Origin of the sequence: Sphingobium olei, from assembly GCF_042678845.1 — a bacterium.
Classification (GTDB): domain Bacteria; phylum Pseudomonadota; class Alphaproteobacteria; order Sphingomonadales; family Sphingomonadaceae; genus Sphingobium; species Sphingobium olei.
In genome coordinates, this window is the sequence record NZ_JBHTLS010000134.1 from 1 (window position 1) to 57,214 (window position 57,214).

51 protein-coding genes and 1 pseudogene (1 of these 52 cut by a window edge) are annotated in these 57,214 nt (G+C 63.6%); 18 read left to right on the plus strand and 34 right to left on the minus strand.

Features of this window, described 5'->3' with window-relative positions; all coding sequences use genetic code 11:
• Positions 1-181 precede the first annotated feature (181 nt).
• Genes ACFQ24_RS17905 through ACFQ24_RS17920 form a run of 4 tightly spaced genes read right to left on the minus strand, consistent with a single transcriptional unit; the run spans position 182 to position 6,123 of the window.
• A complete protein-coding gene (locus ACFQ24_RS17905) occupies positions 182-2,620 on the minus strand; it encodes a hypothetical protein (protein WP_380913716.1) in 2,439 nt (812 codons plus the stop codon).
• 57 nt (positions 2,621-2,677) lie between these two features.
• Positions 2,678-3,658 (minus strand): phytanoyl-CoA dioxygenase family protein, encoded by a 981-nt coding sequence (locus ACFQ24_RS17910; RefSeq protein WP_380913718.1) that lies wholly within the window; start codon positions 3,656-3,658, stop codon positions 2,678-2,680.
• Between the two features lie 39 nt (positions 3,659-3,697).
• Positions 3,698-4,465: a DUF5672 family protein gene (locus ACFQ24_RS17915; protein ID WP_380913720.1), complete on the minus strand. Its 768-nt coding sequence runs from the start codon at positions 4,463-4,465 to the stop codon at positions 3,698-3,700.
• Positions 4,465-6,123 carry a glycosyltransferase gene (locus ACFQ24_RS17920; RefSeq protein WP_380913722.1) on the minus strand — a complete coding sequence of 553 codons (1,659 nt, stop codon included), beginning with the start codon at positions 6,121-6,123 and terminating at the stop codon, positions 4,465-4,467. The genes ACFQ24_RS17915 and ACFQ24_RS17920 overlap by 1 nt, the downstream gene beginning before the upstream one ends.
• Before the next feature lie 45 nt (positions 6,124-6,168).
• Here ACFQ24_RS17920 and ACFQ24_RS17925 point away from each other — a divergent pair.
• Both ACFQ24_RS17925 and ACFQ24_RS17930 read left to right on the plus strand, forming a co-directional pair.
• Positions 6,169-6,489: pseudogene (locus ACFQ24_RS17925) on the plus strand (ATP-binding protein); the annotation flags it as partial.
• A 1,522-nt stretch (positions 6,490-8,011) separates the two neighbouring features.
• Positions 8,012-9,049, plus strand: a complete 1,038-nt coding sequence (locus tag ACFQ24_RS17930) for a tyrosine-type recombinase/integrase (protein ID WP_380913724.1) — start codon at positions 8,012-8,014, stop codon at positions 9,047-9,049.
• Between the two features lie 987 nt (positions 9,050-10,036).
• Here ACFQ24_RS17930 and ACFQ24_RS17935 read toward each other — a convergent pair.
• Together ACFQ24_RS17935 and ACFQ24_RS17940 are read right to left on the minus strand one after the other, a co-directional pair.
• Positions 10,037-17,383, minus strand: coding sequence for an autotransporter outer membrane beta-barrel domain-containing protein (locus ACFQ24_RS17935; protein ID WP_380913726.1), 7,347 nt, complete (start codon positions 17,381-17,383; stop codon positions 10,037-10,039).
• Positions 17,384-18,231: 848 nt separating this feature from the next.
• The gene (locus tag ACFQ24_RS17940; protein ID WP_380913728.1) at positions 18,232-19,152 is read right to left on the minus strand and encodes a class I SAM-dependent methyltransferase; all 921 of its coding nucleotides are present in this window, start codon (positions 19,150-19,152) and stop codon (positions 18,232-18,234) included.
• 62 nt (positions 19,153-19,214) lie between these two features.
• On the opposite strand from ACFQ24_RS17940, the gene ACFQ24_RS17945 reads away from it, so the two are divergent.
• From ACFQ24_RS17945 to ACFQ24_RS17990, 10 genes are all read left to right on the plus strand, one after another.
• Entirely contained in the window at positions 19,215-20,063 is an 849-nt protein-coding gene (locus ACFQ24_RS17945; RefSeq protein WP_380913730.1) for a transketolase, read from the plus strand.
• A complete protein-coding gene (locus tag ACFQ24_RS17950; protein ID WP_380913732.1) occupies positions 20,056-20,919 on the plus strand; it encodes a transketolase family protein in 864 nt (287 codons plus the stop codon). The genes ACFQ24_RS17945 and ACFQ24_RS17950 overlap by 8 nt, the downstream gene beginning before the upstream one ends.
• A gap of 37 nt (positions 20,920-20,956) precedes the next feature.
• Positions 20,957-21,733 (plus strand): glucose-1-phosphate cytidylyltransferase, encoded by a 777-nt coding sequence (gene rfbF / locus ACFQ24_RS17955; RefSeq protein WP_380913734.1) that lies wholly within the window; start codon positions 20,957-20,959, stop codon positions 21,731-21,733.
• On the plus strand, positions 21,715-22,809 hold the full coding sequence (rfbG, locus tag ACFQ24_RS17960) for a CDP-glucose 4,6-dehydratase (protein ID WP_380913736.1): 1,095 nt from the start codon (positions 21,715-21,717) through the stop codon (positions 22,807-22,809). The genes rfbF and rfbG overlap by 19 nt, the downstream gene beginning before the upstream one ends.
• Positions 22,806-23,720, plus strand: coding sequence for an NAD-dependent epimerase/dehydratase family protein (locus tag ACFQ24_RS17965; RefSeq protein ID WP_380913738.1), 915 nt, complete (start codon positions 22,806-22,808; stop codon positions 23,718-23,720). The genes rfbG and ACFQ24_RS17965 overlap by 4 nt, the downstream gene beginning before the upstream one ends.
• A complete protein-coding gene (locus tag ACFQ24_RS17970; protein WP_380913739.1) occupies positions 23,717-24,103 on the plus strand; it encodes a GtrA family protein in 387 nt (128 codons plus the stop codon). Before ACFQ24_RS17965 ends, ACFQ24_RS17970 begins: the two co-directional genes overlap by 4 nt.
• A complete protein-coding gene (locus tag ACFQ24_RS17975) occupies positions 24,100-25,104 on the plus strand; it encodes a glycosyltransferase family 2 protein (RefSeq protein ID WP_380913741.1) in 1,005 nt (334 codons plus the stop codon). The genes ACFQ24_RS17970 and ACFQ24_RS17975 overlap by 4 nt, the downstream gene beginning before the upstream one ends.
• A 118-nt stretch (positions 25,105-25,222) precedes the next feature.
• Positions 25,223-26,686 (plus strand): hypothetical protein, encoded by a 1,464-nt coding sequence (locus tag ACFQ24_RS17980; RefSeq protein ID WP_380913743.1) that lies wholly within the window; start codon positions 25,223-25,225, stop codon positions 26,684-26,686.
• The gene (locus ACFQ24_RS17985) at positions 26,683-28,668 is read left to right on the plus strand and encodes a hypothetical protein (protein WP_380913745.1); all 1,986 of its coding nucleotides are present in this window, start codon (positions 26,683-26,685) and stop codon (positions 28,666-28,668) included. Before ACFQ24_RS17980 ends, ACFQ24_RS17985 begins: the two co-directional genes overlap by 4 nt.
• 161 nt (positions 28,669-28,829) lie before the next feature.
• Positions 28,830-29,459 (plus strand): 5'-methylthioadenosine/S-adenosylhomocysteine nucleosidase, encoded by a 630-nt coding sequence (locus ACFQ24_RS17990; RefSeq protein ID WP_380913747.1) that lies wholly within the window; start codon positions 28,830-28,832, stop codon positions 29,457-29,459.
• A gap of 67 nt (positions 29,460-29,526) precedes the next feature.
• On the opposite strand, the gene ACFQ24_RS17995 is transcribed toward ACFQ24_RS17990, so the two are convergent.
• The 4 genes from ACFQ24_RS17995 to petA form a co-directional block, all read right to left on the minus strand.
• Entirely contained in the window at positions 29,527-30,060 is a 534-nt protein-coding gene (locus ACFQ24_RS17995) for an adenine phosphoribosyltransferase (protein ID WP_380913749.1), read from the minus strand.
• 70 nt (positions 30,061-30,130) lie between these two features.
• Positions 30,131-30,979 (minus strand): cytochrome c1, encoded by an 849-nt coding sequence (locus tag ACFQ24_RS18000; protein ID WP_380913751.1) that lies wholly within the window; start codon positions 30,977-30,979, stop codon positions 30,131-30,133.
• Between the two features lie 14 nt (positions 30,980-30,993).
• Positions 30,994-32,313: a cytochrome b gene (locus ACFQ24_RS18005; protein WP_380913753.1), complete on the minus strand. Its 1,320-nt coding sequence runs from the start codon at positions 32,311-32,313 to the stop codon at positions 30,994-30,996.
• A gap of 11 nt (positions 32,314-32,324) precedes the next feature.
• The gene (gene petA, locus ACFQ24_RS18010; protein WP_380913755.1) at positions 32,325-32,891 is read right to left on the minus strand and encodes a ubiquinol-cytochrome c reductase iron-sulfur subunit; all 567 of its coding nucleotides are present in this window, start codon (positions 32,889-32,891) and stop codon (positions 32,325-32,327) included.
• A gap of 204 nt (positions 32,892-33,095) precedes the next feature.
• Between petA and ACFQ24_RS18015 the strand changes: the two genes are divergently transcribed.
• The 3 genes from ACFQ24_RS18015 to ACFQ24_RS18025 are packed head-to-tail and all read left to right on the plus strand — an operon-like array spanning position 33,096 to position 35,027.
• Positions 33,096-33,554, plus strand: a complete 459-nt coding sequence (locus tag ACFQ24_RS18015; RefSeq protein ID WP_380913757.1) for a tRNA (cytidine(34)-2'-O)-methyltransferase — start codon at positions 33,096-33,098, stop codon at positions 33,552-33,554.
• Positions 33,551-34,435 carry an oxygen-dependent coproporphyrinogen oxidase gene (hemF, locus tag ACFQ24_RS18020; RefSeq protein ID WP_380913760.1) on the plus strand — a complete coding sequence of 295 codons (885 nt, stop codon included), beginning with the start codon at positions 33,551-33,553 and terminating at the stop codon, positions 34,433-34,435. Before ACFQ24_RS18015 ends, hemF begins: the two co-directional genes overlap by 4 nt.
• A gap of 4 nt (positions 34,436-34,439) precedes the next feature.
• Positions 34,440-35,027, plus strand: coding sequence for a GNAT family N-acetyltransferase (locus ACFQ24_RS18025; protein ID WP_380913762.1), 588 nt, complete (start codon positions 34,440-34,442; stop codon positions 35,025-35,027).
• Positions 35,028-35,032: 5 nt separating this feature from the next.
• Here ACFQ24_RS18025 and ACFQ24_RS18030 read toward each other — a convergent pair whose 3' ends face one another.
• Complete coding sequence (locus ACFQ24_RS18030) at positions 35,033-35,848, minus strand: glycerophosphoryl diester phosphodiesterase membrane domain-containing protein (RefSeq protein ID WP_380913764.1); 816 nt, start codon at positions 35,846-35,848, stop codon at positions 35,033-35,035.
• 95 nt (positions 35,849-35,943) lie between these two features.
• Here ACFQ24_RS18030 and lipB point away from each other — a divergent pair, with 95 nt between their 5' ends.
• The 3 genes from lipB (at position 35,944) to ACFQ24_RS18045 (ending at position 37,781) form a co-directional block, all read left to right on the plus strand.
• Positions 35,944-36,651, plus strand: a complete 708-nt coding sequence (gene lipB, locus ACFQ24_RS18035) for a lipoyl(octanoyl) transferase LipB (protein WP_380913766.1) — start codon at positions 35,944-35,946, stop codon at positions 36,649-36,651.
• Between the two features lie 58 nt (positions 36,652-36,709).
• Positions 36,710-36,997 (plus strand): hypothetical protein, encoded by a 288-nt coding sequence (locus tag ACFQ24_RS18040; RefSeq protein WP_380913768.1) that lies wholly within the window; start codon positions 36,710-36,712, stop codon positions 36,995-36,997.
• A gap of 88 nt (positions 36,998-37,085) precedes the next feature.
• On the plus strand, positions 37,086-37,781 hold the full coding sequence (locus ACFQ24_RS18045) for a hypothetical protein (RefSeq protein WP_380913769.1): 696 nt from the start codon (positions 37,086-37,088) through the stop codon (positions 37,779-37,781).
• Positions 37,782-37,785: 4 nt separating this feature from the next.
• Here the strand turns inward: ACFQ24_RS18045 and queE are convergent, their stop codons facing one another.
• From queE to fliF, 23 genes are all read right to left on the minus strand, one after another.
• The gene (gene queE / locus ACFQ24_RS18050; RefSeq protein ID WP_380913771.1) at positions 37,786-38,433 is read right to left on the minus strand and encodes a 7-carboxy-7-deazaguanine synthase; all 648 of its coding nucleotides are present in this window, start codon (positions 38,431-38,433) and stop codon (positions 37,786-37,788) included.
• A 14-nt stretch (positions 38,434-38,447) separates the two neighbouring features.
• A complete protein-coding gene (gene queC, locus ACFQ24_RS18055) occupies positions 38,448-39,140 on the minus strand; it encodes a 7-cyano-7-deazaguanine synthase QueC (protein WP_380913773.1) in 693 nt (230 codons plus the stop codon).
• Between the two features lie 50 nt (positions 39,141-39,190).
• A complete protein-coding gene (locus tag ACFQ24_RS18060) occupies positions 39,191-39,598 on the minus strand; it encodes a DUF3617 domain-containing protein (protein ID WP_380913775.1) in 408 nt (135 codons plus the stop codon).
• A 135-nt stretch (positions 39,599-39,733) separates the two neighbouring features.
• Positions 39,734-40,642: an Hsp33 family molecular chaperone HslO gene (gene hslO, locus ACFQ24_RS18065; RefSeq protein ID WP_380913777.1), complete on the minus strand. Its 909-nt coding sequence runs from the start codon at positions 40,640-40,642 to the stop codon at positions 39,734-39,736.
• Positions 40,643-40,735: 93 nt separating this feature from the next.
• Positions 40,736-41,665: an ornithine carbamoyltransferase gene (gene argF / locus ACFQ24_RS18070; protein WP_380913779.1), complete on the minus strand. Its 930-nt coding sequence runs from the start codon at positions 41,663-41,665 to the stop codon at positions 40,736-40,738.
• A gap of 112 nt (positions 41,666-41,777) precedes the next feature.
• Complete coding sequence (locus ACFQ24_RS18075) at positions 41,778-42,974, minus strand: aspartate aminotransferase family protein (RefSeq protein WP_380913781.1); 1,197 nt, start codon at positions 42,972-42,974, stop codon at positions 41,778-41,780.
• Between the two features lie 161 nt (positions 42,975-43,135).
• Complete coding sequence (locus ACFQ24_RS18080) at positions 43,136-43,531, minus strand: flagellar export chaperone FliS (RefSeq protein ID WP_380913783.1); 396 nt, start codon at positions 43,529-43,531, stop codon at positions 43,136-43,138.
• Positions 43,532-43,548: 17 nt separating this feature from the next.
• Positions 43,549-44,967: a flagellar filament capping protein FliD gene (gene fliD, locus ACFQ24_RS18085; RefSeq protein ID WP_380913785.1), complete on the minus strand. Its 1,419-nt coding sequence runs from the start codon at positions 44,965-44,967 to the stop codon at positions 43,549-43,551.
• A gap of 77 nt (positions 44,968-45,044) precedes the next feature.
• Positions 45,045-45,494, minus strand: a complete 450-nt coding sequence (locus ACFQ24_RS18090) for a hypothetical protein (RefSeq protein ID WP_380913787.1) — start codon at positions 45,492-45,494, stop codon at positions 45,045-45,047.
• 232 nt (positions 45,495-45,726) lie between these two features.
• A complete protein-coding gene (locus ACFQ24_RS18095) occupies positions 45,727-46,863 on the minus strand; it encodes an EscU/YscU/HrcU family type III secretion system export apparatus switch protein (protein ID WP_380913789.1) in 1,137 nt (378 codons plus the stop codon).
• A gap of 1 nt (position 46,864) precedes the next feature.
• Positions 46,865-47,647, minus strand: coding sequence for a flagellar biosynthetic protein FliR (fliR, locus tag ACFQ24_RS18100; protein WP_380913791.1), 783 nt, complete (start codon positions 47,645-47,647; stop codon positions 46,865-46,867).
• Positions 47,644-47,916 (minus strand): flagellar biosynthesis protein FliQ, encoded by a 273-nt coding sequence (gene fliQ / locus ACFQ24_RS18105; protein WP_066770532.1) that lies wholly within the window; start codon positions 47,914-47,916, stop codon positions 47,644-47,646. The genes fliR and fliQ overlap by 4 nt, the downstream gene beginning before the upstream one ends.
• 17 nt (positions 47,917-47,933) lie before the next feature.
• A complete protein-coding gene (gene fliP, locus ACFQ24_RS18110) occupies positions 47,934-48,698 on the minus strand; it encodes a flagellar type III secretion system pore protein FliP (RefSeq protein WP_380913794.1) in 765 nt (254 codons plus the stop codon).
• A gap of 97 nt (positions 48,699-48,795) precedes the next feature.
• Complete coding sequence (locus ACFQ24_RS18115; RefSeq protein ID WP_380913796.1) at positions 48,796-49,062, minus strand: FliO/MopB family protein; 267 nt, start codon at positions 49,060-49,062, stop codon at positions 48,796-48,798.
• A gap of 86 nt (positions 49,063-49,148) precedes the next feature.
• Positions 49,149-49,484 (minus strand): flagellar motor switch protein FliN, encoded by a 336-nt coding sequence (fliN, locus tag ACFQ24_RS18120; RefSeq protein WP_380913798.1) that lies wholly within the window; start codon positions 49,482-49,484, stop codon positions 49,149-49,151.
• On the minus strand, positions 49,481-50,365 hold the full coding sequence (locus tag ACFQ24_RS18125; RefSeq protein ID WP_380913800.1) for a flagellar motor switch protein FliM: 885 nt from the start codon (positions 50,363-50,365) through the stop codon (positions 49,481-49,483). The genes fliN and ACFQ24_RS18125 overlap by 4 nt, the downstream gene beginning before the upstream one ends.
• A gap of 120 nt (positions 50,366-50,485) precedes the next feature.
• Entirely contained in the window at positions 50,486-51,148 is a 663-nt protein-coding gene (locus tag ACFQ24_RS18130; protein ID WP_380913802.1) for a flagellar basal body-associated FliL family protein, read from the minus strand.
• Between the two features lie 28 nt (positions 51,149-51,176).
• Entirely contained in the window at positions 51,177-53,279 is a 2,103-nt protein-coding gene (locus ACFQ24_RS18135; RefSeq protein ID WP_380913804.1) for a flagellar hook-length control protein FliK, read from the minus strand.
• Positions 53,280-53,288: 9 nt separating this feature from the next.
• Positions 53,289-53,714, minus strand: a complete 426-nt coding sequence (locus ACFQ24_RS18140; RefSeq protein ID WP_380913807.1) for a hypothetical protein — start codon at positions 53,712-53,714, stop codon at positions 53,289-53,291.
• Positions 53,711-55,039 (minus strand): FliI/YscN family ATPase, encoded by a 1,329-nt coding sequence (locus ACFQ24_RS18145; RefSeq protein ID WP_380913809.1) that lies wholly within the window; start codon positions 55,037-55,039, stop codon positions 53,711-53,713. Before ACFQ24_RS18145 ends, ACFQ24_RS18140 begins: the two co-directional genes overlap by 4 nt.
• Positions 55,036-55,677 carry a FliH/SctL family protein gene (locus ACFQ24_RS18150; RefSeq protein ID WP_380913811.1) on the minus strand — a complete coding sequence of 214 codons (642 nt, stop codon included), beginning with the start codon at positions 55,675-55,677 and terminating at the stop codon, positions 55,036-55,038. The genes ACFQ24_RS18145 and ACFQ24_RS18150 overlap by 4 nt, the downstream gene beginning before the upstream one ends.
• Complete coding sequence (gene fliG / locus ACFQ24_RS18155) at positions 55,664-56,680, minus strand: flagellar motor switch protein FliG (protein ID WP_380913813.1); 1,017 nt, start codon at positions 56,678-56,680, stop codon at positions 55,664-55,666. Before fliG ends, ACFQ24_RS18150 begins: the two co-directional genes overlap by 14 nt.
• Positions 56,673-57,214: the end of a flagellar basal-body MS-ring/collar protein FliF gene (gene fliF / locus ACFQ24_RS18160; RefSeq protein ID WP_380913814.1), read on the minus strand. 1,228 nt of this gene lie beyond the right edge of the window; only the last 542 of its 1,770 coding nucleotides appear in the window; its start codon lies off the right edge, out of view; its stop codon occupies positions 56,673-56,675. Before fliF ends, fliG begins: the two co-directional genes overlap by 8 nt.

Here is a 57,214-nt window from a genome sequence, read left to right on the forward strand (position 1 = left end):
CGGATCGACAAAACAGATCATGAGGGGCATGCCCCCCATGATCTGATGACCAAACTGGCGGCATAATCACAACAGGGATGAGCTTAACTTCGCCGCCAAACTGTCCAAAAAGGCGGGACCACCTCAATTGGATCCTCACCGACGCAGTCCATTCAGCAGAAGTGCTGACCTGCGACGTTGATCAACGTGGCAAGGACCGTCCTTCGGCAATACCATGGTCGAGATAATGGCGAAGTGCATCTACGCCCGCAGCGGCAACGTCCGGATTTAGATCGAGATAAGCGCGTTCATCGAACAAACCCAGTTTCTTCAGACGTTCAAGCTGTCTTCGGCGGCGCGAGCGAGTGGGAATAACTGACCACCATCTTGGACTGCCGACTAACACCTCATTCACTTCGTGCAACCATTTTGCGTGATTGTCATGAATGGTAAACCTCCCTTCTTCCGCTAGCAGCTTTTGCGACAAGCTTTGAATATCTTCTTCCTGCTGTTGATGGTCATGTCGCAGCTGTGCGAAATTCGCTTCGGCATCCATACGCTGTTGGTTAACAGTTGCATTTTGCTCACAAAGGTTGGCGATGTCTGCCTCCGCCTTTGCTAGGGCTGCCTTAAGCTCTTGCTTCTCTGTCTCATCGTTCGATAGCTTGCTGCGGGTCGAGCTCAATTGCATTTCCAAACCGGCCATGTGGCCCTGCGCCTGCTGCTTCGCGTGCAGCATCTCATCTTTGTCCGCAACCAGCGCTTCTATGTTCTGACGTGCCTCATTGAGGTCCGCCATCAAATCGATGACCCGAGCCCTTGTCGCAGATAGAGCGAGATCGGAAGACACTCGCGCAACCTGTTCAGCCTTAAGGCGCCGCTCCAAATTTTGGACGGCGCGTTCGGCTCTCTCCGCTGTGACCTGATATTCACGTCGGTCAGCAGCGATCTTGAAAATGTCCGCTCGCGCCTTTTTCAGCTTTGCATGCACCACCTCCAGTTGGGCGACCTCCTTGCGCGCTTCGTCCCGTTCCTGGCATGTCTGCTCAATTTCTTCCTGGTGCTGGCGCAGCCTGTTTTCCAGCGTGGCGATCCGATGCGCCGATTCACCTGCCGCTTCCGCGTACCGCTCGTTACGAAGCTGCATCTCTGCAATGCCGCTTTGCGCCTTCTCGAGCTCTGCCTGTAAAATCGCGAGTTGTGCGTCTCGCGTTGCGATGACAGCAACCATGTCATCGGAGGAGTGCGTTGCCGCAAGAAGTTCAACCTCCAATTCCCCCATTCGAGCCATCACGCTGTCGCGCTCGGCCTGAATTTGCGCGTGCAAGCCCTCCCCCTGCCGCAATTCCTCTATCTCGCCCTGCAGCGCGGCGACTTGGACGTTGCGGTCCGATAGGGCGCTTGCCAGTTCAGCGGACGAGAGCATCGCTGCGTGCAACTCGGCCTCCAGTTCACCCATCCGGGCCATAAGACTATCGCGCTCGGCCTCAGTCTGCGCATACAGACCCTCGCGCTGCCGCAATCCCTCCATCTCACCGTGTAATGCGGCGATATGGGCGTCGCGGTCCGATAGGATGTTCGAAGTGTTTTTGCCCGCTTCTAAAGCATCTCGCAGTTGATCTTGGAGATGCCTTACTGTTTCCTCACGCTCCTCGCTTGCGGTCGCCAAGGCTGCCCGGACATCGCTCAGTTCTTCTCTTAGCGCATGTCCTCCTCCGGCTCCCAGTGAACGGGTCCTCGGCAGGATCAGGTCAGAAAAGATATGGGACGCATCATTGAAGCGCTGAAAGATCTCACTGAGCTTGATGTGATCTGCCGCATCCTCGCCTTGATCGGCCCAACGGCGCAGGATTGTATAGGTCTCCATCGCCCATGGCATAACGGCGGGTAACGCAGTTGGCGGCGGCGTGACCGAAGATGAATTCAGAAATTCGTTTATCTCGCCTCGCGTTTGAGCAGATCGCCTAGGCCAAATGATATCCAAATCCGATCCTAAACGCGTAACTAGCGCCGGCCAGTTTGCCAGAAGCTGGTCGAAGTCACAGATCGTGCGCTTGCGCCCCCGCGTTGCCGCCTCAGCCTCCAACGTGTGGCGCAACCACAATAAATTGGCATAGCCAGGTTCCATGGCGTCGCGCTTGGCGAGAGAAGCCGCAACTTGCGCCGGGTGGCGCAGGCACAGCAAAAACACCGGATCAATATTCTCCAGCGCAAAAGCATTAATCCAGAAGGGAACGAGTCGACAAACTCTCGGATCTTTCATGATGAAGAGAGGCGCATCGACAAAGGACACCCGCAGCGCTGCGCGAGCTTCCTCAAGGGCCCGGGGACAAAGTAAGGAGTCATACCAGTCCGGACTGACGCGGTCCCAATCCTCCCAATGACTTCCAGCACTCTCAAGGATTCTATCATTAACGGCCACTACACCCGCAGGCTCCCAATGACCTTTATCGTTCCCGATGCCTGCCCCCATAAGGTCTGCAGGCAGCGCAGGACCCAGTTTCCCTAATGTGCCAGCAAGCGCACTAGTTCCCGAGCGGTGCATACCTAAAATAATCAGCCCCTGCCGATTGTAAGGCAGTCTTTTAAGCTGAGCTGAGCCGCGCCGCGGCGATTTTTCAGGTACTTTCGGGTTAATCATCTTCGCGTACCATCTACCATTTCCTACCCAATCCGAATTTTATCGGCTACGGTCGATTCATATAGAGCCCGTACGTTGCGCGCGTTGTCGCAGATTTGCCGCCAGCCAACGAAGGGGGCTATAATGACGCCCGGCCTTCTGCGGCGGCGCGGTTTTTGCCACAAGTTTCTCCCCCAGATATAGGTTCGGCCTTTTTTCACCATCGCTGATCGCCACCAGCTCTCGCAAATGCAGCTGCCCCAGCGCCTCATCGGAAAAGGCCGGGGTATAATAGATGCAGTCATCGAAATAATAATGTGTTACCTGCGACCACCGCGTTAGACGGGGGTCGTTTTGACGGCTGCCGCCGTGCAACAGGTTTGCACACCAGATCAGCGCCTGTCCCTTACGCGCCAGAAACGTTTCGGGTTGCGCGCCATATACGTCGCATAACGCCTGCCAGGCCGGACCATAGGGGTCCTGGGCCGACTCCAAGCTAACATCGGTGCCGCGCCGTCCGACCAGCGCATTGGTCATGGCCGGCCATTTATGCGAACCCGGATAGTAGAACAGAGGTCCAGAGTCCGAACTGATATCCTCCATCGCCAGCCACACCCCGCACATGAAACGTTCTGGCAGGGAGGAGAAATGGACAAAGTCGGTATGCGCTTCCTGCTGCGTTCCGACAGGGAAATTGAGGGTTTGAAATGGGAAAGCCTTGCGCCCGTATAGCTTGCTTAAAAGGTCAATGACCAAGTGATTACCAGCGATGGCGCGCACGTCTTCGTCGAATCTCCAGGCATCCTGCACCCGCCTTTCGCCAACGGTCTTGTCGCTATTTGGTGTAGCGAAATCGACTTTGAATAATGGCTCCAGATTCTGGCGGATGCGATGGGTACGGTTGTCCAACTCGTCGTCCGGGAATTGAAAGACCGCATAGCCTTTGTCGTGCAAATCGTTTGCGATCCGTTCTTCCTCCGCGCTCAGCCCCCATCCCTCCTTAAGTGCAGGGAACAACGGAGATTCAACCAGCGGGAGGCCAGGCAGAAGATTGTTCAAACTTTTAGTCCTTTTTTGCGCGCTAACCACCGAGGATAATTAACCCTGTTTGCGACTAATAATTTGGTCCCATATCAGGCGGGAAGTCCTCTTTAATCCGCCCCTACCCCGTCGCATCTGTTCTAAAATCGAAGAGAAGTCATGCCGGATCGTCCCCCGATCGTCCAGATCGCGGTAAACGCGCCAAAACGCCTCCATACCGATCGCCTGCGGCATCAGCCAAACGCCATGATAGCCGAAGCTGGCTCTTACATCCCCTGCCCGTTCGGCCGCAAAGCGATCGGCCAGCGCGCGTGGGGCTAATTGCATCCCCTGCCCTTCAAGCCACTGGCGGTTCGTCCGGCCGATCGCGACATCTTCTGGATGATCTCGTCGGAAAGCCGCGTCGCGGCACAATAGCATCAGCCGGCGGCTCCGGAGGGAAAAGCCTCCATTGCCGACGTCATGACCATCGGAATATTGCGGCCAGCTAGCGCCGATATAATCATGGGCAAGAAAGTCCGGCTCCCAGCGCGTCGCGTCAAGCACATGCCCGTCCCACTGGATCACCAGGCAATGGCTCGTCTCCACATGATCGACCAATTGGGTCAGGACAAATTCTGAATAGGCACGGGCAGAAGTGATCGGCGCGATCGGTATGACGCGGATACCGGGATGATCGGGCTCGAGCCGACTGTCGGTAAGAAGCAGAGCCGCCCCGACATCGATCTGCGCAAGGCTGGCTTCTAGCGCCCGCACGGTTGCTTTCACATTGACCGAGCTGACTGCGCATAGCGTCACCTGCGGCAGGGGAAGGCGCCTCGCCATTACAGCGCCACGGCAAACTGTTCGCTGGAGCGGCTAAGCTGCGGATGATGGAAGGGATCATAAATCTCATCCGTCTTCCAAAGGCGTTTGAGCGCCGCTAGCTCGCCTGCAAACCGCGCTGCCCCTACTGGATCGAGATCCAGTCCGCGCGACACGGATTCATGATGGATAAGGGTCGCGCGTGGTTCGTAAAGCGACTGCCAGCCCCTCTGGTTCAGACGAAGACAGAAATCCACGTCGTTGAAGGCGACGGGAAAATCCCGTTCGTTGAGGCCACCTACCGCCATGAATTTTTCGCGCTCCACAACCAGGCACGCGGCCGTCACGGCCGTAGTGAATTGCGGCAAATTGTGGCGACTGAAATAGCCTTCCTCATCGGCGCGCAAAAAGCGATGGGCATGGCCTGCGGCGTTGCCGACGCCGATCACAACGCCGGCATGCTGAATCCGCCCGTCAGGATAAAGCAGGCGCGCACCGACTGCGCCTACTTCCGGACGCAGCGCCTGTGTCGCCATGGTAGCGAGCCATGTGCGGTCAGTCGTCTCGATATCGTTGTTGAGCAAGCACAATAGCTGTCCCTGCGCCTCTTGAGCCGCGCGGTTGTTGATCGCCGAATAGTTGAACGCGCCACTGTGACGCAATACTCGGTGTCGGGCAGGATCCAACATAGCGAGATAGCCCAGCGTCTCAGGATCGTCGCTATCATTATCGATTATGATGATTTCGACGCTCGGATATTCCGCTGCCGCGACTCCCTCTAGGCAGGTGCGCAACAGGTCGACCCGGTTTCGGGTGGGTATGATGACCGAGACAGGCGGCAAGTCGTGGGCGGCGGCAATTGGGGGAACTGGCCGGCGAAGCGGCGGACGACGGCAACGATGGTGCAGCATCTTACGCAGATGAACGGGTGTAGCCTGCTTTGCCATGTTGGCCACCAGTTGCGAGGCCCAGTTGGCGCTGTTCGCGACAGCCTCCAGATCGGAAGGGGTCGCATGGACGATACATGCACCAGTCAAAAAATCCTGATGCCGAAACAGTTCGCTGTTCCAATCGGGCTTGAAATAGGGAGCTATGCGACGACGACCGATCAGCAGATCGTCGTCCGCATAGATGAGCCGCGTTCTAGTGTCGGCTATGGCTGCGCGATAAGCGGCTATCGCACCGGCGGCGAGCCGGTCGCCGGTCGCCATTGGAAACAGCCAGGGAGAAGCGCTCCAGTCAATCTGAGCGATGGCGGCGGCCACGATCGGCGTTTCCTCTGATCCGACTAGCAAGGGGGTCAAATTTTCGGCCATCAGGCGCTCGCAGGTGGCCGCAAGCGCCACGGGACGCCGATCGGCCCTAATGTCAACAAGCGCAACAATCGGGCGGTCCATATCTGGGAGGCTGTGCGCATGGGCCATCTGCTCGTGCCGCAAAGCCCAAAGCGTGTAAGCTCGCGGCGACCGGCTGAGCAGAGGCGCAAACTGGCCGCGGGCTCGGAGGCGCTTGCGTTTTATCCACCATTTCGTCGCCGTCATATAGGCAGACGGATTAACTCGGAACGCATCGAAATGGACGGATGCCGTCAGCCATGCGTCGGCAATTTGCTTGAACAAGTGAGCTATCGGCTTGGATCGCATGCAAATCAGGCAAATAGCGGCTTTGGCCGAGATCACAAGAAAATAGCCAGACGCTGTCGGGTAACCAATCGCCCAGCCCCATTGGTGACACGCCTCGAAGAGAGGACCCGGATTTGCAAGGGCGGGACCTTGGCGGGACAGCTCTCGCGGCTCGACCTGGTGGTGCTCGATGAGCTCGGATATCTGCCGTTTGCGCGCTCTGGTGGCCATCTCCTGTTCCACCTGATCAGCAAGCTCTACGAACGCACCAGCGTCGTCATCGCGACCAACCTCGCCTTCGGCGAGTGGCCTACCGTGTTCGGGGATCCCAAAATGACGACGGTTCTGCTCGACCGGGTCACTCATCACTGTGATATCGTCGAGACCGGAAACGACAGCTGGCAATTCAAAAACCGCAGTTAACCGCCACTCTCACCATCTTCAAAACCGACTAACGTTGGGTGCGCCTCCCGCCGGGCTACGCCCGACCTTCATCGCACCCAGCGCAGGGCGGTCCCCCACAACCGTTTGCCTAATCTCGAAAAGGGGATCCCCCTTCGAAGCCGATACGGGGTCCCGTTTGCGCACGGCCCTGACAGTGACGGCGACCTTCTGTAACAGAGATTCACTTGTTGACTTCTAGCAAAAAGGAAAATTTTCAATTCACTGCCGCCGGTTGGCACTCAGCGCATGAGGGAACACGCGCCTTCTGTCGCGCCTCGAGATCCTTAGTACCAAGATCACGCTCCTGACGAAGCGATTTTACGATGACCGTTTCGCCCTTTTGCATCGAGCGTCGCGAACAACGCCACACCATCATTCAAGCGATAGGCAAAGTCGGCCGATGCCGTTCTGACGACGCACCGGCACGCACGCCCGTCAGTAATTTTGGAGTTTTTTTGCATCACTTTCAGTCGCGGCCGACATGAGTGCTTCGAACTACGAGGGCACGCCCAAAGCCGGCGATAGGCCGCAGCGCAGATGTTCACGACCCCGCGCAGAAGACTGCAAGTCCGTATGAATGCATCCACCGCGTGCCTGGTATGCCCGGAAAAGCCCTGAAAGACGCTTTGTCATTCAATCGGTTCACATCACGGAATGCCACAAGGCGTAACATCAAGTAGGCTTGCATCTCCGAAGTGAAATATTTCCTGACTCACGCCTACGATGGATGGTTGTGTACATGAGTGGATTTATTCCTCAAAGGCAAAAATTCTATAATATTGATAATTGTAATTTTTTGCACTAACTTTATCACTCACTCAAGCCGTGGCAATATGGATATGAATAATACTTTCACATTATGTCAATTTACATCTGTATTATCTCTCTTACATGATAGAGTTTGGTCAAGCAAAACTCAATCGCTAGTGGCGAAAAAGTGGCATGGGTCGGCGGGTAGCTTCAAACCGTCATCGCTTGAGCAATCTGATCTTTTGAAAAATCAAAGAGATTTGATTGCGGTCAGCGTGAACTTTCATAGCTTATGTGGCTGAAAGCATCGTCATGGACCGTCTGCCCGCTTTTGGTGCGAGCAATCAAGATCGCTGAAGCCCCGGCAATCCGAGGCCGGCTGTCCCGCCTTATATTCTGCGCCTTCATGTATACCGGACATCTCGCAACGACGGGAGACAATTAGCGCGATGCCGAACAGGCCGTCCGAACATCACGCATCACGCACTGAGCGGCAAGACATCGCCGCACTCGTTGGGCCGACTATTTCCGATCACAGCGGAGCACCGCTGCAGTCCTGCATAAGCAGCGCCGGTTCCGGCGACCGCCTCCTCACCCCGCGAGACCTTCTTTCTCGGCTCAGGATGACGAGTGCCGATCCGACGAAATGGATGCGGCGGACGTTCAAGAAGCATGGCGTGCCCTACATCCAAACGTGTGGAAAATTGCGCGCGACAGAGGCTCAGTATCAGTTACTTTTGGAAAGGCTGACATGCTCTCCATCCGAAGCCGTGGGAAGAACGGCAATTACTACATCCGTGGCACGGTCGCTCTCGGCGACCGGCGCATCGACGTCAAAGAATTCAGTTCAGGAACGAGTGACAAAGATGCTGCGTCGCACCTGATGGCGGAATATGAGACTAAGCTACGCGAGCAACTGATGTTCGGCCCAGCGGCAGTACTGGCGCAAGGCAGCATCGCCGATGCCTTCGACATTTACCTTTCGAAGGCGAAGCGGCCCTGTCGTTCCGACATCTTACGCATTGGCAAACTTAACGAACGCATCGGCGGGTTTTCGCTTCAGGAACCCAAGCTGGCGTGGGAGGCGTTCCGGCGAGCCCACCTGTCCGGCCATGCGCCTGCGGGCCAGGATCGCTATCGAGCCGTTTTTCAGGCTGCGATCAACGCCCATCGCGAGCTGCACGACGCGCCACCGCTCAGGATCAAAGCCATCCCGTTCGACAATCAGCGGGTGCGCTTCCTGACCAAGGAAGAACGCGACCGGCTTATCGCCTGCTATGCGCCGCACATCCAGCCGATCATCACGTTTCTGGCCTTTCATGGTCCGCGTGTCCAGACAGCCTTGCAGATGAAATGGGGCACTCAAGGCATCGACATGCAACGCGAAACAATCTGGCTCGCTCATTCGAAAAACGCCGTGGTTCAATCAGTCCCCATCCATCCGCGCGTCAAACAAGCGCTGTTGCCGATCTGGGAAAAACGTGGACGGCCGATCCAAGGTCATGTCTTTCTTAATCGGCGCGGCGTGCCCTACCAGGACACGCGGCTCGCGCGCATTCCTGGCGGCAACCCCCTCAAGCACCAGCACAGGACGGCCTGCAAGCGCGCCGGAATCCAAGATTTTAGCATCCACGACTGGCGCCACCATTGGGCGTCACATTGCGTCATGGCCGGCATCGACCTCATCACCGTCATGCATATGGGGGGCTGGAGATCCTTGCGCATGGTTCAGCGATACGCGAGCGTCGGCTCAGACCATATGCGCGCCGCGATTTATAAACTCGACTGACCAAACTCCAGAGGTCAGCTCACTCCGACAACATGTTGCTGAGAATGGCTTCATGTTATGGCACCTACGTTCAGTTGTTTCCAAGTTCGCTATGGTAAAATTCCGGAAGCTGACACCGCGCGATTGCTCACATAGCTGACGAGCCGCCGCATGGTTTCGCCGGATGCGCGCGTGCCGCTTGTCTATTTTTAATATTCCAACCTCAAAGTGATCCCCCGGCCGGAAAGCATGGAGCGATGCCCTTTCCTGCAAGGAGTCGCGGATCCAATCAATCTCATGGCGACGATTAGCGAGCAGCCATTTGGCTTTAGGAAGGTCATCAAGCTATGCAGCAGCGCCGCTCAAATGATTGACCAGCCTGCGGTCATGAAGAAGCTGCTCGGGCGACCGATGGTATCTGTCACGGCTTCAAGACCTTCGAGAAGCTCAGGAAAGCCTTGTGTTCATGTGCCTTTTGCGCACGCAAGCAGCCTCCCCGCCCCCATTTCCTCGTAGGTTTGGCACCGTGCGATTCGCCTTCTGAAGGAGCGCGCCGCTCATGACCCTCTGGCGCTCGGAAGGCGGAGGCGCAGCCGGAACCTCAATCACCGGGCGGAACATGCCATTGTCGCCCTCCCGCTTCCAGCGACTGTGATGCATCTCGCGTGGGCCGTAGTCCTGCGGTGCAACGGGCTAGCGCAGACCACTACGATTGACCAAGATGATTGTGCTCAACACCGCCAATCATCGGCACGTGACTTACCGTGGCTCCTCGAAATATACGGCTCAGGCCGCTTTGTGCCCTTCCTTCAGCAAATATCGGTCACTCACATCCAGTCTCCTCGCGGAGCCCGTAGCCGATGGAGTGCGATGCACAATCAGGCGGCACGTTCATCTTGATGGTTCCCGACCTCGAGAAAATGGCGGGCTCATCTCCGAGTGTATTAACTAAGGCCCCGCCCTGGCCCACCGCCGCCAGAAGAGGTAGGGCACGGGCCGGTTGCTTCATCAGAATCGGACGCGCAGGCCTGCCGATGCACTTTCGCGATGGTCGTCCTCGCCGCTCTGCGCGTCGACCGCCGTGAAGAATTCCACGCCGCTTGCCAAACGGTAGGACACGCCCGCTGACGCCGTGCCGACCACCGCTGACCGCTGCGCCCCGGTGGCGAGCAGCGTGAGTGGCCCGCCCGCATAACCGCCGATCGCTTCGGGCGTGCGCCCTTCGATCTGCGCCCGCAGGCCGAGGCCAACATAGGGACGGAAGGCAGCGCCCGACGTGTCGGCGTGTGCAAAGCGGAAGCCCGCATCGGCAAAGCCCGCGACATGGCGGTCGCGCGCGACATCAAGCGCAAAGATGCTGCCGGTCTCGCTCACCCGGTCGCGCACGGTGCGGACATAGGTGACGCCGACTTTGGGTGTTACCGCCCAGTCGTCCATCGTCGGGATGGCATAGCCGACCGACAAGTCGCCCACCCAGCTATGCAGGCCATAGCGGCCCGAAGCCGAGCTGCCACCGGGCAGCGCCCGATCGGTCTGCGCGTCACCGCCATCATAGAGGACCGAGGCCGAAAGCCGCAGCCCGCCAGCCGCATAGCGCCCATGGACGCCCGCGACGAAGCCGTCGGTCTTGGTGCTCGCGCCCAGCGCGTCGATGCGCTGGCGGCTGTCGAGATAGCCGATGAAACCCCCAACAGCCCAGTCGCGGTTGCCGACGCCGATGCCGCCCAGCAGGCCATAGCCCCGCGCCCGTGCGCTTGACGTTCCCGCCTCGCGGTCGCCCGCCATTCGGTGCCATTGGCCCAGCACCTGCCCAAAGGTGAAGGCGTGGACATCGGCGCTGTCGGTAAAGGCAAAGCCCGGCCCCCGCGCCGCGTCCGCCAGCGTCAGCGCCTGGTCGACACCCAGTTGCGTCGCGCTGGCATAGGGTTCGGGTGTCAGCCGCGCGAACGCCGCCGGGTTCGATCCGCCATTGGCCAGCAGCAGCGAGGGCAGCGCGGCAAAGAGCGGGCTGTTCGCCGCCTGCGTCGGAATGATGCTGTTAGCATAATCGACGCTGCGCGAAACCTGCGGGTCGAACAAAGGATCATTGAGGAAGCGGCCGAGCAGTTGAATGCGGTCGGCGCGCTGGACGATGAAGCCGAACAGCGTGTCCGCCTTGTCGATCGTCGTGTAGCTGCCCGTGATCCCGCCGCTCGCGATGATAAGGTCGTAGGAAGTGCCGGGCCTGATCTGCCCGTCCGCCACGATCTTGAGCGTCGAACCGTTGGCGATCGTCAGCGTGCCGTTGATGATCAGCTTATCGGCGATCGTTGGCGTAATCTCGAACAGAGAGACGGAGCCGCTTGCCAGTGCCACATTGCCGTTGACCGTCATCGTGCCGGGCGACGCGCCGGGGCTCAATGTGCCCGCGACGGTGATGTTGCCGTTAATGACGCCTGCCGACCCGAAGGTCGCGCCTTGCCGCACCGCGATCTGGCCTGCGCGGATGACCGATCCAGCCAGACCGACGAAGCGCCCGCCCGTCAAATCGATCGACCCGAAGCTACCGGTACCCGACAGGGTAGCGAAGCCCGCGCTCATGCCCAGCGCCTCCACATCGGCAACGTTGGTGAAAGCGACCGGCGCAGCGCTGCTGCCGCCCGAGATCTGGATCGTGTCGGTGCCCGCACCGCCGTCGACCGATCCGGCAAAGCCGCCCGCAATGGTGAAGCGATCGTCGCCCGCGCCGAAGATCACCGGCGCCCTGAGCGACGCGCCCGACGCGACCGTCAAATTCGTGCCTGTGTTCACGGCGTCATAGACATGCGCGCCCATCAGTGTGAGCGTGCCGGTGCCTTCGCTGCTCAATATCTCGAACCCGGTCAGCAACCCCGCGCCCAGCGTGCGGTCGCCCGCCAGCTCCAGGGTCGCGCTGTCGATGCCTGCGCCGCCCGACACCGTTCCCGCCAGCGACGCGCCAGCGGCCAGGCGGAAGCTGTTATTGCCAGCCCCAAGGTCGATCGTCCCGGCCAGCGTCCCGCCCTGCGCGATGGTGAGCGACTGCGCGCCCTCGCCAAAGCCGATGCTGTCGCTCGCCGCGCCCAGCGTGCCCCAGACGTCCAGCGCTCCGCCGGTCAGCGCGACCTGCTCGAAGCCGATGGCGCTGCCCGTCAGCCGGACCGGCGCATCGGCGTTAACGCGTAACAGGTCTCTCCCCGCCCCGCCATTATAGACGCCCCATGCCTGCGTGGTGGCGAGCGCCAGCACATCGTCGCCAGCCCCCATGTCGACCGCCGCGCCCAGCGTTCCGCCCCGCGCGATGCTGAGCGACTGCGCGCCATCGCCGAAGCCGATGGTCTCGCTTGCTGCACCGAGCGTACCGGTAACGGTCAGCGCCCCGCCGGTCAGCGCGATCTGCTCGAAGCCGGTGACTGTGCCCGCCAGCGTGACCGGCGCATTGGCGGTAAAGCGCAGCAGGTCGTTGCCTGCCCCGCCCATGTAGATGCCTGCCGCCTGCATGGTGCCCAGCGCCAGCCTATCGTCGCCCGCGCCCATCATGGCCGCAGCGACATCGCCATCGACACTGAAGCTTTCCGCGCCGCCCGATCCCACAACGCCGCCCACGGCAAAGCCATTGAGGGCCAGCGACAGGCCCGTGCCATTCAGTGCAACCGTCTGGAAATTCTGGTCGAGCGTCAGGTTGAGCGCGCCGTTGCCTTCGACCGACAGCCGTTCAAAGCCCGTGCGCTGGCCGATGCCGCTGCGATCGCCCGCCAGCATCACGGTGTACAGGTCGTTGCCCGCGCCGCCATCGACGCCGCCCGCCACGCTGCTGCCCGGCCCTTCGACGAACTGATCGTCGCCCGCACCCAGCAGTACCGCGCCGCCGATGCGGCCATTATTGACCACACGGTCATTGCCCACGCCAAGGTCGACGGCGCCGGTGATCGTGCCGTCGTTCAGCACGGTTTCCGCGCCGTCGCCGCCCATGATCGTCGTCGGGCCGCTGCTCGACAGCGTCTGACCCGCCGCCACCGTGACCGTGCCGCCAATCAGGCCAATGCTGTCGAAGTTGAAAGTGCCCGAATAGGCGACCGCGCCGTTGCCGATCTGGCTGAAGCGTTCGAAGTTCAGGAACTGGTCGCCATTGACCGCCCCGCCCCGCGTCGCGTCGATGATGAGGCTGTCGTCGCCAAGCTTCGCATCAACGATGCCCGTCAGACCTGCGTCGGCGGCGTGCAGGAAGATGTCGTCTCCCGCGCCCAACCAGACACTGCCGTCGATCCGGCCATGATTGTCGATCCGGTCGTTGCCCGCCCCAAGGTCGATCGACCCAATGATCGACCCTGTATTGACAATGCGGTCGTCGGAAGCGCCGACGACCTGGATCGCTCCGGCAAGCGTTGTCGTGCCGATCGCAGCCGCCAGCAGGTCGTCGGCGGCAAGCAGTGTATCGCCCTGCCCCCGGATCGTGCCGCTGTTGGTCAGGTCGAGCGCGGTGTTGATGACGCCCAACGCGACCGACTTCTGTCCCGTCGCCTCGATCGTCCCGGCGTTGTTTATCGTGCCGCTGACGCCCGCGCCGTAGCCATAGATGAGCAGGCCGACCGCCGGATCGGTATAGCTCACCTCGGTGTAGGTGAAGCCAGGATAGCTGTAATAGCCATAGGTCTTGGTCGACCCGTCTCCGCTCGCGCGGATCACGCCCTGATTTTCGATGGCGTAGCTGGCCGATGTCAGGTTGGCGAGATTGAGCGTCACGCCAGTGCCATCGGTCGCCGACGACTCTATGATGCCGCTGTTGCGGAGCGTTACCGCGACCGGATTGTCGGGGGAGGGATAATAGTCTCTGCTAGTGATGACAAAGCCGCTGCCGATGGCGTTGCGGATCGATCCATTATTGTCGATCGTCATCATTGCGGGCGTGTCGGCGGCAGCGAAGGTGGAAGAAATTCCCATGCCGCCTTCGATCGTCCCGCTGTTGGTCGCCGACAGCCCGGTCAGGTTGGTGCCGACCACAGTGACTGCCCGCAACAACCCCGAAGACGCAATGCTGCCGCTATTGTCGAACGTCAGAGCGTTTTCATAGGCCAGTATCTGCGCGGCGCTAATATCCAGCATCGCGTTGCCGATCGTCCCGCTGTTGGCGAAGGACTGGATATTGCCACTTACGCCGCCAGCTATGGTGCCGCGATTGGTCAACGCCGCTAGCGCGCCATAGGGCGTGAGGTTTACCCCATAGAATGGCAGATAGGTCGAAACCGCGCCATCGATCGTCGCGTCGTTGACGATGGTCCCCTCGCCCTGAACATAGACATCGTTCGCGATGGCGTTCGCAGCGGTCAGCGTCAGGACGGTGTCGGCGCCCAGAGCCTGCGCATATTCCGCCTCGAAATTGATACCCGCGCGACTGCCGAGGTCGCCGGTGCCGCTGCTGCTGCGTGACCGGCCATAAATGTCGAAGCCCGCGCCGCCGTCGATGGTGCCGCTGACGCCGGTCGTCTCGCCCGTCTGGAGGAACAGGTCATTGGCCTGCCCGAAGGTCAGATTGCCCTCCAGCGTGCCGCCGTCGGCGACATAGATGGCGGGCGAAGAGCTATAGGGCGACACTGCGGCGACATCGCCCATGATAGCGCCTCGATTGATGACCATGCCACCGTTCGAAAGGTCTATTGCGGTCGCGCCACGGATCGTGCCGCCCGCTTCGTTGGTGAGGCTGCCGTGATAAGTTAGCCGGACGGCGGCGCTCGCACGGCTTGCAATGGTGCCACTGTTGGTCATCTCCGACTGGCTATAATAGCCCGCGTCCACTGCCAGGCCATCGACCTCGATCGTGCCGCTGTTGGTAAGCGTAGCAAAGCCTATGATGCCGCTCGCCCCGGACCCAGCGACGTCGGTAATCATGCCGCTGTTCACGACATCCTTCGCGTCGGTGATGGCCACGCCGTTGCCATTCAGGCTGATCGTACCCGTATTGGTAACGGTGGAACCGCCGAAGATGCCGCTTGCCGGAAAGTAAATGCCCGACGCATTGGTCACGCTGATCGAACCATTGTTGATGACGTCGGCGGTTCCTGCCACGATGGCGGCGGTGCCATAGCTATAATTCTGCGCCGTCTTGCTGAGGCTCAGCGTGCCGTTGTTGACGATGGTCAGGGCGCGATCCGGCCCCGCGCCTCCGCCCGTCAGCTGATCAGTCGTCGGGGTCGTCGCATCGACGAGCGTGCGGTCGCTCGTCGACAGGCTGCCATTCAGCGTGACCGTTCCATTCCCGGCGAGGCCAAGCGTGGTGGAAAAAGGCGACGCCGTGGTCAGCGTCAGTGCCGCGTTTTTCGACAGTTCATAGGCCAGCGCCTCGAAACCGTTCACAAGCGCCATCGTCGCGTTCGCATTGGCCTTTACCCGATAGCGCAGCGTGTCCCAGCCCGCGCCCGCATTGACGCCGCCGGCCGCGCCCGCCAGCGCCCGACCCGACGGTGCGTCGAGGTCGACGATCAACTGGTCGTCACCGCCACCCAGCAGAATTGCGCCTGTGACGCTGCCGCCATTGTCGACAAAAATGTCGGAGTTGAAATCGTAGAAATAGGGCGAGGTCAGGTTCACCCCGCCGGCGATCAGCCCGGCATTGGCCAGCACCGACCTATTGCCGCCGCCGCTGACGCCGCCCGTGATCGTGCCGGTGGCCGTGTTGATGAGCGTTCCGCCCAACACCACGCCATTGGTGCCGCCGCTGATCGCACCGCTGTTGGTCAGCCGTCCGCTGCTCAGCGAAAGGCCGGTGGTAGCGCCATCGATCGTGCCACTGTTGACCGCTGCATTCGAATATCCAACCGTGACGCCGGTGCCCCCGGTCGACCGGATGGTTCCGCTATTGTCGATGTTGCCATAGCTGACAGCCGCGCCCGTCCCACTGGCGACGATCGTGCCGCTGTTGGTCAGGTTTGAACTGGCCGACACGCCCGATCCGCCATTGGCGGTGATGATACCGCTGTTGATGACCGTGGTAGGGTTCGACACCACATAGCTGCCATTGCCCGACAGCGTTGCGGTAATCGAATTGCGGTTGTAGAAGGTCAGGCCAAAGGACAAGAAGTCCGATGTGATTGCCGGTCCTGCCGTTACCAGCGCGGCCTCGTTCACCAGTGTGCCCGTCCCGCCAAAGCGGACCGACGTGGTGGGCGTGAAATCGGCGGCCAGCGTCGCGGTCGCATTGTTGCTGAGGATGAGGCCGAAGCGTTCGAAATTGGTCGGCAGCACAACCGTGCGGAAGGTCATGTCGCTGTCGACCCCCAGTTCGACCGTATCGGTGCCCGTTCCACCGTCGATGCGCCCGGTGATCGAACTGATCCGCCCGCTTGTGGCATCATAACGCGCCTGCAAGATATCGTCGCCCGAGCCCAGAAGAAGGTCGCCGTTGATCGTGCCCGTGCGCGTGTCGATCGTGCTGCTCTGGCGGCCCGTGGTCGTGACGATGACCGAGCCGTTGATCGTGCCTTGGTTGGTGAGGCTGAGGCTGTCGGCCATACGGATCGCGGTGGCGCTGCCGCCGATCGTCGCGCCTGCGGCATTGGTGACAGAGGCATAGCCGTTGCCGCTGATCGTCGGGGCCGATCCGCTCGAGCGGATCGTGCCGCTATTATCGATATTCAGATAGCTGGCGGTCGAGGCGATCGCGGCATTGCTGCCCCCGTCGATCGTGCCCGAATTGGAGACATAGAACAGCGCGCCCGACATGCCGCCGATAAAGCCCGGGGCATAATTATAGACCGACAGCGTGCCAAAGCCCATCTGGTCCGCAACGATCGCCGGGCCTGCCGTCCCGCTGATCGTCCCCCGGTTGGAGACGGTGGCATAGATAATGCCGTTGCTGTTCCCCGCATCGCGCCGGATCAGGATGCCCTGCGCGCCCGTCACCGTGCCACCTTGCGCCACTGTGACGGAGGTACTGACCGACGGATAGCTCGTCACGGTCGATCCGGGCAGGCAATAATGGGGTGCCGCGCCCGCATAGGGATCGCACGGCACCAATGTCGCAGGCCCCGTCGTGACGAACAGTCCCGCCTTCCCCACGCCGCCGTCGACCAGCCCCCTTATGTCGAAGCTCGTACTAGTCGCCCGGTTGACGATGGCCGCTGCGCTGCTACCGGCACGCACCAAGCTGTCGGCCGCGACGATGACCTGGGTGCCGCTGGTCGAAACAGTCAGCCCGTCGCTGTCGGTTCCGGTGCAATTGGTGGTGCCATTGGCAGCCGTGGGATCGGGCGAACATTGCGCATAGACTGGTCCCGCCACCAGCAAAGCCCCGAAAATCGCGCTCGTCTGCAACGCACGAACCCGCACCCGCCGAGCCCGCGGCGCGCCACCGTCAAACGACATCAAACCCCCGATATCTAGACTTGCGGGGGAACATAGCGCGCGCGAGTACATAAACAATGAATTTTGCAGATTGAGGACGAGGGATATCAAGAGGATAGTCACTGACTGTTGCAACTATCCCTATTGCTCTTAGGCGATAGGCGCGCATCGATTGATGGTCAGACTTGCGGCCCAACCGGGCGGCGAGAGCGTCAGTCAAAATCGCGGCCTTGGAATCGCCGAAGGGTGTGTCATCCAGCTTCTGCGAGGGCGAATTGGACAGCGCGGACCAATGGCAGGTCTTCAACATCTTTAATCAGGGCCGCGCCCTGGTGCTTCCGTGGTCGCCGACGGCAGGAGCGCCAGGGTCATTCCGCGTGCGGGCCGCAGGACTGTTTGGAAAAGCCTCCATCGGCATCCTTAATCTCGAGCGGGCCACACACTCTCGATGCACCAAGATGATCGTGCATCGCAGGGCAGTTCAGTACAAATTGAAGCCGTAGACGGCTTGACCTCATCTGCCTGCGGGCTAGTAATCTCCAGGCTTCTTTGGCAAATATTCTATATAGTGCCGCTGCGATCCTGGTCATTCAAAATACTGCGTAGACGAGAGAGAAAATGGTTACTTTAGGGAAGTTTGGCGTATTTTGGGCAGCCGCGCCTTATAAATCGAATATGTCTCTGCTTTCAGACGATAAAATGGCCGACCGCCATTGCCTTGACATCGCAGGGGTCGCAAGTTTAATCTTTGCCACGCCCACCATAAAAAACCCCGTCAACTCAACGAGTTGGCGGGGTTTTTTCTTTGCCTTCCAACGCGTGTCGGGCGGTTCATGCCACGCGATCTTTGATGTTCCGCACGTGCGGCATCAGTACGGCTTGAAACCCCAACTCATGAAATTACCGACGTTGAGCGGCAAGTGCCATCGATCGAACCATGACCCGCGGAGAAGCCGGGTAAGCCGATGTTTCAGCGCTCCGGGCATCGGGACCAGCCGCAGCCAGTAGCTTGGCCGATAGCTGTTGCGGAAGCTGGCGCCGCCGACCGCTTCGTAGCCGTTATGCTCCAGCAGGCGCCGGGCGCTTTGCGCCGAAAAAAGCTGCATATGTTCTACATCGACGATCGGCGAACGCCGACCAAGCAGGCGGTTGAGCCACGCGCGGCGGTCGTGGGTGACGCCGACGAAAACGCCCCCGGGTTTCAGCAGCCGCAGCGCGGAGGCCACCAAAGCGCCGGGGTCCTGGACATGTTCAAGCGTCATGAAGCAGCAGATCAGGTCGAAGCTGTCGGGCGCGAAATTCGCTTCTTCAAATATGCCCTCGCGTATCCATGGCCTACGGTGGTCCGGCGCAGCCGCAATGGCCGCGCTGGAAGGCTCCACCCCGACCAATTCCGCAAAGCCGGCACCTTCCAGCCTGTCCAAAAACGCCGCCGTCCCGGTTCCGATTTCCAGCGCGGCACCCCGACCCTTCAGCTTTTCGAGCACGGGTGCCAGCGCCCTTGCATAGGCGTCGGCCGCGTCCTCCGCCTCGTCGGCGCTGTCATAGTCCGCCGCATGATAGCTGGCCGCGAGGGACTCCACGCTTGGCGGACGATCGACATAGGCAAGATCGCAGGCACGGCAGCACACCATCGCGTGGCTCATATATTCCGGAACCTTGCGGGAGGCGAAACTCGACGCGCTCAAGCGGGTTTCGTCGCGCGAATCGGCCAGGAAAGGTTCGGCCTGGTCCGCACCGGCACCGCAAAGCGGACAGGCCCGCGCCGTAATAATGGGATCGTGTCTCATGGTCTCCACGCTAGGCGGCTTTGGTTGAATAAATCTTAACCATATCGGCCGAGTTTGGGGGCATGAAAGAAACGCCAATCATCGCGGCCGGCCTGCACGACACGCGCTCCCTGGCCCAGCGCATCCGGGGTCAGGCTCTGCGCATGGTCACGCGGGCGAAGGCATCCCATATCGGATCGGCGCTGTCGATCGCCGACATCGTCGCGGTCCTTTACGGCCGCGCGCTTAGGGTCAGCCCCGCAGCCCCCCGACATCCCGAGCGCGACCGCTTCATCCTGTCCAAAGGACACGCCTGCGTCGCCATCTATGCGGCGCTCGCGGAAACCGGGTTCATCGACGGGTCGTTGCTCGAAACCTATGGCGCGGACGGATCGATGCTGATGGCCCATATTAGCCACAAGGTGCCGGGTGCCGAATTTTCGACCGGTGCGCTGGGCCATGGCCTCCCCTTCGGCACCGGCAAAGCGATGGCGGCCAAACTTCGTGGCGAAAGCTGGCGCACGGTCGTCCTGACCAGCGACGGCGAGTGGGGCGAAGGAAGCAATTGGGAAGCCGCACTGTTCGCCGCGCACCACGGCCTCGATAACCTTGTCTGCATCATCGACTATAACAAGCTGCAAAGCCTCAAGAGCGTGGACGAGACGCTGCGGCTGGAACCACTGCATTCCAAATTCGAAGCCTTCGGTTGGGCGGTGCGGGAGGTCGACGGCCATGATCATGAGGCCCTGACCAAACTGCTTGAAGGGTCCCCATGGGAAGCGGGCAAGCCGATGATGCTGATCGCCCACACCATCAAGGGCAAGGGCGTCAGCTTCATGGAGAACAAGGTCGAGTGGCATTACCGCAACCCCACGCCCGAGCTGCTGGACGCCGCTCTCGCGGAGATCGAAGGAGCATGCGGCAATGCGTAACGCCTTCATCGAGGAACTGACTACGCTCGCGGAAGCCCGCGACAATATCGCCCTGATCGTTGGCGATCTGGGCTATAGCGTGATCGAGGAGTTCGCGGACTGCTTCCCGGACCGCTTCATCAATGCGGGCGTTGCCGAACAGAATATGACGGGCCTCGCCGCGGGCATGGCGAGCGAGGGCTATCATGTCTTCACCTACTCCATCGCCAATTTCCCGACCTTCCGGTGCGCCGAGCAGATTCGCAACGACGTCGATCATCACAGATTGCCGGTGACGGTCGTCGCCGTGGGCGGCGGTGTGGCTTATGGCGCGCTCGGCTACTCGCACCATGCGGTGCAGGACTATGCGCTGATGCGGGCGATGCCCAACATGGTGATCGCGGCGCCCGGCGATCCCCTGGAAACGCGCGCCTGCCTGCGCTGGCTGGTCGATAATCCCGGCCCCTCTTATCTCCGGCTGGGGAAAGCCGGAGAGCCGCGCTTCCATGACAGCATCCCAGACGTCGCGCCGGGCCAGTGGGTGCCGGTGCGCGAAGGCGGTGGCGACGATATCCTCCTCTCCACGGGCGCGGCGCTGGGCGCTGCCATCGCGCGCGCGGAGGGCAGACCCGTCTGGTCACTCCCGCTGTGGAGCATGGCGGCAAAAATTCAGCAGCCCGGACAAGTTGCACGTCACGCACGGGTGACGACGCTGGAGGATCATCTGGCCGACGGCGGCTTCGGCTCCTGGCTTACCGAAGCCGTTGCGGGCACCCCGGCGGCCGCCTGTATCCAGCCGATCGCCCTGTCATCGGAGGTTTGCGACATGGTCGCCGGGCAATCCACGCTCAACCGCATCGGGGGCCTCACCCTTTAACGGCTTCTTTACCACGCCTGTTCATAGCATGACGCCTATGAAAGCGATCATCCTTGCAGGGGGCCTCGGCACCCGCCTCGCCGAGGAAACCTCGGTCCGGCCCAAGCCCATGGTGGAGATCGGCGGCAAGCCGATCCTTTGGCATATCATGAAGATCTATGCCCAACATGGCGTCGACGAGTTCATCGTGTGCCTTGGCTACAAGGGCTACATGATCAAGGAATATTTCTTCAACTACGCGCTGCATATGTCGGACGTCACGATCGACCTGCGGCGCGGCACGACGGATGTCCATCGCAATGCCTGCGAGGACTGGAAGGTCTCGCTGATCGACACCGGCGCTGAAACGATGACGGGTGGCCGCCTGCGCCAGGCGATGCAGTATCTGGGCGACGACGAGGATTTTTGCCTGACCTACGGTGACGGGGTCAGCGATCTCGATGTCGGCGCGGCCATCGACTTCCACCGCAGCCATGGCCGCAAGGCGACCGTGACGGCGGTGCGCCCCGCCAGTCGGTACGGGCAACTCGATCTTGACGGGAACCGTGTCGCCGCCTTTGCCGAAAAGCCGGTGGAGGAAGGCGGCTGGATCAACGGCGGCTTCTTTGTCCTCAACCGCTCCATCCGCAATTATCTCGCCAACAGCGATGCTTGCGTGTGGGAACGCGAGCCTCTGGAAGCGCTCGCATCCGACGACGAGTTGCGCTCCTTCTTTCATGACGGTTTCTGGCAGCCCATGGATACGCTGCGCGACCGGCAGATGCTCGAAGGCATGTGGGAACGGGACGAGGCTCCATGGAAAACCTGGCACTAAAGCGCCAGGGCGCGCTTGCGCTCACGCCCGATCCCGCCTTCTGGGCCGGACGGCGCGTGCTGGTGACCGGCCATACCGGGTTCAAGGGCAGCTGGCTGCTCATGCTGCTTGACGCGCTGGGCGCGCTCACGACGGGGCTTGCGCTGCCGCCGGACACGACGCCGTCTATGTTCGACCTTATCGATGGCGCAACGCTTTGCGACCATCATGTCGCCGATATCGGCGATGCCGCTGCGGTCGAGGCGATCTTCGCCAAGGCACAGCCGGAGATCGTCCTGCATCTTGCCGCCCAGCCGCTGGTTCGCGCCTCTTATGCCAACCCGCTCGGCACCTATCGCACCAACGTGATGGGTACGGCGCATGTTCTGGAAGCCTGCCGCAAGGTGGGGTCCGTACGCACAATCGTCTCTGTCACGACCGACAAATGCTACGCCAATGACGGCCGCACCCAGGGCTACCGCGAAGACGCGCCGCTTGGCGGGCATGATCCCTATTCCAACAGCAAGGCCTGCGCCGAATTGGTCAGCGCCTGCTGGCGCGACAGTTTCCTCGGGGGCCAGGGCGTCGGCCTTGCAACGGCGCGCGCGGGCAATGTCATCGGCGGCGGCGACTGGTCGGCGGATCGGCTCGTACCCGACGCCATCCGCGCTTTCTCCGCTGGACGCACGCTCGAAATCCGCAACCCCGACGCCGTTCGCCCCTGGCAGCATGTGCTTGAACCTCTCACCGGCTACCTGCTGCTTGCCGAGGCGCTCGCCGCCGATCCAAACCGCTTCGCGCAAGGTTGGAATTTCGGCCCGGCAGCCAGCGACATGGCAAGCGTCCGCGATGTCGTCGATCTGCTCGCCGGACACTGGGACGTGACGCAACAATGGACGGCACAGCCTGGGGAGCACCCGCACGAGGCCGCCATGCTGACGCTCGATTCGTCCGCCGCGGCAGAAGCGCTGGGTTGGCGTCCTCGCCTGACCCTCGGCCGCGCCCTGCAACTCACCGCCGACTGGTATCGCGCCGCCGACAAGCGGGCGGCCACCCACGCTCAAGCCGAGGATTTCCTCGCCATGGCACCGGCATGAGCCGCATCCTTGTCACGGGCGCAGGCGGCTTTGTCGGAGCCGCCGTTGCCGATCTCGCGGCGCGGCAGGGGCATCAGGTCACCATCATGGCCCGTAATCCCGCTTCGCCGCGCGCCGTGGCACTAAGCGGACGGTGCGCCGTTGCTGTCGCCGACCTGTCGCAGGACGAAACAGTGCGCGCTGCCCTGGCGCAGGCACGGCCCGATATCGTCATCCACTCCGCCTGGGAGGGAGTCGGCGGCCCAACTCGCGCGGGCAATATCCAGCTCGACAACATCCGCACGACCGTCGCCCTGCTCGACGCAGCCATCGCGACGGGCGCGCGCCGCTTCATCGGCATCGGCAGCCAGGCCGAATATGGACGCCACGACCGTCGCATCGACGAAAGCGCCGCCACCGAACCCTTCCTTCTTTATGGCGCCGCCAAACTGTCCGCCTACCATCTGACGCGCCAGCGTGCGGGCGAGGCGGGAATGGGCTTTGCCTGGCTCAGGCTCTTTTCCCCCTATGGTCCCGGCGACAATCCAAACTGGCTGATCCCGTCGGTCGCCGCGCAAATTCTGGCCGGACGCGCGCCGCGCACCAGCGCCGGCACCCAGAAGTGGGACTATCTGCACATCACAGACTGCGCGACGGGGATATTGGCTGCCGCCGTGACGGACAACGCGCATGGGGTTTTCAACCTTTCAAGTGGACGTGCCGTATCGGTGCGCGCGATCGTCGAGCAAATTCGCGACCTTGCCTGTCCGACCCTGGAGCTTAGATTCGGCGACATTCCTTTCGGACCCAACCAGATCATGCATCTGGAAGGGGACTGCGGCCGGCTTTGCGCCGCCACCGGCTGGACGCCACGGATCGCCATCGAGGACGGTCTCGTCACAGTGGTCGATGCCATGAGGCTGGCGGCATGACGATGCGCGCCCTCGATCCTCGCTTCATCGGCTTTCTGATAGCGGGCGGTATCAACACACTGTTTGGCTACGCCGTGTTCAGCGGACTCGTCCTGGTGGGCGTCTTGCCTCATGCTGCCGTGGTGGTCAGCACCGTATCGGGCGTCCTCTTCAATTTCCTGACGATCGGCACTGTCTTCCGTTCGCGCGACCCGCGCAGATTGCCGCGCTTCCTGCTCGTATACGCCGCCATACTTGGCCTGAACATGGCCCTGCTCGACCTGGGCATGCGGGCTGCCCTCTCTCCCCTTCTGGCGCAGGCGGTCATCCTGCCGGTCTTCGCCCTCACCTTCCTCGTCATGCGCCGCTTCGTGTTCGCGGCCTCGCCGGAGCAGACCTCATGAAGACCATTTCCATCGTGACGCCCTGCTTCAACGAAGCGGACAATGTGGAGGCCTGCCGCGACGCGGTCGCAGCCCTGTTCGCGCCCGGCGGGCCGCTGGAAAGCTACGCCCGCGAACATATCTTCGCGGACAATGACAGCAGCGACGGCACGCAGGACATTCTTCGCGCGCTAGCCGCAAGCGACCCATCGATGAAGGTCATCCTGAACGCCCGCAACTACGGCCCCTTCCGCTCCAATTTCAATGCGCTGCGCGCCGCCACCGGCGACGCGGTGGTCGTCTTCCTGCCGGCCGATCTGCAAGACCCGGCGGAGATGATTCCCGAATTCGTGAAGCTGTGGGAAAGCGGTGTGGAAGTGGTCGCCGGCGCCCGGGTGAACCGCCAGGAAAGCCTCGCGCTGCGCACTTGCCGGGCGATCTTCTACCGCACCGTCCGCTCCCTCAGCGATATCGACATCCCGCTCAACGTGGGCGAATTCCAGCTTCTCGACCGTAAAGTCTGGGACGCGGTCGTCAGCCATGACGACCATTATCCCTATATCCGCGGCATCATCGCATCAGTCGGCTTCCGGCGCGCCATCGTACCCTACACCTGGGCGGCGCGGCGCTCGGGCCTATCCAAGAATAATCTGCCCCGCCTCGTCGATCAGGCGCTGAACGGCATCTTCAGCTTCACGAACGCGCCGATGCGGCTATGCACCTTCGCTGGCGTGACCATGGCGGCGCTGTGCATGCTGTACGCCATCGCGTCCGTCGGCTTGTACATCGCGCGGCCTGACCTCGCCCCGCGCGGTATCATGACGCTGATCGTTGCTCTCTTCTTCCTGTCGGGCGTCCAACTCGCCTTCATGGGCATATTGGGCGAATATGTGACCTCCATCCACGCCCAGGTCCGCAAGCGCCCGCTGGTGGTGGAGCGCGAGCGAATCAACATGGGCCCTGAGACACAAGAAAATCCGGTCCACGCGCTTCAGCGCAGGCTGGAGGCGGAGGCTGCTTGACGCACCCAGATCATCCCGGTCATTGACCGTGTCTGCTGCACTTCAGGACGCGCCGCTCATATCAGGCCGCGCCACGCGCCGGCGCATTGTTCCGGCGTCGCTAAGCGTGCGGGCGCTGGTGGCAACGCTCGTCGGGCTGTTGGCGCTCGACAATATATTGCTGCTCGGGCTGCTCGGCCTGCCGCCGCTGCTGGTCGGGGCGCTGGCCCTCGCCGCGCCCGCGGCGCTCGCCTTCCTCATCTGCGCGGCAGTGCCGGGCGAGATTGAGGTCGGCACGCCCACGGTCCTCGTCTGCCTCCTTGTCGCCGCCTTCCTGCTGATCTTGGGTGGCGAAGGTCGCCTCTTCTACGCCACCGCCGACTGGCAGGTCCGCGATGCCGTGCTGGCGGACATGGGCAACCATCGATGGCCGTTCGACTATTGGCTCGATGGCAAGTCGCAGATGCTGCGTGCGCCGGTCGGCATGTATCTGGTGCCCGCGCTGCTGGGCGGCGCAAGCCAGGCGGGCCGCGACTGGGCGCTGCTGGCCCATAACAGCCTGGCTTTCGCGCTGATTTTCGCCATCGGCTCCGCCCTTTTCCCGTCGCGCCGGGCACGGCTGATCGCGCTTGTCACATTCGTGATGTTCAGCGGCCTCGACATGGTCGGCAGCATCATCCATCAGCGGGTCGTAGGGTGGGCCGACTGGGACCATATCGAACGTTGGGCCGGGGCGTATCAATATAGCGCCCACATCACGCAGATGTTCTGGGTGCCTCAGCACTGCCTGGCCGGCTGGACGCTGGCCCTCGCCTATATGCTCTGGCGTAAGGGCATTGTGCCCATCGGCCTGTTTGGAGCCATGCTGCCGCTGGTGGCGATCTGGTCCCCCCTGGCGGTGATGGGCGCCCTGCCCTTCGCCCTGTACGCTGCTGTTGTTGTCCTTCGGACCAGAGGCTGGGGCTGGCTCGATGTTCTGCTGTGCGCGACAGCGATGCTGCTGGCTATTCCGGCACTCCTTTATCTGTCCGCGGATGCCGCGTCTGTCGGCTCCGGCGTGCGTCCCCCGACTGTGGTCTACGGCCTGTTCATCCTGCTGGAAGTCCTGCCCTTCCTTGTCCCTTTGTTGCGTGACCGGGCCGGTGCCGGCGACCGTGCGACGATCCTGATCGCCGGTGCTTGCCTTTTCCTCATGCCGCTCTGGGGCATCGGCCTCAGCAACGATTTTCAGATGCGCGCGTCCATCATGCCGCTGGCACTGGTCGCCATTGCCTTTGTCCAATGGGGAAATGAGCGGACATATTGGCCGGGCAAAGCTTGGTTTATTGTCGTTGTGGCTCTTGGGGCGGTAACTGGCACCGCGGAAGCGGCGCGCGCACTGCGGCTTGGGCCTTCCCCCGTGCCGCGCTGTTCGCTTGCCGGCGCATGGGACCGCCAGACCGGATTTGTCGTGCCGCACGCCTCCTACTTCGCCGCGCGCGCTGCGTTTGCGATCAGGATCGATCCAGCCGAACGGGTGCCCGCCACGCAGCCAGCACGCTGCTGGGATCGAGCGTGGCCGGTGGTCAAGAACGTCGCCATGGAAAGGCTGGATCGCCAATGACATCCTCCCTCACGATCCTCGCCGTCTACGCTGCTCTCCTCCTTGCCGTGCTGCTGACACCCTATGCGTCGCTGTGCGTCGGGCCGGACCGGCTGACGGGGCGCCTGCTCTGCACCCTGCTGCTCGGCGGCGCGCTTGTCCTGACGATCGCCCGGCAGGATCTGCCAGGGCTCGGCGCGTTCCTGCTGCTGCCGCTTGCCGGACTGGGAGCGGCCGCTCTGCTGGGCGGCGTGACGGCGGCGTTGCTGTTTGCCACCGTCATCTGGTGGTGGACCACCTTTCAGGTCGGCACAGGTCCGGCCATTATTTTTGCCATGCTGGCGCTCGCCGCCGGGTCTCTGCCGCGCTGGAAGCGCCTTTCGACGCCCAGCAACCGCCAGCCCAGCCTGCCCCTGGCCATGCTGGCATGCCTGCTGATTGGCCTGTGCGCAGGATTGGTCACGGTGCCGTTCGAGTCCCCTGATCCGCTCTATACAGCCTGGCACCACTGGAGCGCCCTTCTCGCGCCGGTTGAGGCATGGCGCGGCGGCGGCGTGCCCTATCGCGACTTCCCCATCCAATATGGGCTTGGGCCAACGACGCTTTTGCTGGCCAGCTGCGGCACGGATTGCTGGCGCGGCCTTTTCTACACGGCCACCGTCGCGAATGCACTCTACTTCGCCACCCTGGCCGGCTGCGCGATCATCCTGAGCGCCCGCGCGCCTCTTGGCGTGCGCTGGCTGGCGCTGCTGGCCCTGTTCTGCGCCAGCTTCATCTGGACGGGTTTCCCGATTCAATTCGCCGGCCCCGTCATAACGCCGGCGGTTGCCGGCCTGCGGTTCCTGACCATCTCTGCGCTGCTGTTTCACATATTGCTGGCCGAACAGCGGCAGGCGCGACGCGACTGGATCGGCCATGCGATCTGGCTGGTCGACCTCTTCTGGTCGCCGGAAGCCGCCTTTTTCGCAACCGTCATCTGGTGGCCCTATCTGGCGCTCCGCGACGCGACAGCTGCCGATGATGGGCGCGCAGCCTTGCTTACCCTGTTACGCGGCGCGGCGCGTGGCACCATCGCCCTGGCTGCTGGCATCGGTGCTCTTGTGCTCCTTCTCTGGCTGCTGTCGGACGGAAGCATCATGCCGGCGGACTTCTTCGCATATATCCAACACCCGCCGGGCATGCGGCCGATCAAGCCCTTGGGCACGATCTGGATCGCGCTGGCGTCGATTGCGCTCGCCTTGCTGGTACTGGCGCGGCAAGGTCTATCGCCTGCATCGCGGTCCTTCTATGCCTGCCTGTCGGGGTTCGTTGCCGCCGGAATCTATTATCTCAGCCGCAGTCACGACAATAATATCCTCAATCTTTTCCCGCTGCTGGTTCCCGTGCTGCTGGCGACTCTGGCCGGTGTAGAGCGTCTCCCCGCCACCGCCCAGGCCTTCGTCAGGGGATTCGTCCACACGGCGCTCGCAGCGATGGTCGCGTTCGTGGCGACCTTCAACTACGCCCCATGGCGGGAAGGGCTGGCCAAGGCGGGGCTGGTGGCAGGGCCGGATCGGATGCTGTCCCGCCTGTCGGCGGCACGCGGCGATAGTGCCATTCTGTCGCCGGATGCCGTCGCGGCGCTGGACTATCTTCGTGGCCGTCATGCGGGCGCGGTGATGCTGTTCGACGAGCGCAGGGTCATACCGCGTACGCCTGGCGGCACGGCCTGGACGAGCGTCAACAATATCGCGAATTTCGAGCCCCTGCCCGGTGCGATGATCCTTGACTATATCCAACGGAGCGCCGCGTCTCACCGCCGGTCCGGCTGGATCGTCGTCGGACCGGGCTTCCAGCCTTGGGCGGACGCCTTCCTGACCGCCTACGATGTTCGGAAGCGCAAGAGCCTCGGCCGGTACGAGGCCCTTTACCTTACGCCTCGCAGCGTGTCGGCCAATGTACAGGATGTGCGGCGCGCCGCGCAGGCACTCGACCGGCACGCGCCCCGTCAGCGCGATCATTGAACGGCAACATCGAGCCGCCGCCAGGTTGAGCATCGCCATTCGGGTTTACGGGCGTGTCGTGCAATGATACCTCCCCCAGTTCAGTCTCACGTCCGGATATCAAAACGCAATCTTGCTGCGCCCAGCCAACCTTCCTAAGCCGCGGGTCAGGAGGACGTCCGATGTCTTTTGGATGCGAATCGATCGGCGGCAGGCGCGTACTGTTCGTCATGGCGGTCGAGGCGGAATATGGCCCGCACCTGCGCGCCCGTTTTTCTCCTTTGCTGACCGGCGTAGGGCCCATCGAAGCTGCATTGGCAACCGGCATGGCGTTGCAGGATCTTGCGCGTCAGCATGCCTTGCCGGACCTCGTCCTATGCCTGGGGTCGGCGGGGTCCAGGATCTGCCCGCTGGGGGACATTTTCCAGATCGCCAGCGTATCGTGGCGCGACATGGACGCGTCGCGGCTTGGCTTTGCCAAGGGTGTGACGCCTTTCATCGATCATCCGGCGGACGTGCCCCTCGTCACCCCCCTTGCGCTGCCGCTCGCCCGGCTTTCCACTGGCGCCAACGTCGTAGGCGGCGACGACTATGCCGCCATCGATGCCGACATGGTCGACATGGAAACGTTCGCTGTGGCTCGCGCCAGCGCCCGCTTCGACGTGCCGCTCATGGGGCTTCGTGGCGTGTCCGACGGACCGGGAGAGTTGGATCACATCCACAGCTGGATGGAATTGCTGGGCCTGATCGACGAGAGGCTGGCGGCGGCGGTGGACCAGCTGGAGCCCGCGCTAAACGACTGGCAAAGCTAAGCTGAACGCTATTTGTTGGTATCTGGTCCGGCAGCAGCAAGCCCTCTGCAGTCACCACTGAGGCCGATCAATGCCCGTCGAAGGTCAGGATCGCGCGCGCCGCGACTCCTTCCGCTTCCAGCGCGGCGCGACCGCCAAGGTCGGGCAAATCGATCGCGAACAGCGCCATTAACACATCGGCGCCCTGCTCCCTCAGCAGTTGCGCCGCAGCTATCGCCGTACCGCCCGTCGCGATAAGGTCATCGACCAGAATGACGCGGCTACCATTCGGCACTTGCCCGCGATGCAGTTCCAGGCGGTCCGTGCCATATTCCAGGACATAATCGATGCCGACGGTCACCCCCGGCAGCTTGCCCGCCTTGCGGACGGGGACGAAGCCCTTGCCGATGGCAAGCGCGATCGCCGCGCCCAGAATGAAGCCGCGCGCCTCTATGCCGACAACAAGGTCGGGGTCGAGAGGGCGGGCGATGGCCGCCAGTTCATCGATCAGCGTCCGGAATCCCTCGCCATCGGCCAGCAGGGTCGTGATGTCGCGGAATTGAATCCCTGCTTTCGGGAAGTCGGGGATAGTGCGGACCAGGTCGGCCAGATGGATGCTCATGCCGCCTCCATAGAGAAAGGGCGCAGCCCCCTCAAGGAAGCCGCGCCCTTCCTCCTTTTCCTAACAGCGCTCAGGCGGCCTTTTTCTTGTCCGCCCAGATATTCTGGTAGGCCATATAGGCAAGCGCGGTGGCGATCAGCAGGAAGATGATGCTGGCGACGCCCGCCCGGCGGCGGTTCTCCAGCTTCGGCTCAGCGGTCCAGGTCAGGAACGCGGCCACATCCTGCGCCATCTGATCGACCGTCGCCTTGGTGCCGTCGCCATAGCTAACCTGCCCTTCGGCCGTCAGCGGCGGTGCCATGGCCAGGTTCAGGTTGGCGAAATAGGGGTTGTAATGCAGCCCCTCGGGCGTCTTGGCGTCCGGAAACTCCTTCAGCAGTTCGGCAGGCTGCTGCTGATAGCCGGTGATCAGCGAATAGACATAGGCGCTGCCATGGTGGCGGGCCTTTGTCATCAGCGACAGGTCAGGCGGGATGGCATTGTTGTTCGCCGCAGCCGCCGCGACATTGTTCGCGAAGGGCTTGGGGAAATGATCGGCCGGAACCGGATCGCGCGTCGACATCTCACCCGTCTTGGGATCGACGTCGGGCGTCTTGATGGCCCACTGCTTGGCGATCGCCTTCACTTCGGCCTCGTTATAGCCGAGCGCCTGCAGATCGCGGAAGGCCACGAACTTCAGGCTGTGGCAGGCCGAGCAGACCTCCTTGAACACCTGAAAGCCGCGCTGCAACTGGCGGCGATCATATTTGCCGAACGGGCCGTCGAAGGAGAAGGAGACATGCTTGGGCTGAAGGTGGAATTCATGTTCCACCGTGGGCTGCGGCGGCTCGCTGACATAAGCCACAGCCCCGACCAGGAAGGAGATCAGCAGCCAGCCCGCGAAGAAGAGACCGACAAGAAATGCGCCGATGCGAACCATTGAAGCTGTCCCCCTTAACCGGCGTTCGAAGGCTGCGGATCGGCGCCCATGCCGGGCAGCGCATCCTGTTCGCCTTTTATGTTGTAGCGATTAAGCACCGATTCCGTGATCGATCCCGGCAGCGGCAGCGGCTTTTCGAAGCGCGCGATCAGCGGCAGGACGATGAGGAAGTGCGCGAAATAATAGGCCGCCGCGACCTGTGAGATCATCACATAGGGTTCTTCCGCCGGCGCGCCGCCGCAATAGCCCAGGATCAGCACGTCGAGGATGAGGATCCAGAAGAACTTCTTGAAGGTCGGCCGGTAGTTGCCCGACCGCACCGGCGACGTGTCGAGCCAGGGCAGGAAGAAGAGCAGCAGGATCGACGCGAACATCGCCAGCACGCCCAGCAGCTTCGCCGGCACGAAGAAGAAGTCCACGGTAAAGGCGCGCAGGATCGCATAGAAGGGCCAGAAATACCATTCCGGCACGATGTGCGCGGGCGTCGAGAGCGGGTTCGCCTCTATATAATTGTCCGGGTGGCCCAGATAATTGGGCGCGAAGAACAGCATGATCGCGAAGAGGATCAGGAATATGCCGACCCCGAACCCGTCCTTTGCCGTATAATAGGGGTGGAACGGCACCGTATCCTGCGGCCCCTTCACCTCGACGCCGGTCGGGTTCGACGATCCCGGAATATGCAGCGCCCAGATGTGCAGGATGATGACCCCCGCGATCACGAAGGGCAGTAGGAAGTGCAGCGAGAAGAAGCGGTTCAAGGATGCGTTGCCGGGCGCGAAGCCGCCCAGCAGCCAGGTCTGGATCGGCTCGCCCACCACCGGGATCGCACCGAACAGGCCGGTAATGACCTTCGCGCCCCAATAGCTCATCTGGCCCCATGGCAGCACATAGCCCATGAAGGCCGTCGCCATCATCAGCAGGAAAATGACGAGGCCCAGCAGCCACACCATCTCGCGCGGCGCCTTGTACGATCCGTAGAACAGGCCGCGGAAGATGTGGAGATAGACGACGATGAAGAAGAAGCTCGCGCCGTTGGCGTGGGCATAGCGCATTAGCCAGCCGGCGTTCACGTCACGCATCGTCTGCTCGACCGTGCCGAAGGCGACCAGATCATTGGCGCCATAATGCATCGCCATGATCACGCCGGTGACGATCTGGATGACCAGAGCGAGGCCGGCCAGCACGCCGAAATTCCAGAAATAGTTGAGGTTGCGCGGCACGGGATAGCCCGCGCCGATCGCGTTGTAGACGAGGCGGGGAAGCGGCAGCTTCTCGTCCACCCACTGGGTCAGCGGGTGCTTGGGAGTGTAATGCTCAGCCCAGGGAAAGCTCATCGTTTCTTACCTCAGCCTACGAGAATGGCGGTGTCGGAAGTGAAGCTGAACTTCGGAACTTCCAGATTCTTGGGCGCGGGGCCTTTGCGGATGCGCGCGGCGGTGTCGTAGGACGAACCGTGGCAGGGGCAGAAATAGCCGCCGAACTCGCCGCGATTCTCGCCTTCGCCAGCACCGAGAGGCACGCAGCCCAGATGCGTGCACACGCCCATGGTGATCAGCCACTGCTTCTTGCCATCGACGGTGCGCTCTTCCAGCGTCTGCGGATCGCGCAGCGTGGAAGGATCGACCTTGTCGGCTTCGGCAATTTCCTTGTCGGTCAGGTGCCGCACGAACAGCGGCTGCGAACGGAAGGTGGTCTTGACCGCCTGCCCCGGCTGGATCGCCGACAGGTCGACCTCGGTCGAGGCGAGCGCCAGTACGTCGGCGCTGGGGTTCATCTGATCGATCAGCGGCAGGACGACCGCAACCGCGCCAACCCCGGCGAAGCTGACCGCAGCGATATTGATGAAATCGCGGCGACGCACACCTTCTTCGCCGGATAGATCGTGACCGTCAGAATGCTCTACGCTCGCCATGCACCTCTACCCTTGCAAGACTTCCCTGGCACACCGCATGCCGTTACCGGCGCTGATTATCAAGGAAAATGGGTCGCCGGACATGGCCGCCCCGCCTTCCCCCCGGCGTGGTTCGAGGGCCTGATAACCGGACTGCAAGCGCTTTGCCAACAGCAAACTCGCGCACCCTATGACAATTTGCCGCAGTGCATTAAGGCGCTGCCCATGCGTATCGCCCTTTATCAACCGGAGATCGCCGGCAATGTCGGCGCAATTTTGCGCCTCGCGGCCTGCTTTTCCGTGCCCGTGGACATCATCATGCCGACGGGTTTCGCTTTTTCCGACGCGCGGCTGAAACGCGCGGCAATGGATTATGGAGAGGCTGCCGAGGTGACCCGCCATGCCAATTTCGCGGCGTTCGACGCCGAAAGGCGCGCGCGGGGCAGTCGGCTGCTCCTGATGAGCGCCCATGCCTCGCAGCGGTTGCCGGACGTGCGGTTCCAGCCTGACGATGTGCTGCTGATGGGATCGGAAAGCGCCGGCGTGCCGCCGGAGGTCCGCGACATCGCCGACATCCGCGTGCGCATCCCCATGGCGCCGGGCTTCCGATCCCTCAATGTCGCCGTGTCCACCGGCATCGCGGTTGCAGAAGCACTGCGCCAGACCGAAGGATTCCCGTCATGATCAATCCCGTTCCTTCCGTGCCCTTCGCTCTCGATCCGCGTCAACAGGCCGCGCGCGCATGGTTCGAATCGCTTCGGGATCGCATCTGCGCCGAGTTCGAGGAAATCGAGCGAGAAGCGGGAAGCGATGCGCGCTTCGACTTCACGCCCTGGGACCGGGAAGCGCCGGGTCAGGCGCCCGGCGAAGGCGGCGGCGGCGTGCGCGGCGTCATGAAGGGGCAGGTTTTCGAGAAGGTTGGTGTGAACGTCTCCACCGTGGGCGGCGAGTTCGCGCCGGGATTTGCCGAAACGATCCATGGCGCGGCCGAAAATCCCGCTTTTTTCGCGACCGGCATCAGCCTGGTCGCGCATATGACCAATCCGAACGTGCCGGCGGTGCACATGAACACGCGCTACCTCGTCACGACGAAAAGCTGGTTTGGCGGCGGGGCAGACCTCAACCCGCCCCTGCCGCGGCAGGAGGATACCGACCATTTCCATGCCGTGCTGAAGGCCGCGTGCGACGCTCATCATCCGGATCATTATCCCCGGTTCAAGGCATGGGCCGACGACTATTTCTTCCTCCCCCACCGTGGCGTCCGTCGCGGCGTGGGCGGCATCTTCTACGATCATCTCGAATGCCCCGACGACGCGGCGTTCGACGCGAACTTCGCCTTCACCCGCGACGTAGGGGACGCGTTCCTGGCTGCCTTCCCGCCGATCGTGCGCCGCCGCATGAACGAAGGCTGGTCGGACGCCGATTACGCGGCCATGCTGGAATGGCGCGGTCGCTACGCCGAATTCAACCTTGTCTATGATCGCGGCACCTTGTTCGGCCTCAAGACGGGCGGCAATATCGACGCCATCCTGATGAGCCTGCCGCCCCTGGCGCGCTGGAGCTGACGGGATGGCGCTGACGCCGGTGGAACCGGGTATGGTCGCGACCATCGTCACGCATCTGGAGATGCTGGATCGGCCCAAGCCCGCGCCCATCCCGGCAGCGCCGCTGCGCCTCGTCCGCTGGAAGACGCCCGATCCCCACGCCTATCGCATCCTGTTCCGGCGCGTCGGCGAACCATGGTTGTGGTTTTCCCGCCTCGTCATGCCGGACGCCGCATTGCGCGCGATCATCCATCATCCCGATGTGGAGGTTTACGCCGTCACCGATCCGCGCGGCGCGGAGGTGGGATTGCTGGAACTGGACTTCCGCCTGGCCCCGGATTGCGAGCTGAGCTTCTTCGGTCTCGCGCCGGGACTGACAGGCAAGGGGTTCGGCCAATGGCTCATGGCGCAGGCCAAGTCACTCGCTTGGCGCAAGGGCGTCGACCGTTTCTGGGTCCATACCTGCACACTCGACAGCCCCGCCGCCCTGGCTTTCTACATCAAAGCGGGGTTCGTGCCCTTTGCGCGGGAAGTGGAGACTTTCGCCGACCCCCGGCTTGCCGGCGTCCTGCCGCGCGACGCCGCGCCGCATGCCCCGCTGCTGGACCGCTGACCGGCTTAGCGGGCGGCGTTGAGGCCTTCATGCGCCTCTGCCTGCCGATAAAGGCGGGCCAGCATCACCAGCATATAGACCTGCACCACGCTCGACACCGCCGCCCCCGCGACGCTTCCTGCCAGCCGCCCGCCTTCCGGACCTGCCACCAGACCGCCGATCAGGCCCACCACAAGTTGCGCCGCTGATGCGACGATGGTGGACAGCAGCATGACGATGAGCAGAAAGCCCAGCAGCCGCAGCACATGGCCCCGTGTCAGCGCCCAGGCCCGGCGCAGCGATTCCCTGACCCCCGCCTGACTGTCGATCACCACGGGGTTGAGCAATACCAGCCGGATGCTGGCGTAAAAGACCATGCAGGCTGCGCCCAAACCCAGCACCATGCCGATGGTCGCCGCCAGCGTTTGCGACAACAGCGAGAGGATCACGCCCACCAGCACCGCGGCCACGACCACTCCGGCGATCAGCAGGACGACCAGCAGGGCCGTGCCCAGCAATACCGGCATGCGTGCGAAGCTCAGCCGCAGCGCTTCGCCCACGCTGATGCCGGGACGCAGCGCGAGCGCGAACAGCGTGAGCGATCCGAACCATATGAGGACGATGGTCAGCAGCATCGCAAGGCCGAAGCCGGGCGGCATGGCCGGGATGGCGTCAGCCTTGGGATTGGCGAACCAAGCCTGCAATTCGGGCGGCGTCATCTCCTGAAGGATCAGACCCGGCAGCGCGACGAACAGCAGCACGACGGGAAAGAGCAGCGACGCTTCCCGCGCGACGAAGGCCACCGCCTCTTCCCACGCCTTGCCGATCGACATCGTCGCCATATCTTGTTGCCTGCCTGAACGATCCTGAAAATGCGGCCCGAGACTTGATCGCTCGCCCCGCCCAAGTCAAGGAAAGGCCAAGTCAAGGAAAGCCCATGTCCCTCGCCGCATCCGATCCACCTCCCTTTCCCGCCTCCGTCGAATGGCGGGCGGAGACCTCGCCGGTCGATTATCCCACCGCGCTGACCGACATGGAAGCCCGCGCCGCCGCCATCTTCGAAGGACAGGCGTCCGAGCGCGTGTGGCTGCTGGAACATCCACCGCTCTATACCGCGGGGACCAGCGCCGATCCGGCCGAACTGATCGATCGCCGCTTTCCCGTGCATGAGGCCGGCCGTGGCGGGCGCTACACCTATCATGGGCCGGGCCAGCGGATCGGATATCTCAACATCGACCTGCGCGACCGGGGGCGGGACGTGCGCAATTTCGTGCATCATCTGGAGGGATGGATGATTGCCGCGCTGGCGGAGCTGGGCGTCGCTGCACGGCGGGCGGACGGGCGGATCGGCATATGGACCGACGACCGAGACGGGCGGGAGGCGAAGATCGGCGCGCTTGGCATCCGCGTTCGCCGCTGGGTGACGCTGCACGGATTTTCGATCAACGTCGATCCCGACCTGTCCCATTTCGGCGGCATCGTACCGTGCGGCATCAGCGAATTTCCCGTCACGAGCGTCGCGGCGGTCGGCGGGAATGCATCGATGGCGGCGCTCGACGCTGCCCTAAAGGCCCACTTCCCGAATTTCCTCAACAGTTTACAGCGGTGCGGCCCGGCACTTGAGCAATGCGCGACCGGCGGCTAGGGTTGCGACGTCATTTGCCGGTTGGCCGCCGGACATCAACCTTTCCTGGGAGAACCGGATGCGCCGCACCTTTACGACCGCCCTTACCGCTGCGCTTCTTCTTAGCTGCGTTCCCCTCGCCTCCTGCGGGAAGCAGGATGAGGCAAGCACGAAGGTGCAGATGAAGGACATGGAAGTCGTGGACGGCACGGCGACGGATGCGATGACGGATCTGGACGGCGTGCAAGGCGAAGGCGCGGCCGCCGCCATGCCGGGTGCCAATGCTGCGTCCAACAGCAGCGCGCCGGCCGCGTCCGCGCAGGAGAAGGCGCCGGCCCAAGAGGCAGAAGTCGTTTCGGATCAATAATTTCGACTGTCATTCAGCGCCCATGCAGGCATATGATGAGAAACGAGATATGGAAGCGCAAACGCGCTTCCTCGAGAGGGTGGATTTCATGACATTCGGTATGTTTCTGCGCCGCATGGTGACTGCGTCGGCGGTCGCGGCCGCGTCCTTGCTGGCGCAACCGGCTCAGGCGCAATTCTTCTGGACTCCCCCCGATCTCAGCGCACCGCCCTTGACCGACGCGACCGCCGCGACGGTGCTTGGGCTGCCCGGCGCGACCCCGGCGGAGATCAAGGCGGGGCTCGCCTGGAACTTGCGCGCCGCCCTCAACGTCGCCGCGCTGCAATGCGATTTCGATCGCACCTTGCTGACGACCAGCAACTATAACGCCACGATCGCGCATCATGACGCGGAACTGGACGCCGCTCAGGCGGCGCTGCTCGGCTATTTCCAGCGCACGGTCGGCAAGGGAAAGGCCGGCCAGTCCGCCTCCGACATGTATAACACCCGCATCTATTCCAGCTATTCGACGGTTCAGGCGCAGAAGGGATTCTGCCAGGCCGCGGCGGTCGTGGGCCGGGATGCGATCTTCGCCGATCGCGGCACGCTGAGCGAAGTGGCGCGCAAGGGGCTTGGGTCGATCAAGAAGGCGACCATACTCGCGGGCGAGCAATATTACGGCACGCCGGGCTATGATTATGCGGTCGCCATGCCGTCCTTCGATCCTTTGTGCTGGAAGAAAGGCGTGCTTCAGCCCGCCTGCCATCGGGCATGGAACGAGAAGGCCGGCGTCGGCCAACCCTGATCCGTCAACGCAGGCCCAAATATTTATGGGCCTGCACCGTCAACCGCCATTGCGGCCGGTCCATGACCAGTGCGATGGCGGCGCGGGCATTGTCGCGCGCATGGGCATCGTCGAGCGGCTGGATCAGATGATGGTCAAACGGCCACTCTGACATCGCATCGACGTCAGCCAAACTGTGGCCGCCTCCCGGCTGCGGCCATACCAGCTTGAGTTCATGGCCTGACCGTTGCACCACATCGCTGCCCGCTTTGGGGCTGATGCAGACCCAGTCGATGCCGGGATGCACCGGCAGGGTGCCGTTGCTCTCGATCGCGATAGTGAAGTGTCGGGCATGCAGCGCATCGACCAGCGCGTCGTCAATCTGGAGCATCGGCTCGCCGCCGGTCAGGACGATGTAGCGCCCTTCCTCCTCGCCGCCCCAAAAGCCCAGCGCAGCATCCGCCAGCCCGTCCGCATCGGCAAACTTCCCGCCGCCAAGGCCGTCCGTGCCGACGAAATCGGTGTCGCAGAAACGGCAGATCGCGCTCGCCCGGTCCTGTTCGCGCCCGCTCCACAGATTGCATCCGGCAAAGCGCAGGAACACGGCCCGCCGGCCCGCCTGCACGCCTTCGCCCTGCAGGGTCAGGAACATCTCCTTGACCGCGTAGCTCATCGTCCCGCCGCCTTTCAGGGCCGCGCAGCATAGAGCGTGGGATCGGGCAGGCCCGCCTCCTCGAACCCTTTGGAGCGCAGGCGGCAGCTGTCGCACAGGCCGCAATGCTTGCCGTCGGGCGTCGGATCGTAGCAGGACCAGCTGATCCCGGTGTCCAGCCCCAGCCGGTCGGCTTCCCGTACGATGTCGGCCTTGCTCATATATTGCAGCGGCGTGTTGATCCGGATCGGATGCCCTTCGACCCCCGCCTTGGTGGCCAGCGTCGCCATCTTCTGGAAGGCGTCGATGAACTCCGGCCGGCAATCGGGGTAGCCCGAATAATCGAGCGCGTTGACGCCGATGAAGATGTCGCTCGCCCCCGCCACTTCGGCAAGGCCCAGGGTCAGCGACAGGAAGATGGCGTTGCGCGCCGGAACATAGGTGACGGGTATCTCCGCGCCCACGCCGCTCTTGGGCACGGCTATATCCGCCGTCAGCGCCGATCCGCCAAAGGCGGTGAGATCGAGGGGCAACACGATATGCCGGATGGCGTTGAGCGATTCGGCCACCCGCCCGGCGGCGCGCAGTTCGACCCGGTGGCGCTGGTTATAATCGATCGACAGGGCAAGAATGCGATAGCCCGCTTCCCGCGCGAGCGCGCCTGCAACCATGGAGTCGAGCCCGCCCGAGAGCAGGACGACAGCGAATTTTCCGTTATTGGCAACCATGACTTCGCGCTAGAACCCGTTCGGCCGCAAAGCAAGCGGCGGCTCATGCCTCATCCGGCGCAAGCGCCGACCCGCCGGCCTTCCGCAGCGAAGGCGAAGGGCGCGCCATCTGCCACGCCCTGCGACCGGATCTGCACCAGGCGGGATGTTTCGACGCGCAGGTCCGTGCGGCCGTTGCCGGCGGCCGCGCAGTCATAGGTGACGGACATGTCGTGCGGCGCATCGCTCACGACGAAGCTGCGGCAGAGCGCCTTGCCGTGGCGGACCTGAAGCAGCTGGCGCAGGTCGGTGACGCACAGCTTGCGCAGTTCCGCGCCTTCGCCCCGGCCGCGCAATTCCCATTCGCCCGGCTCCAGCGCCTGCAGCGCAGAGGGTGCCGGCGCGTTCGCCGCGCCGGCGCTGGCAGCGGTCATCATCGCCGCCGCGACCCAGAATGTCCGCACCAAAGCCGTCGTCATGCCACTGCCCGTTCCGATTGATTCGCTACCGGCGCTCACGCCGGTACGGTGCCCCTTGGCGCGGAATTGCGGCGATTTCATAACGAAAGTGGCACGGTTCGCCTCAATTTCAAGGCGGGGGCCGGCAACCGGTTATCAATGCGTCAGAAAACTTTCGAGCGTCAGCGGAAAGATGCGCGAGCAGAAGGCGCAATCGACGCCGATCACCCCTTCATCGTCCGCCATCGCGGCACGCTCCTCCGCCGGAAAGCGGCCGATTACATCGCGAATATGGGCCAGGTCGCATCGACATCCCTTCGCAAGGGCCCCCTCCTCGGTCACCCGGACTTCCTCTTCCTCATGGAACAGCCGCCACAATATGTCGGTCAGCGGCAGCGCATGATCGGTCAGCTCTTCCGGCTTCAGCGTATCCGCCAGCACCTGCACATGCTCCCATTCGGGATGGTCGTGCCGCACATGGAGCCGCTCGCGACCGACTTCGCCCTCCGGCAGATGCTGGAGCAGCATGCCGGCGGCGATGCAGCCTTGGCCCGCATCATGGCGGGTCGCGATCTGGATGACGCTCGGGATCTGCTCCGACTGGAAGAAATAATGTTCGGCCGCTTCGGCCAGCGACTGGCCTTCCAGTGGCACGATGCCCTGATAGCGTTCGCCGGTTTCGGCAAGGTCGAAGGTGATCGCCAGATAGCCCCTGCCGAACAGACCGAAAAGCGAGGGATCGGTGCCCAGCTCGGCCAAGCGATCGGCGTCGAACTTGGCGTAGCCGCGCAGGTCGCCATTCTTGTAATCCGCGACCAGTAGGCTGACCACGCCCGTTTCCGTCTGCGCCTGCAGCGTCAGCTGCCCGCCTTCCTGCTTCAGCGTACTCCCCAAAAGCGCTGCAAGCACCAACGCCGACGCCAGCAGCCGTTCGACCGGCGGCGGATAGGCATGGGCGGCCAGGATCTGGTCCAGCACGGGGCCAAGCCGCACCACGCGCCCGCGCGCATGCCGCGCGGGGATGGTGAAGCCAAGGCATTGGTCGATATGGTCGGCGGTCAACATAAGGCTCCGGTCGTCCGACGCGCGGAGCGGCGGAACAGATAGGCATCCGATGATGCGGGCAGGCCGCCTAGATAGGGCGGCCCACCCGAATTCTCAACCAAGCCGCCCAAGCGCCCAGAGCAAGACCGACTTCTGCGCATGGACGCGGTTTTCCGCCTCGTCCCAGATCAGCGACTGCGGCCCGTCGATCACCGCTTCCACCACTTCCTCGCCGCGATGCGCGGGCAGGCAGTGAAGGAATTTGGCGTCGTGCTTCGCCTGCGCCATCAGGTCGGGCGTGACCTGATAGGGCATCATCGCGGACAGCTTCTCCTCGGCATGAGCCTGCCCCATGGATATCCATGTATCGGTGACGACGACATCCGCGCCCGCCACCGCTTCACCCGCATCGCGCGTCATGGTAATGGTTGCCCCCGCGGCGCGCGCCGCTTCGGCAAAGGCCGGATCGGGATCATAGCCCTCCGGCACGCCCACGCGCACGTCGAACTTCAGCAGGCCGGCTGCCTCGATGATCGAGTGCAGGACATTGTTGCCGTCGCCCAGCCACGCCCATTGGCTGCCCGGCAAGGCCAGCCCATGTTCCACCACCGTCAGCAGGTCCGCGACGATCTGGCACGGATGCGACAGGTCGGTGAGGCCGTTGATGACGGGCACGGTCGCATGGCGCGCCATTTCCTCGATCTTGGCATGATCGTCGGTGCGGATCATGATCGCATCGACCATGCGGGAAAGGACGCGCGCGGTGTCGGCGATGCTTTCGCCGCGCCCCAACTGGCTGGTCGCGCCGTCGAGGATCAGCGACGTGCCGCCCAGCTGGCGGACCGCCATGTCGAAGCTGACGCGGGTGCGGGTCGAATTCTTTTCGAAGATCATCGCGAGCGTGTGGCCCGCCAGCGGCGCGTCGGCATCCGCCGCGCCCTTGGGCTTGCCGGCGCGCGCCGCCTTCCGGTCGATCGCGTCAGCGATCATCGCGGCGATGGCGTCGCTGCCCGCATCGGTGAGATTCAGGAAATGCTTGGTCATTGGGTTTCCCCCATTCACTCACCGCCGTTCGGTTCGAGCTTGTCGAGAACTGTTCTCGATACGCCTTCTGGACAGGTTCGAAGGCTACTCGAACCGAACGGAGAGAGTTGGATTAAGCCGCCTTTGCTTCGGCGAAGCTCCGCGCGCCGGCGGAAATCTTCTCCATGGCTTCGGCGATATGGCTTTCCTCGATGACGAGCGGCGGGAGGATGCGCACGACATTCTGCCCCGCCGACACCGCCAGCAGGCCGTGATGATCGCGCAGATGCGCCACGAACCCACGCGCGTCATGGGCGTCGTTCATGCGGATACCGAGCATCAGCCCCATGCCTCGCACATCCTCGAACATGCCGTCATGGTTGGGGATGAGCTGCTCCAGCGAGGACCGCAGACGCGCGCCCATCGCCTTTACATGATCCAGGAAGCCGTCGCCCAGCACCTCGTCCAGCACGGCCAGACCCACCGCCATGGCAAGCGGATTGCCGCCATAGGTGGAACCATGGGTGCCGAACACCATGCCCTTGGCCGCTTCCTCCGTCGCAAGGCAGGCGCCGAGCGGGAAGCCCGCGCCGATCCCCTTGGCGACAGCCATGATGTCGGGCGTCAGGCCATATTGCTCATGCGCGAAGAAGGTGCCGGTGCGGGCATAGCCGCACTGCACTTCGTCCAGGATCAGCAGCAGCCCCTTTTCGTCGCACAGCTGGCGCAGGCCCTTGAGGAAGTCCTGCGTCGCCGGCGTCACGCCGCCTTCGCCCTGCACCGGCTCCAGCAGGAAGCCGGCGGTGCTGTCATCGACCGCGGCCGTCGCGGCCTCCAGGTCGTTGAACGGCACCACCTGAAAACCGGGCAGCAGCGGCTCGAACCCGTCGCGCATCTTGGGCTGGCTGGTGGCCGAAATCGTGCCCAGCGTCCGCCCGTGGAAAGCGTTGTCGAAGCTGATGATCTTGTGCCGGTGCGCCTCGCCATTCGCATAATGGTAGCGGCGCGCGGTCTTGATCGCGCACTCCACTGCTTCCGCACCCGAATTGGTGAAGAAGACGGTATCCGCGAAGGTCGTATCGACCAGGCGCTGCGCGAACTTCTCGCCCAGCGGCATGCCGTACAGGTTCGACGTGTGCATCAAGGTCGCGGCCTGGTCCGCGATCGCCTTGACCAGCTTGGGATGCCCATGACCCAGCAGGTTGACGGCGATCCCGCTCGCGAAATCCAGATAGCGCTCGCCGCGCTCCCCGATCAGGTAGCAGCCCTCGCCTCGGACCGGACGCACATCGCACCGGGGGTAAACGGGCATGAGCGGCGTAATCGACATGGTCCTTCCCTTTCTGGACTGATGTGGTCGTCACAAGGCGCGAGATTGCGCGAAACGCAAAAAGGCGGCCCCCGCCGGGCCGCCCTTTGCGAGCGCCGCCTATAACCCCGCCCGACAGGGGGTGCAACCCCGCTGCACCGGGCCGGTCGGCGGCAATTGGATCAGCCGATCTGGTCCCAGGCTTCCGCGATTTCCCCCACGATCGCGCGCGCCCGCTCGACGGGCTCCGTGGATCGCTCCTGGGCGCCGGTCAACAGAAGACGGCGCGCTTCGCGGTAGATTTGCGCAAGCCCGGTGGCGACGTCGCCACCCTTTTCGAAGTCGAGGCTGGATTCGAGCGCGAACAGGATGGACATGGCCCGCGCCTGCTTGTCCGAAACCTTCGTCCGATCCCCGTTGCGCTCCGCCAGCGCCGCCGCGTCCATCGCGAGCAGCAGTTCGTCGAAGAGGATCTTCACCAACCCGTGCGGCGTCGCGCCCTCGGTCCGGCTGCCCGAATGGACCGCCGCATAACGCCGCGCCGCGGCACCGCCTGCATAACCCTGACTGTAGAACATCGTCTTATCGTCCCGATTCAATCATTATTGCTATTGGTCCAGACCTTGACCTGCTGTTCAAGGTAGCTCTGCGTCGCCTTGAGCGCGCTGAGGCGCGTATCCATGGCGGCATAGATTTTGGTCAGCTGCGCCTCATAGTCGGCCATCTGCTCGTCCAGCGTCTTGAGCTGTTCGGTGAAGTCCTTCGCCAGCGCGTCGTAGCGCTTTTGCGCCTGCTTCATGGCGCCGTCGTCCTGCTCGATCCTGTCGCGAACCGTGTCCATCAGCTTGGACAGGCCGGGATTGGCGGTCGTCGACACCTTGGGATTGACCATGTTGGTCACCGCTTCGGGATCCCGCTCGATCGCGCTGGCGAGCTGGGCCGTATCAAGCTTGAGCGTGCCGTCGCGGTTGGTGGCGATGCCGATGTCCGACAGCGTCTTGAAACTGCCGCTCGCGCTCAACTGGGCCGAAGTGATGCTGGAAAGCTGCCGCTTCATGTCGCGGACGGCGGCGACGCCGTTCAGCACCCCTGCGCTCGACGAGTCCGCGCCGGTCGCGGTCGCCGTGTTCAACGCCTTCATCAAGGTGTTGTAGGCGTCCACGAATTCCTTCAGCAGGTCCGAAATGCCCGATGTCGGCTGCGACAGGGACAGCGTGACCGTGGAGGATGGCGCCGCCTTGTTGAGGTCGATGCGCAGATAGGGGACGGCCCCGTCGATGCTGTTGCTGGCATATTCATGGTCAACGCCGTCCAGCGTGACCATGGCGTTTTGCGGCGTCGAATTACTGGTCAGCGAACCCGTCCCGGTCGCCGCATCGAAGCTGAGACCGGCAAGGACGCCCGTGCTGCCCGAAGAGGGCGTCATGCTGAAATCATTGGCTTCGCCGGTCGCGCCCTTGAACACCAGTCGGGTGCCGTCGGCGTCCGTCACGACGCGCGCGGTCACGCCCGTATCGGCGGCGTTGATCGCGGCTGCCAGACCCGCATAGCTGTTGTTGCTGGCATCGATCGTGATCGTCTTGGGGGTGCCGTTGCCAACCTTTATCGTGATGTCGCCGGTGCCGACCTGGCTCGTACCGGTCGCCGCCGGGTCGGCAGTGGAGGACAGCACGCGCGCGGTCGCCAGCTGCTTCACCGTCAGCTGCGCGGGCAGGCCGCTCGGCGAACCGCCGCTCAGCAACGCGACGGACGCGATGCTGGCATCATTGGAGCTGACCGAGCCGGTATAGTTCGGCCCGGCGAGCACTTCGTTCAGCGCGTTGGCGAAGGTGTCGAGCGAGCTGATTGCGGAGGCCAGGGCCGAAATGCGCGAACTGTTGAGGCTTTGACGGCTGGTGATGGACTGCTGCTTGGGGTCGCGCGACGCGCTGACCAGGCTTTTGACGAGTGCCGCGGTGTCGATGCCCGACCCCGCGCCGAGCGCTCCTAAAACCGTGCTGCCTACCGAGCTCATCCGCCGTCCTTTCAAGAGGGTAGAACGGCTGTAGCGACGAGACCTTTAGGAATGATTTTCAGCAACAGGCCGATCCGTCAGCGGGCGGCGATCTGCTCGACAGTGCCCCGAGAAAGATGCGCCTGGGCGGCGTGGGCATAGGAGGCGCGCTCGACGATACGCTTGGCCACTGCTTCGGCATGTTCCACCGCTTCCCGGCTGGCGGGCGGCAGGGGGACGAGGACCATCGGCCGGGGGATCATGGCCTGGATCGCATCGGCGGCATCATCCACGCCGAGCAGGCCGTTGCCCAGATCAGCAAGGATTTCGGACACGCGCGCATGCACTTCCACATATTCGGCAACACTCGCGACGTCGGGGTCGACCGCGACAATGGCGGCGGGAGTGGCGGCGGAACGGCTGTCGTCCTCCGCACGGTCGCTAGCGCGGCTGGCCGCCACGGGCTTTATCGCCTGCGCGGGCGCAGCCGACCGCACCACCGTCCGGTCCACCGGCGACAGTTCGGCCCGCGATATGAAATCGTCCATGACGCACCATCCTTACACGTCCCCAACATCCTAGAACGGACCGGTGCGCAGAAACTTTAGGCCCGAGCCAAAAAATTTCTCAACTTTTTACAAGCATCTGAAATTATCAAGTTTTCTAACATAGAACAACGAAGTGAGACAAGGAAGTAGACAGACAAAAGGGCCTCGAACGCCATCGACCGCCACGTCAGGATGACTGTCTACTTCGCTGTCGCCTTATCTGGACGCCCCGCTAAACCTTGCGGCCATCGGCATCGAAGCGCAGGTCTTCGGGCACGGTGATGAACGGGCGGTCCATTTCGCTCGCCATCCGGTTTTCGACCCGGAATACGAAGGCCAGCACCGTCGCCACCGCCATATAGAGACCTTCGTTGACGATCTGGCCGGCGCGGCTGGTGAAATAGATGGCGCGGGCGAGTTCGGGATATTGCAGCACCGGCACGCCGCTGGCGTCGCCCAGCTCGCGAATGGCTCCGGCGATGGCGTCATTCCCGCGCGCGACCACCACCGGCGCTGCATCGACGCCGGGCTTGTAGCGCAGCGCGACCGCGAAATGGGTGGGGTTGGTCAGGATGACGCTCGCGTCCTGCACCGCCTTGCGCGTCGATCCGCTCAGCACCTCGAACTGACGGCGGCGGATATGACCCTTGAGTTCCGGCGAACCCTCGCTTTCCTTATGCTCGTCCTTCACTTCCTGCTTGGTCATGCCAAGGCGCTTGGCGCGCTGCATGATCTGGGCGGGCACGTCGATCCCCGCGATCAGGAACAGGCCGCCCGCCATGACGAGGCAGGTGAAGATGAAGATGTCGCCCACATCGGCGATGGCATTGCTGACACCCGCCTTGCCCAGCCCGCTGATCTCCGCCAGCCGATCCCAGATGATCCATACGCCGATGCTGCCGAGCAGCAGCACCTTGGCGATGGACTTCATCAGCTCGATCAGGCCCTGCATGCCGAAGATGCGCTTGAGGCCCGCCGCAGGGTTCAGCTTTTCGGGCTTGGGCGCAAAGGCGCCCGGGCGGAAGCCGAGCGATCCCAGCAGCGCCGGCGCTGCGACGGCGGCCAGGAAGGTCGCCAGCATCACGCCCGCGACCGGCAGCACTATGCCCGTCAGCAATTCCGCGCCTCGCCGGGCGGGCGAGAAATCGACGATATCCTCCCGCTTGAAGCGCAGCCCCTCGACCAGCATGGCGGACAAGGCCTCGATCAGCGACGGACCGATCACCGCCATGCAGCCGATGCCGGCCATCACGACCAGCGCGGTGCCGAGTTCGCGGGACTGGAGGATGTCGCCCTTCTTGGCGGCGTCCTGCAATTTCTTGGCTGTCGGCTTTTCGGTCTTTTCGCCGCCTTCGCTCCCGCCGGCCATGTCAGTGGCCCTCCGACAGGTCGCGCGCCTGTTCCAGGCCGGCCTTGAGCGCGGCGGTCATGCCTTCCGCCATGATCGGCACCGAAATGGCGAGCAGCACCAGGCCGGCCATCATCGCCATCGGCATGCCGACCGCGAACAGGTTGAGCGACGGCGCGGCGCGGGACAGCATGCCCATGACGATCTGCACCAGGATCAGCGCGAAGGCGACCGGCAGCGCCACCGTGACGCCCGCGCCCAGCAGCGTTCCGCCAAATTCGATCATGCGCCAGATGGTGTCGTTGGACAGCAGCGCCCCGCCCGGCGGGATCGCGACATAGCTTTGCACGACGAAGCTGGCGAGCAGCAGGTGCCCGTCCATGCCGAGCAACAGGAAAGTGGCGAGGATGGAAAGGAACTGGCCGACCGCTTGCGTCCCCTGTCCCGAAGACGGATCGACCATGGCCGCGAAGTTGAGGCCCATGGCGTTGCCGATCGTCTCGCCGGCGACGAAGGCGGCGGCATAGCCGATCTGCACGGCAAACCCCATGGCAAGGCCGGCCAGCACTTCGCCCATCACCATCATCACGCCCGCGAAGCTGGCGACGCCATCCTGCGGCAGCTGGATCGTAACGCTGTTGAGCGCCGCGAGGCCAAGCGCGAGGGCGAGGATCAGGCGCAACTGGAGCGGAACCGCCGGCGCGCCGAATATCGGCGCGGCGATGAAGGCGGCTCCCGGCCGGATCATGGCGATCAGCCAGACCCACAGCTGCGTCTCCACCCCCGCAAAGCCCGGCGCGATCATTGGAGCAGGTCCGGGATGCGCTCGAAGATTTCGCGGGTGAAGTCGGCGATCAGCACCATCATCGACCCGCCGAACAGCACCAGCATGCCGCCCACGACCAGCAGCTTGGGAATGAAGCTCAACGTCTGTTCGTTGATCGATGTGGCGGCCTGGACCATGCCGATGACAAGGCCCGCGATCAGCGCCGGGATCAGCACGGGCGCGGCCGCAAGCGCCGTGATCCACAGCGCCTGCTGGGCCAGACCCATGAAGAAGTCGGCATTTTCCATGGCTCAGCCGATCTCGCTCATGTCGCGAACGACCCCGCGAGCGACCCCATGGTCAGCGCCCATCCGTCGACCAGCACGAACAGCAGCAGCTTGAAGGGCATGGATATGATGGTGGGGGACAGCATCATCATGCCCAGCGCCATCAGCGTGGACGCGACGACCAGGTCGATGATCAGGAAGGGCAGGAAGATCATGAAACCGATCTGGAACGCGGTCTTGAGTTCGCTCGTCACGAAGGCCGGCAGCAGGATCGAGAAGGGGATGTCGGCGGGCGTGCGAAACGCGGGCGCCTTGGCGAGATTGGCGAACAGCTTGAGGTCGCTCTCGCGCGTCTGCTTAGCCATGAAACCGTGCAGCACCTTGCCCGAACGGCCGACGGCTTCCTCGATGCTTATCTGCCCCTTGCCGTAGGGATCGAACGCCTGCGCGTTGATCGTGTCGATCGCGGGGCGCATGACGAACAGCGACAGGAACAGCGCCAGCCCGACCAGCACCTGGTTGGGCGGCGTCTGTTGCAGGCCCAGCGCTTGGCGCAGCAGCGACAGGACGATGATGATGCGGGTGAAGCTGGTCATCATGAGCACGAGCGACGGCAGAACCGTCAGCAGGCTCATGAGGATCAGGATCTGCAACGACAAAGAAAGCGACCGGCCGTCGCCCGACACCTGCCCCAGCGCGCGGGTCAGCGCGCCGCCATTGTCCACCGGCGCGGGCGCGGCGGGAACGGCCTGCGCGAAGGCGGGGGCGGCAAACAACAGCGCCGCCAATACAATGATCGTCATTCCCGCGAAGGCGGGAATCCATCTCCGGCCATCGCGTCCGTGTGCCACCATTGGGAGATGGATCCCCGCCTTCGCGGGGATGACGGACAAGGGCCGATCAGCGCAGGCGGACATTGTCGCCTTCCGCGATCTTCTCGATCCGGTTGCGGGTGACGGCGACGAGGATTTTCTTGCCCTCGAATTCCACCACGGCGAGCTTGCCGAACGTGCCCATGGGCAGCGCTTCGAGCAGTTTGAGGGAACGGTCGCCCTGCCCAGCGCCGATCATGCCGGGCTGATATTTGCGCCACAGCCACAGGGCACCGAACGCCATGCCGCCGACCAGCGGCAGGAGGATCAGCAGTTTGACGAAATACCAGACCATGGAAAGGGCCGCCCGCTTGTCGTGGTTAATGCCTGTCGATTCGCACTTTCCGCGTCCAAGGCAAGCGCAAAATCATGAGGCTGCGGTCAGCCGCGCCGTTCGATCCCGGCCAGGCGGTTTTCGGTGGCGGCGATATCGACGATGCGGATGCCATAGCGGCCGTTCACCGTCACCACTTCGCCCTTGGCGATCAGCGCGCCGTTGACCATGATGTCGAGCAGGTCGTCCGCCTGACGGTCCAGCTCCACGATGCTGCCTTCGGACAGGTCCATCACTTCCGCCAGGCGCAGCGAAGTCGATCCAACCTCAACCGACATGCGCACCGGGATGTCGGCCAGCAGCTTGAACTGGCGGTTGTTGGTCATCCGGCTGACCGGATCGTCCAGACGGTCCATTCGGGGGGCTTCGCTCATATCGCTCATTGGTCGGTTTCCTGTGCAAGCTTTTCGATCTGGAATGCGGCGCGGCCGTCCTGTTCGCCGATGCTGCCGTGCGCGACGATGCGGTTGCCGACGATAAGCGGCAGCGACCGACCGATGGTGACGGGGATGACGTCCCCAACCTTCAACTGCATGAGGTCGGAGATGGAGAGATTGGGCCGCGCCAGCACGGTGCGGGCGGGCAAGCGGATGTCGCGCATCCGGCGCGCGATCCGCGTCTGCCACACGGGGTCGCGATGTTCCTCGTCAGTGGGCAGGCTCGTGCCCGTCAGCGCTTCGACGGCGCGCAGGGCCGACAGCGGGAAGAGGATATCGATCGGCCATTCCTGCTCGCGGGTGAGCGAGACGGTGAAGCGCTGCAACACCATCTGGTCGGTCGGCTGGGCGGCGGCGGCGTAGCCGATGCCGCTTTCGCGCAGGATCAGGCTGTGGTCGAGCGGCAATATGTCGGTCCAGGTATCGGCCAGCCGGGCCGCGACCGAATCGGCGAGCCGGGCGATCAACCGGTCCTCGGTCGGCGTGAATTCGCCGCGCGTCGGCAGCGGGCGATTGCCGATGCCGCCATAGAAACAATCCACCAGCGTAGAGATCATGCCAGCGTCCAAGCATAGCAGCATCTGGCCCTTAAGCGGCAGCATGCGATAGATGGAGAGGCTGCAAAAGGCCGGCACGTCCGCCGACCAGGCGCCGAATTCGATCACGCGCGTATCCTGCGCCACGACATGCGGGCGGACGCCGGCGATCGGCTCGATCAGCGCGCGCATGCGCCGGCCGAGCTTTTCAGCCAGCCGGTCGAGGCCCGACAGCATGATCGGCGCCTGCGTGTCCCCCCGCCCGAAGGCGTAGGCCTGAACTTCGGTCATAATGGTCCCCTGCCCCATGGCGGAGCGGGGGACGTCCCGTTCCGTGTGGAGCGGGCCTATAAAATAACGAAAATGGTAAAATTCCGGTTAATCCGAGCGCCGTCGCCGCACGGCGGGCGCTTACTGGATCACGAAATTGGTGAAATAGACATTGTCGACGCCGCCATAGCCGGTCTTCTGCTTCAGCACGTCGTTCACCACTTCGCGGATCTTCTTCTGCAGCATCTGCTTGCCCTGCGGCGTATCCAGCACTTCCTGGGGCTGCTGCGCCAGCATCATCAGCACCTGGCTGCGAATGGGGGTTTCGTGCTGCTTGACCGCGGCGATCACGCGATAGTCATAATAGGTCGACACCGCGACGCTGATCTGGGCGAAGGCATCCGTGTCCGACATGTTGGACGTGAAGGGCGCCTGCAGCTGGAAATAGGTCGCCTGATAGGCGGCGGGGTTGGCGGGCGTGGGAAGATCGATGCCCTTGCCAGGCGCATGGCCGGCGGACACGACATGGCTTTCGCCGCCACCGCCGCCATGGCCGCCGCCTTCGCCCCCGCTTTCGCCGGCCCAGCCATGGGCGGTGGCGACGGCCTGCGCGTCTTCTCCCGCAAGGACCAGGACGGGCTTGTTCGGGTCTTCCTTGGGGCCTTCCGTCTTGGGGCTGAAGAAGCCGGCGGCGTAAAGCCCTCCGGCTGCGCCCGCGCCGCCCACGACCACGCCGACGACCAGCAGCAGGATCATCTTCATGCCCCCGCCCTTTTTCTTCTTGGCCTTCGGCTCGTCGCTCATATCGTCTGTCCCCTGGGTTCAGCGCCGCTTATGCATAGCGCGCGCGCGGCGGCTCCGCGGCGCCGCCGCCACTCTGCTCATGGTTAAGAACGGCAGGATCCCCGCCGCTTTTAGCTCCAGCGCCGAAATTTTCGCGGCCTTGCCCGCGCCCCTGCATGTGGGATTGCGCCGATGACTGGCCCCAGCCCTGTCCTTGCATCGTCCACGCGCCACCCTGCGCCTGTGATCCGGTCGATTGCTGGCCGGAGGACTGCGCGCCGGCCCCGTCCGACCTGGACGGTTCGGCCACGACATGCGCGCGCTCCACCTTCACGTCGCTGATCCGCACCGCCGCAAGGCCGGCATCCAGCTTCAACCGGTCGCCTTCCTGGCGCAGCATCTGTTCAGCGACGTCGCTGGCGACGGTCAGGCTGACGGCCGCGCCATCGACACCCTGCCGGATGTCGACCTGGACCGGGCCGAGCTGCCCGGCGTCGATGCGGAAGCGCCCCTGCGCTCCGTCCGCGGAGAAGCTGGCAATGTCGCGCGCCAGGCCATCGATCCACTGGCCCGACACGCCCATGTCCACGACCTGCGCGCCAAGGCTGGCCGACAGATCGATCATAGCGGGCGCGGCAATGACCTGCGGCGTCGCCGGGGACGTCACGACATGCTGAGTCATGACAGGCATGAACGGCCGGTCCGTCCCGATCGGTGCCAAGGCGGCAGAATCGCCGCTCCGTTCCGGCAGCGCCCGGTTGGCGTCGCCAGTTCGATCCCGAAGCTGGTCGCGCGCCAGTTGCAGCAGCGACAGCGCTTCGGCAATCGAAGGCCGGGACACGGCATGTGTCGCCCTGGGTTCAATCATGTCCGGAACGGCCGGACGCTCCTGCACCGCCATGGCCTTGTCGGCGATTGGAGCGACGGCATCACTGCCGGGCTGCGCGGCAGGCGTGATTGCCGGCCCGGCGGCCGAAGGGGTAGGCGCTGAGGCAGCCTGAACCGGCTGCAGAGTTGTCGGCACGGCTGGAGCAGGCACCGCATGGGGTGGCACATCGCCGCCCCGACCGGGCACAGGCCCGGCGTTCCGGGGGGCCAGCGGGATTTCAGTCGAAGCCGATGAGGTACTGATGGCCTTTGCATCCGCGCCCTCGACTGACGCGGCCTCCGCAGCGATCGGGGCAACCATCTCGAAAGCCTCGAAGGGGGCTGCCGAAGCGCTCTCCTGGCTCGTCTGCGGCAGAGCCCGGCCTGATTCAGCCGGGATGTTGCTCGAAACCGGCCCGGCGCGAACGTCCGCCGAAACCGCTGTCAGCGCCGCGGGGGTCGTTCCGATCGGATCGGCGATAGCGAAATCGGAAGGAGCGGCAAGCGGCGCAAAAAGCTGGGGGGCAGCAATGGCGTTTGGCGGACCATCATGGACATCCGCCGATGGCGCGTCTTTCTGCTGAACCGTTCCGCCTTGGCCGACGGCGTCCTCGCTCGCGGCGTCATCCGGCGGGGAAATCGCCAAGCCGACGGATGAGCCTGCCTGATAGTGCGCGGCCGCTTTGCTCAGCTTCGGCGCGATTTCGGCGAAGGGCACCTGTTCGGACGCTGGAGGAAGCAGCGTGTCGGGTAGCGTGGTCCCCGCTGTCCCCGAGACAGGCGCAGGCGGTTCGCCCGCCTCTTCCGCAGTCGGAGCAACCAAGGACGGATGAGTCTCGTCCACCAAAGGCGTGGATTCCGGCAAAAGCGGATGGCTCTCCTCCACAACGCGCACTTCGGGTGCGCGGTCGAACGGCGACGCCGCTTCTGCGATGACCGGCAGCGGCGCCGCAACAAGCGCAGATTCCGGCAAAGGCGGATGGATCTCGTCCCCCATGAACGCATCGGGCGCGCTGTCGAGCGGCGGTGCTGCGTCTGCAATCACCGGCAATGGCGCAATTGGCGCATCTTGCGAAAGCTCTGGAGTCAAAAGAACCGGCGCGGTCCCACCTACCGTGTCCACGTTGACGGGCGCGGCGGCTTGCCCGCCGGCCGCCTTCGGCATGTCCGTGACGCCGTTCAGCAGCGCGGAAAAGTCGATCCCTTCAGCGGCGACGGCATTTCCGGCAGGCGCTTGGCCAACGCCGGTCGCAGGGAAAAGCAGCGCCTTCAGGCTGGTCAGCATGTTCATCTCTTATGCCCCCTCAGTCCGTTGCATGCGGCGATAACGCGGCAGCGCGGCCAGCTTGTTCTCGCGCCATTCCTCCAGGTCCGCGCGGGCGCGGTCCTTGAGGCGTGTGGCGATTTCCTTCTCACGGTTCGCCGCGAGCGTCAGGCCTTCCTTGGTCTCGACCTTCTTCTTCGCGTCATAAAGCGCGCCGTCCAGTTGACGTCCGGCCTGCTCCAGCCGGGTCGCCAGCTCCTGCATCGCGGCGAACGAAGCGCCGATCGCAAGTCCCTGCGATCCAAACAGGTCGTTACGGACGCGGGCAAGCCGTTCGATATTATGCGCGATGCCCGCTGCCTCGTCGCGCGCGCGCGCGGTTTCCGCGACGGCCATGGCATGCTGCACATGGCGAACGCGCAGCACGCGCTGCCGGCGGCCGACCAGCCCCTTCATGCGCCGAAGCCCGCGACGAGCGCATCAGCGCTGGTTGTCAAATCGACGCGGCTCTTCTGATCCTGCCGGATGAAGTCCAGTATGTCCTGACGGCGGCGTACTGCTTCGTCGATGACCGGATCGTTGCCTGGGCGATAGGCGCCCATCAGGATGAGGTCGCGATTTTCCTCATAGGCGGCCCAGAGGCGACGATAGCCCGCCGCCGCCTGCCGATGTTCGTCGTCGACGACATCGGCCATGACGCGCGACAGGGATTTGCCGATGTCGATCGCGGGAAAGATCGCCTGTTCCGAAAGATGGCGCGACAGGACGAAATGCCCGTCCACGATGGCGCGGGCGGCATCGACGATCGGATCGTCGGTGTCGTCGCCATCGGCCAGGACGGTATAGAGCGCCGTGATCGATCCGCCGGTGCGGGCGTCCACCCCTGCCCGCTCCACCAGGCGCGGGATCAGCGCGAGCGCGGAGGGCGGATAGCCCTTCATCGCGGGCGGTTCGCCAAGCGCCAGCCCGATCTCGCGCTGGGCGTGGGCGCAGCGGGTCAGGCTGTCGATCAGCAACAGCACCTTCTTGCCCCGCGCCCGGAAATATTCGGCGATGGCGGTGGCGCGGGCGGCGGCGCGCAGGCGCAGCACCGGCGGATGATCCGCGGGCACGGCGACGACGACGCTCTTGCCCATCGTGTGCTTGAGCTTGGTTTCGAGGAAGTCGCTGACTTCGCGGCCGCGCTCCCCAATCAGGCCGACGACGACGACATCGGCTTCGGCCCCGGCGATCATCTGGCCCATCAGGACGGACTTGCCCACGCCCGATCCGGCAATGATGGCGATGCGTTGTCCGCGTCCGGCGGTCAGCAGCGCGTTGACGGCGCGCACGCCAAGATCGAAGGGTTCGGTGACGCGTCCCCGGTCGAGGACGTTACCTCTCACCCCGTTGAGCGGCCACACGCCGCCGGCGATGATCGGCCCCTTGCGGTCCAGCGGCTGGCCCATGGCGTCGATGACGCGGCCGATCAGGCCGTCGCCGACCTGCACCATGTTTGCTTGGCTGTCCGGTTCGACGCGGATGCCGTTTTCCAGCGGCGCGTCGGCATCCAGCGGCACCAGCAGCGTACGGTCACCGCGAAAACCCACCACTTCGGCCCGGCAGACGGAGCCGTCGCTCGCCAGCACGCGCGCGCCCGAACCGATCGGCCGGCGAAAGCCGCTGACTTCCAGCATGCCGGCATCATGGCTGACTAGGCGGCCGACATGGCGCGGCGCGCGGTTCTGCACCTGCAAATGATCGAACAGGCTTTCCGCCTGCGCCAGCGCCGCGCGGATCATGCCTTTCCTTCCATATCATCCATCAAGGCGCGTAAGCGGGAGAGCCGCACGTCCGGGCCGTCCTCGACCCAGCCATCGGCGGTCTCAAGCCGCACGCACCCGCGTTGCATCGTCTTGTCGGCGACCAGCGGCACCCCGATTGCCTCGTCTTTCAGCAGGTCGGCGTCTTCGGGATGGACGTGCAGGGCGCTGCGGTCCTGGTTGCTCTCGATGAAGGCCGCGACCGTGTCGCAGCGCTGCACCAGCCGTTCCATGTCGATCTCGACCTCGCCGACAATCTGTTCGACCAGGCGCACGACCGTGGCGGACAACATGGTGGACAACATGCCGCTGGGCGCGGGAGACAGCATCTCCAGCGCTTCGGCCAGCCGGGCCTGCGCCTCGACATCGGCGGCATGGCCTTCGGCGGTTATGCGGCATCCTTCCTCGAAACCCATGGTGAAGGCTTCCATCCGCGCTTCTTCCATGACGTCGACCGGCTCTGCCGACACCAGCTCGCCGCGCAACGCGGCGGTCTGCTGCCCGGCTGGTGCGGTGTAGAGGCTGCGGAAACCGCCCTCTGCCGGACGGAACCCGGCGACCGCGACCGGCGCCGCGTCATGACTGATCTCTGCACCCCAAACCCTAGACAAAGTCATTGCCCTTTCCGCCGAGCATGATGGTGCCTGCGTCGGCCATGCGGCGCGCGGTGGCGATGATCAGCTTCTGCGCGTCGATCACTTCGGCAAGGCGGATGGGTCCGCGTTCCTCGATCTCGTCGGCGATGGCCTGCGCGGCGCGGGCGGACATGCAACCGAAGATCTTGGCCTTGAGCATGTCATTCGCGCCCTTCAGCGCCACGACCAGCACGCTGCTGTCAATCGTGCGCATCAGCGTGCCCAGATTCTTGTCGTCCATGTCGATGAGGTTGTCGAAGACGAACATCTCCTCCTCGATCGTCTGGGCGATCATCTTGTCGCGCTTGGCGACGGCCTTCATGATCCGCTGCTCATTGTCCTTGCGGACATTGTTCATGATCGCCGCCGCTTCGACGGTGCCGCCGCGCTGCGACGCCGCGCCCTGCTTGTTGACCGGGCCGCGCAGCAGCAGATTCTCCAGATCCTCCAGCGCCTCGTTCGACACTGGGCCGAGCGTGGCGATGCGATAGACGATCTCTTCCTGATATTCGGACGGCAGCAATTGCAGCACGTCGGCGGCGACCGGCGCTTCCAGATGGGCGAGCACGATCGCCATGATCTGCGGATGCTCGGCCTCAATGAGGACGGCGATCTCCTTGGCGTCCATCCACTTCAGCATTTCCAGCTGGGTGGAACGGGTCGGCGGGGTGATGCGCGCCAGGATCGTCTCGGCGCGTTCCTCGCCCAGCGCCTTGGTCATCGCGCCGCGAATATGCCGGGTCGCGCCATAGCCGATGGTGGTGCGCTTCTTCGCCTTGTTGACGAAATGGTCGAGCGCCTCGTTCACTTCCTCGGGCTCGACATCCTGCACGTCATACATGGCGTAACCGAGCTGGCGCACTTCATCGGGCTCCAGGCGGGACAGGATCTGCGCGGCTTCGTCCTCGTCGAACAGCATCAGGAGGACGGCGGCGGCGGCGCTGCCCTTGAGCGCCTCGGGACGACCGGGGACGATCTCAGGCATTTTCCTTTTCCTTCTTGGCTTCCTTCAGAAGGTCGCGGACGACGAGCGCCGCGCGGTCGGGATCCTGCTTCACGAAATTGCGGATCAGGTCGGCGCGCTGCGCATAGTCGTAGGTGGAGGAAATCATGTCGAGCGTGACCTTCGCCTCGCCCCCGCCGGGGGCGGCGACGGCGGCCTGGCGCGACAGTTCGCCCGAAATCTCGCGGCCGATGCGCTGGCCGGTTTCGGCGCTCTGCTCGCTGGCGGCGGCCTGCGCGGCGGCCCGGCGCTTCAGCAGCGGCCGGCCGATGCCGAAGATGACCAGCAGCGCGACCAGCAGTGCGGAGAAGTTGCGGGCCAGCGGCGCGATCCAGTCCGCTTCATACCACGGAGCCGCGACCACCGCTTCCTTGACGAAGCTGCGCGAGGACAGCGCGACCACGTCGCCACGCGCCTGGTCGAAGCCGACCGCGCCCTTCACCAGCGCTTCGAGCGCCGCGATCTCCTGCGCCGAACGGGGCTTGCCGTCCGCGCCATTGTCGAGCGCGACCGCAA

Coding starts and splice junctions, on each gene's coding strand:
- argF (WP_380913779.1), bottom strand. CDS start 41,665: ATGACCAAGCATTTCCTGAATCTCACCGATGCGGGCAGCGACGCCATC.
- hslO (WP_380913777.1), bottom strand. CDS start 40,642: ATGTTGACCGCCGACCATATCGACCAATGCCTTGGCTTCACCATCCCC.
- ACFQ24_RS17950 (WP_380913732.1), top strand. CDS start 20,056: ATGCGTAACGCCTTCATCGAGGAACTGACTACGCTCGCGGAAGCCCGC.
- ACFQ24_RS18125 (WP_380913800.1), bottom strand. CDS start 50,365: ATGACCGAAGTTCAGGCCTACGCCTTCGGGCGGGGGGACACGCAGGCG.
- ACFQ24_RS17935 (WP_380913726.1), bottom strand. CDS start 17,383: ATGTCGTTTGACGGTGGCGCGCCGCGGGCTCGGCGGGTGCGGGTTCGT.
- hemF (WP_380913760.1), top strand. CDS start 33,551: ATGATCAATCCCGTTCCTTCCGTGCCCTTCGCTCTCGATCCGCGTCAA.
- fliQ (WP_066770532.1), bottom strand. CDS start 47,916: ATGGAAAATGCCGACTTCTTCATGGGTCTGGCCCAGCAGGCGCTGTGG.
- lipB (WP_380913766.1), top strand. CDS start 35,944: ATGTCCCTCGCCGCATCCGATCCACCTCCCTTTCCCGCCTCCGTCGAA.
- ACFQ24_RS18145 (WP_380913809.1), bottom strand. CDS start 55,039: ATGATCCGCGCGGCGCTGGCGCAGGCGGAAAGCCTGTTCGATCATTTG.
- fliP (WP_380913794.1), bottom strand. CDS start 48,698: ATGACGATCATTGTATTGGCGGCGCTGTTGTTTGCCGCCCCCGCCTTC.
- ACFQ24_RS17995 (WP_380913749.1), bottom strand. CDS start 30,060: ATGAGCATCCATCTGGCCGACCTGGTCCGCACTATCCCCGACTTCCCG.
- ACFQ24_RS17965 (WP_380913738.1), top strand. CDS start 22,806: ATGAGCCGCATCCTTGTCACGGGCGCAGGCGGCTTTGTCGGAGCCGCC.
- ACFQ24_RS18045 (WP_380913769.1), top strand. CDS start 37,086: ATGACATTCGGTATGTTTCTGCGCCGCATGGTGACTGCGTCGGCGGTC.
- ACFQ24_RS18015 (WP_380913757.1), top strand. CDS start 33,096: ATGCGTATCGCCCTTTATCAACCGGAGATCGCCGGCAATGTCGGCGCA.
- ACFQ24_RS18005 (WP_380913753.1), bottom strand. CDS start 32,313: ATGAGCTTTCCCTGGGCTGAGCATTACACTCCCAAGCACCCGCTGACC.
- ACFQ24_RS18025 (WP_380913762.1), top strand. CDS start 34,440: ATGGCGCTGACGCCGGTGGAACCGGGTATGGTCGCGACCATCGTCACG.
- rfbF (WP_380913734.1), top strand. CDS start 20,957: ATGAAAGCGATCATCCTTGCAGGGGGCCTCGGCACCCGCCTCGCCGAG.
- ACFQ24_RS17990 (WP_380913747.1), top strand. CDS start 28,830: ATGTCTTTTGGATGCGAATCGATCGGCGGCAGGCGCGTACTGTTCGTC.
- queC (WP_380913773.1), bottom strand. CDS start 39,140: ATGGTTGCCAATAACGGAAAATTCGCTGTCGTCCTGCTCTCGGGCGGG.
- ACFQ24_RS18115 (WP_380913796.1), bottom strand. CDS start 49,062: ATGGTCTGGTATTTCGTCAAACTGCTGATCCTCCTGCCGCTGGTCGGC.
- ACFQ24_RS17930 (WP_380913724.1), top strand. CDS start 8,012: ATGCTCTCCATCCGAAGCCGTGGGAAGAACGGCAATTACTACATCCGT.
- ACFQ24_RS17945 (WP_380913730.1), top strand. CDS start 19,215: ATGAAAGAAACGCCAATCATCGCGGCCGGCCTGCACGACACGCGCTCC.
- ACFQ24_RS17975 (WP_380913741.1), top strand. CDS start 24,100: ATGAAGACCATTTCCATCGTGACGCCCTGCTTCAACGAAGCGGACAAT.
- ACFQ24_RS18060 (WP_380913775.1), bottom strand. CDS start 39,598: ATGACGACGGCTTTGGTGCGGACATTCTGGGTCGCGGCGGCGATGATG.
- fliR (WP_380913791.1), bottom strand. CDS start 47,647: ATGATCGCGCCGGGCTTTGCGGGGGTGGAGACGCAGCTGTGGGTCTGG.
- fliN (WP_380913798.1), bottom strand. CDS start 49,484: ATGAGCGATATGAGCGAAGCCCCCCGAATGGACCGTCTGGACGATCCG.
- ACFQ24_RS17915 (WP_380913720.1), bottom strand. CDS start 4,465: ATGGCGAGGCGCCTTCCCCTGCCGCAGGTGACGCTATGCGCAGTCAGC.
- ACFQ24_RS18090 (WP_380913787.1), bottom strand. CDS start 45,494: ATGGACGATTTCATATCGCGGGCCGAACTGTCGCCGGTGGACCGGACG.
- ACFQ24_RS18140 (WP_380913807.1), bottom strand. CDS start 53,714: ATGAAGGGGCTGGTCGGCCGCCGGCAGCGCGTGCTGCGCGTTCGCCAT.
- ACFQ24_RS18000 (WP_380913751.1), bottom strand. CDS start 30,979: ATGGTTCGCATCGGCGCATTTCTTGTCGGTCTCTTCTTCGCGGGCTGG.
- ACFQ24_RS18150 (WP_380913811.1), bottom strand. CDS start 55,677: ATGACTTTGTCTAGGGTTTGGGGTGCAGAGATCAGTCATGACGCGGCG.
- ACFQ24_RS18130 (WP_380913802.1), bottom strand. CDS start 51,148: ATGAGCGACGAGCCGAAGGCCAAGAAGAAAAAGGGCGGGGGCATGAAG.
- ACFQ24_RS18135 (WP_380913804.1), bottom strand. CDS start 53,279: ATGCTGACCAGCCTGAAGGCGCTGCTTTTCCCTGCGACCGGCGTTGGC.
- ACFQ24_RS17940 (WP_380913728.1), bottom strand. CDS start 19,152: ATGAGACACGATCCCATTATTACGGCGCGGGCCTGTCCGCTTTGCGGT.
- ACFQ24_RS17905 (WP_380913716.1), bottom strand. CDS start 2,620: ATGATTAACCCGAAAGTACCTGAAAAATCGCCGCGGCGCGGCTCAGCT.
- ACFQ24_RS18040 (WP_380913768.1), top strand. CDS start 36,710: ATGCGCCGCACCTTTACGACCGCCCTTACCGCTGCGCTTCTTCTTAGC.
- petA (WP_380913755.1), bottom strand. CDS start 32,891: ATGGCGAGCGTAGAGCATTCTGACGGTCACGATCTATCCGGCGAAGAA.
- ACFQ24_RS18030 (WP_380913764.1), bottom strand. CDS start 35,848: ATGGCGACGATGTCGATCGGCAAGGCGTGGGAAGAGGCGGTGGCCTTC.
- rfbG (WP_380913736.1), top strand. CDS start 21,715: ATGGAAAACCTGGCACTAAAGCGCCAGGGCGCGCTTGCGCTCACGCCC.
- ACFQ24_RS18095 (WP_380913789.1), bottom strand. CDS start 46,863: ATGGCCGGCGGGAGCGAAGGCGGCGAAAAGACCGAAAAGCCGACAGCC.
- fliD (WP_380913785.1), bottom strand. CDS start 44,967: ATGAGCTCGGTAGGCAGCACGGTTTTAGGAGCGCTCGGCGCGGGGTCG.
- ACFQ24_RS17970 (WP_380913739.1), top strand. CDS start 23,717: ATGACGATGCGCGCCCTCGATCCTCGCTTCATCGGCTTTCTGATAGCG.
- ACFQ24_RS17985 (WP_380913745.1), top strand. CDS start 26,683: ATGACATCCTCCCTCACGATCCTCGCCGTCTACGCTGCTCTCCTCCTT.
- ACFQ24_RS18080 (WP_380913783.1), bottom strand. CDS start 43,531: ATGTTCTACAGTCAGGGTTATGCAGGCGGTGCCGCGGCGCGGCGTTAT.
- ACFQ24_RS18075 (WP_380913781.1), bottom strand. CDS start 42,974: ATGTCGATTACGCCGCTCATGCCCGTTTACCCCCGGTGCGATGTGCGT.
- fliG (WP_380913813.1), bottom strand. CDS start 56,680: ATGCCTGAGATCGTCCCCGGTCGTCCCGAGGCGCTCAAGGGCAGCGCC.
- queE (WP_380913771.1), bottom strand. CDS start 38,433: ATGAGCTACGCGGTCAAGGAGATGTTCCTGACCCTGCAGGGCGAAGGC.